This is a genomic window from Bradyrhizobium sp. G127 (assembly GCF_021502575.1).
Lineage (GTDB): Bacteria > Pseudomonadota > Alphaproteobacteria > Rhizobiales > Xanthobacteraceae > Afipia.
The window spans coordinates 2,388,891-2,443,927 of record NZ_JAKFGN010000001.1; the positions used below are offsets into that span (position 1 = coordinate 2,388,891).

At 62.0% G+C, this 55,037-nt stretch carries 59 protein-coding genes (1 of these 59 only partly in view); 28 read left to right on the forward strand and 31 right to left on the reverse strand.

Annotation, left to right across the window (positions count from 1 at the left end):
* Both LVY71_RS11285 and gmk read left to right on the forward strand, forming a co-directional pair.
* Positions 1–165, forward strand: the end of a protein-coding gene (locus LVY71_RS11285; RefSeq protein WP_235099849.1) for a YicC/YloC family endoribonuclease. The gene continues 723 nt to the left of window position 1, outside the view; the window shows 165 of its 888 coding nt (coding positions 724–888); the start codon falls outside the window, past its left edge; its stop codon occupies positions 163–165.
* A 23-nt stretch (positions 166–188) separates the two neighbouring features.
* Complete coding sequence (gene gmk / locus LVY71_RS11290) at positions 189–845, forward strand: guanylate kinase (RefSeq protein ID WP_235099850.1); 657 nt, start codon at positions 189–191, stop codon at positions 843–845.
* A 121-nt stretch (positions 846–966) separates the two neighbouring features.
* On the opposite strand, the gene LVY71_RS11295 is transcribed toward gmk, so the two are convergent.
* Positions 967–1,950: a hypothetical protein gene (locus LVY71_RS11295; protein ID WP_235099851.1), complete on the reverse strand. Its 984-nt coding sequence runs from the start codon at positions 1,948–1,950 to the stop codon at positions 967–969.
* Between the two features lie 215 nt (positions 1,951–2,165).
* On the opposite strand from LVY71_RS11295, the gene LVY71_RS11300 reads away from it, so the two are divergent.
* Positions 2,166–2,849, forward strand: a complete 684-nt coding sequence (locus tag LVY71_RS11300; protein WP_235099852.1) for a spermidine synthase — start codon at positions 2,166–2,168, stop codon at positions 2,847–2,849.
* Positions 2,850–2,857: 8 nt separating this feature from the next.
* Here LVY71_RS11300 and LVY71_RS11305 read toward each other — a convergent pair whose 3' ends face one another.
* The 6 genes from LVY71_RS11305 to lptG form a co-directional block, all read right to left on the reverse strand.
* Complete coding sequence (locus tag LVY71_RS11305; RefSeq protein ID WP_235099853.1) at positions 2,858–3,916, reverse strand: alcohol dehydrogenase; 1,059 nt, start codon at positions 3,914–3,916, stop codon at positions 2,858–2,860.
* Positions 3,917–3,929: 13 nt separating this feature from the next.
* The gene (gene rsmA / locus LVY71_RS11310) at positions 3,930–4,796 is read right to left on the reverse strand and encodes a 16S rRNA (adenine(1518)-N(6)/adenine(1519)-N(6))-dimethyltransferase RsmA (protein ID WP_235099854.1); all 867 of its coding nucleotides are present in this window, start codon (positions 4,794–4,796) and stop codon (positions 3,930–3,932) included.
* Positions 4,793–5,815 (reverse strand): 4-hydroxythreonine-4-phosphate dehydrogenase PdxA, encoded by a 1,023-nt coding sequence (gene pdxA, locus LVY71_RS11315; RefSeq protein ID WP_235099855.1) that lies wholly within the window; start codon positions 5,813–5,815, stop codon positions 4,793–4,795. The genes rsmA and pdxA overlap by 4 nt, the downstream gene beginning before the upstream one ends.
* A 22-nt stretch (positions 5,816–5,837) precedes the next feature.
* Positions 5,838–6,776 carry a SurA N-terminal domain-containing protein gene (locus LVY71_RS11320; RefSeq protein ID WP_235099856.1) on the reverse strand — a complete coding sequence of 313 codons (939 nt, stop codon included), beginning with the start codon at positions 6,774–6,776 and terminating at the stop codon, positions 5,838–5,840.
* Positions 6,777–6,957: 181 nt separating this feature from the next.
* Positions 6,958–9,354, reverse strand: a complete 2,397-nt coding sequence (locus tag LVY71_RS11325) for an LPS-assembly protein LptD (protein ID WP_235099857.1) — start codon at positions 9,352–9,354, stop codon at positions 6,958–6,960.
* 77 nt (positions 9,355–9,431) lie between these two features.
* Positions 9,432–10,520, reverse strand: coding sequence for an LPS export ABC transporter permease LptG (lptG, locus tag LVY71_RS11330; RefSeq protein WP_235099858.1), 1,089 nt, complete (start codon positions 10,518–10,520; stop codon positions 9,432–9,434).
* Positions 10,521–11,003: 483 nt separating this feature from the next.
* Here lptG and LVY71_RS11335 point away from each other — a divergent pair, with 483 nt between their 5' ends.
* The 3 genes from LVY71_RS11335 (at position 11,004) to LVY71_RS11345 (ending at position 13,829) form a co-directional block, all read left to right on the forward strand.
* Positions 11,004–12,506 carry a leucyl aminopeptidase gene (locus tag LVY71_RS11335; protein ID WP_235099859.1) on the forward strand — a complete coding sequence of 501 codons (1,503 nt, stop codon included), beginning with the start codon at positions 11,004–11,006 and terminating at the stop codon, positions 12,504–12,506.
* 57 nt (positions 12,507–12,563) lie between these two features.
* Positions 12,564–13,016 carry a DNA polymerase III subunit chi gene (locus LVY71_RS11340; RefSeq protein ID WP_235099860.1) on the forward strand — a complete coding sequence of 151 codons (453 nt, stop codon included), beginning with the start codon at positions 12,564–12,566 and terminating at the stop codon, positions 13,014–13,016.
* 306 nt (positions 13,017–13,322) lie between these two features.
* Positions 13,323–13,829: a hypothetical protein gene (locus tag LVY71_RS11345; RefSeq protein WP_502797555.1), complete on the forward strand. Its 507-nt coding sequence runs from the start codon at positions 13,323–13,325 to the stop codon at positions 13,827–13,829.
* Positions 13,830–13,849: 20 nt separating this feature from the next.
* On the opposite strand, the gene abc-f is transcribed toward LVY71_RS11345, so the two are convergent.
* From abc-f to LVY71_RS11365, 4 genes are all read right to left on the reverse strand, one after another.
* Positions 13,850–15,721: a ribosomal protection-like ABC-F family protein gene (gene abc-f, locus LVY71_RS11350; protein ID WP_235099862.1), complete on the reverse strand. Its 1,872-nt coding sequence runs from the start codon at positions 15,719–15,721 to the stop codon at positions 13,850–13,852.
* A gap of 134 nt (positions 15,722–15,855) precedes the next feature.
* On the reverse strand, positions 15,856–16,068 hold the full coding sequence (locus LVY71_RS11355; protein WP_235099863.1) for a hypothetical protein: 213 nt from the start codon (positions 16,066–16,068) through the stop codon (positions 15,856–15,858).
* A gap of 190 nt (positions 16,069–16,258) precedes the next feature.
* A complete protein-coding gene (locus LVY71_RS11360; protein WP_235099864.1) occupies positions 16,259–16,498 on the reverse strand; it encodes a hypothetical protein in 240 nt (79 codons plus the stop codon).
* Between the two features lie 158 nt (positions 16,499–16,656).
* Positions 16,657–16,926 carry a sulfur globule protein precursor gene (locus LVY71_RS11365; protein WP_235099865.1) on the reverse strand — a complete coding sequence of 90 codons (270 nt, stop codon included), beginning with the start codon at positions 16,924–16,926 and terminating at the stop codon, positions 16,657–16,659.
* Between the two features lie 285 nt (positions 16,927–17,211).
* Here LVY71_RS11365 and ndk point away from each other — a divergent pair, with 285 nt between their 5' ends.
* Complete coding sequence (gene ndk, locus LVY71_RS11370; RefSeq protein ID WP_235099866.1) at positions 17,212–17,634, forward strand: nucleoside-diphosphate kinase; 423 nt, start codon at positions 17,212–17,214, stop codon at positions 17,632–17,634.
* A gap of 51 nt (positions 17,635–17,685) precedes the next feature.
* Positions 17,686–18,525 (forward strand): TerC family protein, encoded by an 840-nt coding sequence (locus LVY71_RS11375; RefSeq protein WP_235099867.1) that lies wholly within the window; start codon positions 17,686–17,688, stop codon positions 18,523–18,525.
* Between the two features lie 60 nt (positions 18,526–18,585).
* Here LVY71_RS11375 and LVY71_RS11380 read toward each other — a convergent pair whose 3' ends face one another.
* Positions 18,586–19,668 carry an autotransporter outer membrane beta-barrel domain-containing protein gene (locus tag LVY71_RS11380; protein WP_235099868.1) on the reverse strand — a complete coding sequence of 361 codons (1,083 nt, stop codon included), beginning with the start codon at positions 19,666–19,668 and terminating at the stop codon, positions 18,586–18,588.
* 317 nt (positions 19,669–19,985) lie between these two features.
* On the opposite strand from LVY71_RS11380, the gene LVY71_RS11385 reads away from it, so the two are divergent.
* Together LVY71_RS11385 and LVY71_RS11390 are read left to right on the forward strand one after the other, a co-directional pair.
* Positions 19,986–20,189: a cold-shock protein gene (locus tag LVY71_RS11385; protein WP_006020300.1), complete on the forward strand. Its 204-nt coding sequence runs from the start codon at positions 19,986–19,988 to the stop codon at positions 20,187–20,189.
* Positions 20,190–20,345: 156 nt separating this feature from the next.
* Complete coding sequence (locus LVY71_RS11390; protein ID WP_235099869.1) at positions 20,346–21,686, forward strand: PQQ-dependent sugar dehydrogenase; 1,341 nt, start codon at positions 20,346–20,348, stop codon at positions 21,684–21,686.
* 17 nt (positions 21,687–21,703) lie between these two features.
* On the opposite strand, the gene LVY71_RS11395 is transcribed toward LVY71_RS11390, so the two are convergent.
* Positions 21,704–22,066: a winged helix-turn-helix transcriptional regulator gene (locus tag LVY71_RS11395; protein WP_235099870.1), complete on the reverse strand. Its 363-nt coding sequence runs from the start codon at positions 22,064–22,066 to the stop codon at positions 21,704–21,706.
* 169 nt (positions 22,067–22,235) lie between these two features.
* Between LVY71_RS11395 and LVY71_RS11400 the strand changes: the two genes are divergently transcribed.
* Positions 22,236–23,033 carry an SDR family oxidoreductase gene (locus LVY71_RS11400; RefSeq protein WP_235099871.1) on the forward strand — a complete coding sequence of 266 codons (798 nt, stop codon included), beginning with the start codon at positions 22,236–22,238 and terminating at the stop codon, positions 23,031–23,033.
* 44 nt (positions 23,034–23,077) lie between these two features.
* Here LVY71_RS11400 and purN read toward each other — a convergent pair whose 3' ends face one another.
* Together purN and purM are read right to left on the reverse strand one after the other, a co-directional pair.
* Positions 23,078–23,734, reverse strand: coding sequence for a phosphoribosylglycinamide formyltransferase (gene purN, locus LVY71_RS11405; RefSeq protein WP_235100090.1), 657 nt, complete (start codon positions 23,732–23,734; stop codon positions 23,078–23,080).
* Positions 23,735–23,747: 13 nt separating this feature from the next.
* Entirely contained in the window at positions 23,748–24,821 is a 1,074-nt protein-coding gene (purM, locus tag LVY71_RS11410; RefSeq protein WP_235099872.1) for a phosphoribosylformylglycinamidine cyclo-ligase, read from the reverse strand.
* A gap of 165 nt (positions 24,822–24,986) precedes the next feature.
* Here purM and LVY71_RS11415 point away from each other — a divergent pair, with 165 nt between their 5' ends.
* Complete coding sequence (locus LVY71_RS11415) at positions 24,987–25,532, forward strand: CDP-alcohol phosphatidyltransferase family protein (protein ID WP_235099873.1); 546 nt, start codon at positions 24,987–24,989, stop codon at positions 25,530–25,532.
* A 54-nt stretch (positions 25,533–25,586) separates the two neighbouring features.
* On the forward strand, positions 25,587–26,270 hold the full coding sequence (locus LVY71_RS11420; protein ID WP_235099874.1) for a P-loop NTPase family protein: 684 nt from the start codon (positions 25,587–25,589) through the stop codon (positions 26,268–26,270).
* Here the strand turns inward: LVY71_RS11420 and LVY71_RS11425 are convergent, their stop codons facing one another.
* The gene (locus LVY71_RS11425) at positions 26,271–27,026 is read right to left on the reverse strand and encodes an SDR family oxidoreductase (protein WP_235099875.1); all 756 of its coding nucleotides are present in this window, start codon (positions 27,024–27,026) and stop codon (positions 26,271–26,273) included.
* A gap of 129 nt (positions 27,027–27,155) precedes the next feature.
* Here LVY71_RS11425 and LVY71_RS11430 point away from each other — a divergent pair, with 129 nt between their 5' ends.
* The 4 genes from LVY71_RS11430 (at position 27,156) to LVY71_RS11445 (ending at position 32,971) form a co-directional block, all read left to right on the forward strand.
* The gene (locus LVY71_RS11430) at positions 27,156–28,043 is read left to right on the forward strand and encodes an AraC family transcriptional regulator (RefSeq protein ID WP_235099876.1); all 888 of its coding nucleotides are present in this window, start codon (positions 27,156–27,158) and stop codon (positions 28,041–28,043) included.
* Positions 28,044–28,219: 176 nt separating this feature from the next.
* Positions 28,220–30,406, forward strand: coding sequence for an RNA degradosome polyphosphate kinase (locus LVY71_RS11435; protein WP_235099877.1), 2,187 nt, complete (start codon positions 28,220–28,222; stop codon positions 30,404–30,406).
* A 19-nt stretch (positions 30,407–30,425) separates the two neighbouring features.
* On the forward strand, positions 30,426–31,955 hold the full coding sequence (gene ppx / locus LVY71_RS11440) for an exopolyphosphatase (protein ID WP_235099878.1): 1,530 nt from the start codon (positions 30,426–30,428) through the stop codon (positions 31,953–31,955).
* A gap of 80 nt (positions 31,956–32,035) precedes the next feature.
* On the forward strand, positions 32,036–32,971 hold the full coding sequence (locus LVY71_RS11445; protein WP_235099879.1) for a glutaminase: 936 nt from the start codon (positions 32,036–32,038) through the stop codon (positions 32,969–32,971).
* Positions 32,972–33,088: 117 nt separating this feature from the next.
* Here the strand turns inward: LVY71_RS11445 and LVY71_RS11450 are convergent, their stop codons facing one another.
* Positions 33,089–33,274, reverse strand: a complete 186-nt coding sequence (locus LVY71_RS11450) for a DUF2735 domain-containing protein (protein ID WP_235099880.1) — start codon at positions 33,272–33,274, stop codon at positions 33,089–33,091.
* A 457-nt stretch (positions 33,275–33,731) separates the two neighbouring features.
* Here LVY71_RS11450 and LVY71_RS11455 point away from each other — a divergent pair, with 457 nt between their 5' ends.
* The 3 genes from LVY71_RS11455 (at position 33,732) to alkB (ending at position 36,383) form a co-directional block, all read left to right on the forward strand.
* Positions 33,732–34,766, forward strand: coding sequence for a glutamine synthetase beta-grasp domain-containing protein (locus LVY71_RS11455; RefSeq protein WP_235099881.1), 1,035 nt, complete (start codon positions 33,732–33,734; stop codon positions 34,764–34,766).
* 215 nt (positions 34,767–34,981) lie between these two features.
* Positions 34,982–35,734, forward strand: coding sequence for a 2OG-Fe(II) oxygenase (locus LVY71_RS11460; protein WP_235099882.1), 753 nt, complete (start codon positions 34,982–34,984; stop codon positions 35,732–35,734).
* Between the two features lies 1 nt (position 35,735).
* Complete coding sequence (gene alkB / locus LVY71_RS11465; RefSeq protein ID WP_235099883.1) at positions 35,736–36,383, forward strand: DNA oxidative demethylase AlkB; 648 nt, start codon at positions 35,736–35,738, stop codon at positions 36,381–36,383.
* A gap of 27 nt (positions 36,384–36,410) precedes the next feature.
* Here alkB and rnd read toward each other — a convergent pair whose 3' ends face one another.
* Complete coding sequence (gene rnd / locus LVY71_RS11470; protein ID WP_235099884.1) at positions 36,411–37,559, reverse strand: ribonuclease D; 1,149 nt, start codon at positions 37,557–37,559, stop codon at positions 36,411–36,413.
* A 256-nt stretch (positions 37,560–37,815) separates the two neighbouring features.
* Here rnd and LVY71_RS11475 point away from each other — a divergent pair, with 256 nt between their 5' ends.
* The 5 genes from LVY71_RS11475 to LVY71_RS11495 all read left to right on the forward strand — a co-directional run bounded on the left by LVY71_RS11475 (position 37,816) and on the right by LVY71_RS11495 (position 43,900).
* Complete coding sequence (locus LVY71_RS11475; RefSeq protein ID WP_235099885.1) at positions 37,816–38,070, forward strand: hypothetical protein; 255 nt, start codon at positions 37,816–37,818, stop codon at positions 38,068–38,070.
* A 131-nt stretch (positions 38,071–38,201) separates the two neighbouring features.
* Positions 38,202–39,050, forward strand: a complete 849-nt coding sequence (locus tag LVY71_RS11480) for a VOC family protein (RefSeq protein WP_235099886.1) — start codon at positions 38,202–38,204, stop codon at positions 39,048–39,050.
* Positions 39,051–39,239: 189 nt separating this feature from the next.
* Entirely contained in the window at positions 39,240–41,012 is a 1,773-nt protein-coding gene (gene aspS / locus LVY71_RS11485; protein WP_235099887.1) for an aspartate--tRNA ligase, read from the forward strand.
* Positions 41,013–41,089: 77 nt separating this feature from the next.
* Positions 41,090–43,399, forward strand: coding sequence for an NADP-dependent malic enzyme (locus LVY71_RS11490; protein WP_235099888.1), 2,310 nt, complete (start codon positions 41,090–41,092; stop codon positions 43,397–43,399).
* 48 nt (positions 43,400–43,447) lie between these two features.
* On the forward strand, positions 43,448–43,900 hold the full coding sequence (locus LVY71_RS11495) for a DoxX family protein (RefSeq protein ID WP_235099889.1): 453 nt from the start codon (positions 43,448–43,450) through the stop codon (positions 43,898–43,900).
* A 1-nt stretch (position 43,901) separates the two neighbouring features.
* Here LVY71_RS11495 and LVY71_RS11500 read toward each other — a convergent pair whose 3' ends face one another.
* The 5 genes from LVY71_RS11500 to LVY71_RS11520 all read right to left on the reverse strand — a co-directional run bounded on the left by LVY71_RS11500 (position 43,902) and on the right by LVY71_RS11520 (position 48,178).
* Positions 43,902–44,462, reverse strand: coding sequence for a dihydrofolate reductase (locus LVY71_RS11500; RefSeq protein WP_235099890.1), 561 nt, complete (start codon positions 44,460–44,462; stop codon positions 43,902–43,904).
* Between the two features lie 37 nt (positions 44,463–44,499).
* Entirely contained in the window at positions 44,500–45,480 is a 981-nt protein-coding gene (locus LVY71_RS11505; protein ID WP_235099891.1) for a polysaccharide deacetylase family protein, read from the reverse strand.
* Between the two features lie 163 nt (positions 45,481–45,643).
* A complete protein-coding gene (locus LVY71_RS11510; protein WP_235100091.1) occupies positions 45,644–46,213 on the reverse strand; it encodes a glutathione peroxidase in 570 nt (189 codons plus the stop codon).
* Between the two features lie 88 nt (positions 46,214–46,301).
* A complete protein-coding gene (locus LVY71_RS11515; protein WP_235099892.1) occupies positions 46,302–47,954 on the reverse strand; it encodes a glycosyltransferase family protein in 1,653 nt (550 codons plus the stop codon).
* Positions 47,955–48,019: 65 nt separating this feature from the next.
* Positions 48,020–48,178, reverse strand: a complete 159-nt coding sequence (locus tag LVY71_RS11520; protein WP_235099893.1) for a hypothetical protein — start codon at positions 48,176–48,178, stop codon at positions 48,020–48,022.
* Positions 48,179–48,379: 201 nt separating this feature from the next.
* On the opposite strand from LVY71_RS11520, the gene LVY71_RS11525 reads away from it, so the two are divergent.
* Positions 48,380–48,619 carry a hypothetical protein gene (locus tag LVY71_RS11525; RefSeq protein ID WP_235099894.1) on the forward strand — a complete coding sequence of 80 codons (240 nt, stop codon included), beginning with the start codon at positions 48,380–48,382 and terminating at the stop codon, positions 48,617–48,619.
* Between the two features lie 82 nt (positions 48,620–48,701).
* Here the strand turns inward: LVY71_RS11525 and LVY71_RS11530 are convergent, their stop codons facing one another.
* A complete protein-coding gene (locus tag LVY71_RS11530) occupies positions 48,702–50,237 on the reverse strand; it encodes a L,D-transpeptidase (RefSeq protein WP_235099895.1) in 1,536 nt (511 codons plus the stop codon).
* A 421-nt stretch (positions 50,238–50,658) separates the two neighbouring features.
* Here LVY71_RS11530 and LVY71_RS11535 point away from each other — a divergent pair, with 421 nt between their 5' ends.
* Positions 50,659–51,192, forward strand: coding sequence for a CreA family protein (locus tag LVY71_RS11535; RefSeq protein WP_235099896.1), 534 nt, complete (start codon positions 50,659–50,661; stop codon positions 51,190–51,192).
* Between the two features lie 114 nt (positions 51,193–51,306).
* Here LVY71_RS11535 and LVY71_RS11540 read toward each other — a convergent pair whose 3' ends face one another.
* From LVY71_RS11540 to LVY71_RS11565, 6 genes are all read right to left on the reverse strand, one after another.
* The gene (locus LVY71_RS11540) at positions 51,307–51,597 is read right to left on the reverse strand and encodes a hypothetical protein (protein WP_235099897.1); all 291 of its coding nucleotides are present in this window, start codon (positions 51,595–51,597) and stop codon (positions 51,307–51,309) included.
* A gap of 209 nt (positions 51,598–51,806) precedes the next feature.
* The gene (locus LVY71_RS11545) at positions 51,807–52,040 is read right to left on the reverse strand and encodes a DUF6719 family protein (RefSeq protein WP_235100092.1); all 234 of its coding nucleotides are present in this window, start codon (positions 52,038–52,040) and stop codon (positions 51,807–51,809) included.
* A 47-nt stretch (positions 52,041–52,087) separates the two neighbouring features.
* Positions 52,088–52,237: a hypothetical protein gene (locus LVY71_RS11550; RefSeq protein ID WP_235099898.1), complete on the reverse strand. Its 150-nt coding sequence runs from the start codon at positions 52,235–52,237 to the stop codon at positions 52,088–52,090.
* A 17-nt stretch (positions 52,238–52,254) separates the two neighbouring features.
* On the reverse strand, positions 52,255–52,584 hold the full coding sequence (locus LVY71_RS11555) for a DMT family transporter (RefSeq protein WP_235099899.1): 330 nt from the start codon (positions 52,582–52,584) through the stop codon (positions 52,255–52,257).
* A 68-nt stretch (positions 52,585–52,652) separates the two neighbouring features.
* The gene (locus LVY71_RS11560) at positions 52,653–52,844 is read right to left on the reverse strand and encodes a hypothetical protein (protein ID WP_235099900.1); all 192 of its coding nucleotides are present in this window, start codon (positions 52,842–52,844) and stop codon (positions 52,653–52,655) included.
* Between the two features lie 168 nt (positions 52,845–53,012).
* Positions 53,013–53,474 carry a winged helix-turn-helix transcriptional regulator gene (locus LVY71_RS11565; protein WP_235099901.1) on the reverse strand — a complete coding sequence of 154 codons (462 nt, stop codon included), beginning with the start codon at positions 53,472–53,474 and terminating at the stop codon, positions 53,013–53,015.
* 60 nt (positions 53,475–53,534) lie between these two features.
* Here LVY71_RS11565 and LVY71_RS11570 point away from each other — a divergent pair, with 60 nt between their 5' ends.
* A complete protein-coding gene (locus tag LVY71_RS11570) occupies positions 53,535–54,143 on the forward strand; it encodes an NAD(P)-dependent oxidoreductase (protein ID WP_235099902.1) in 609 nt (202 codons plus the stop codon).
* 96 nt (positions 54,144–54,239) lie between these two features.
* On the opposite strand, the gene LVY71_RS11575 is transcribed toward LVY71_RS11570, so the two are convergent.
* Positions 54,240–54,878, reverse strand: coding sequence for a hypothetical protein (locus tag LVY71_RS11575; protein ID WP_235099903.1), 639 nt, complete (start codon positions 54,876–54,878; stop codon positions 54,240–54,242).
* Positions 54,879–55,037 lie beyond the last annotated feature (159 nt).

Sequence of the window (55,037 nt, forward strand, 5' to 3'; positions counted from 1 at the left end):
AAGGGCGGCGCGGTGGGGCGGCGGCTGGATTTCCTTGCCCAGGAATTCAACCGCGAAGTGAACACCACCTGCTCGAAGTCGAATGACATCGAACTGACCAACACCGGACTCGAGATGAAGAATGTGGTGGAGCAGTTTCGCGAACAGGTTCAGAATCTGGAATAGCGGCTGGAAGCGGGGATCAGGTCATGACGGCGGGGGGCACCTTGAGAGGCGTTGAGCGGCGCGGGCTGATGTTCGTGCTGTCGTCGCCTTCCGGTGCCGGAAAATCCACGCTGGCGCGCATGCTGATCGAGAAGATGCCGGGTCTCAGCATGTCGGTGTCGGTCACCACCCGTCCGATGCGGCCTGGCGAGGTTGACGGCGAGCATTATCACTTCATCGACAAGGCGAAATTCGACGCCATGGTGAAGGGCGGCGAACTGCTCGAACATGCAACCGTGTTCGATAATTCCTACGGCACGCCGCGCAAGCGGGTCGAGGATGCGCTGTCTTCGGGCCATGACGTGCTGTTCGACATCGACTGGCAGGGCACGCAGCAACTGCGTGAGAAAGCGCGTGACGATGTGGTCAGTGTTTTCATCCTGCCGCCGTCCGCAGCCGATCTCGAAAAGCGACTGCATACCCGCGCGCAGGATTCCGATGAAGTGATCGCGGGGCGCATGAGCCGCGCCAGCCATGAGCTTAGCCACTGGGCGGAATACGACTACGTCGTCATCAACAACCAGATCGACGAGGCCTATTCGCAGGTCGTCACCATCCTGAAGGCTGAGCGGCTCAAGCGCGAGCGCCAGACCGGCCTGTCGGCCTTCGTGCGCGAGTTGCAGAAGCAGTTGGAGAAGTGACGGAGCTTATCTCGTCATTGCGAGGAGCACTTGCGACGAAGCAATCCAGTTCTTTGATCTCAAAGCTGGATTGCTTCGCTTCGCTCGCAATGACGCCACGTAGTGGATAAACTGATTGCACCTATGCCGCCGGACGCCTTGACGCCCGCGCCAGCAACTCCTCAAGTTCATCGACGGCTTCGTCGAGCACGCGCGGTTCGGGCGGGGCGTCCGCGTAATGCACCCGGGACGTCGGCGGCGGGTTGTCCTGCCGGACTGTTTCTCGGGAAATCTCCATGTCCCAGATCGGACGGCGCGGCCCGGACCCGCGGCTGTCCTTGCGCGACTGGGGCCAGATGTATTTGAAGATCATCGGGCCGATGATGGCAGCCAGAGCCAGCGCGCAGACCAGCACGCTCAGCAAGATCCGGATGGAAAAGGTCCCGTCGTCGGTTGATGGGTTGATGGGCTGGGCCGGGCTGTGCGGCGGTGTCGCCGTCGCCGCAGTCGTTGCGGTGGGCGCTGGCGTTGTCGCAGCCGCCATGACCAGACGATCCGGCGTCAGCGCGGGCGCAGGCTGCGCAGGTCCTGCTCCGCTCATGTTCGATTGACTTTCTGCCGAGGCGGCGGTCGGCTCCGGCCAGCGCGCGGCGATGTCCGAGTCCTGGATGGTGGAGGGTTCGGAGCCGGGTCGCATCGCCGCCGCTTGATTGTCGTCGCGGACGGCCTCGGCCGAGGGCTGCGTCAGCGGCGGCCATGTCGATTCCGCGAGGGATTTATCTTCGTCAGGCGAATCCGTTCTCAATTCGGCGCGGGCATTCGCCAGCGATTTTTGCATCTTCTTCGGCGGCGGGGCCACGTCCGGTTCTGCCGCTGCCGGCGGTGAAGTCGTATCCGCAGCCTGTTTCACCTTCGCGCCTGCATCGGAGAGATACCAGCATTTACGCTTGGTGCCTTTCTCGAGGCGGTAGTACCAGTGGGCTCCTGCAGGCGTCGCCGCTTTCGGCGCCGCGAGACATTCGCTTTCCGCAGCCGGTTCGGCGCTTGCCGGCATCGATGTGACGCTGATGAATGACACGAAGCTGACGGCGATGGCCGACGCTATGATGCCGTTTCGGTTTGACATTCTGTCCCCCTGACGCAACACGGAACCAATTCCCTTTGCGGGTTGTCGGGGACAAGTTGGGTCGCAATAGGCCGCAAATTCGGACAGGCCAAGGCAACATTCGGGCGTGCGTTCAGCTTGCAATTGTGGCGTTGCGGAACCCGTTTGGTGTAACGAGAGCACACGTCTTTGCGCGTGCAATCCGCGCGCTTGCTCCGCTGTTTAAGGAATGAATCTTGATCCCTTGGGAATTGCTGGATACCGCGCAAGTGCCGGGCGGCGGCGAACTTCGCCTGATGCGCAGAGGTGCGGAGTTTTCCATTAAGCTCGGCCAGAACGAGTTAATGAACAGTCGTCTCAGTGGATCGGAGCAGGCGCTCGCAACGCTCGCCTGGAGACGGATTCAGACGCGTGCGAAGCCGCGCATGCTGATCGGCGGTCTCGGCATGGGATTTACATTGCGCGCCGCGCTTGCCGTGCTTGGGTCCGACGCCAAGATTATTGTTGCCGAACTGGTGCCTGAGGTGGTGGCCTGGGCGCGGGGCGCGATGGCGGAGATGTTTGGCGACAGTTTAAAGGACCCGCGCGTCAGCATCGTTCAGAAGGACGTCAGCCATCTGATCCGTTCAGATCCTGCGGCTTACGATATCATCCTGCTCGACGTCGATAACGGTCCCGAAGGTCTGACCCGTGAAGCCAACGATGCACTTTACGATCTGAAAGGACTGACCGCTGCACGCGCGGCGCTGCGCCCCGGCGGCGTGATGGCGGTGTGGTCGTCGGGACCCGATGCGCGTTTTACCCAGCGGCTGCGCAAGGCGGGTTTCGGCGTGGATGAGGTTCCGATCCGCGCCACCGGATCACGCAGCGGCGCGCGCCACATGATCTGGATGGCGATGAGACCCGATAAGGTGAAATAGCTGTTTGCTCAGTTCGTCAGCATGATGCGGCCGACCACCTTGCCGGCGCGTAACTGGTCGATCCATTTCTGGACGTCGGCCATCGGCTCTTCCTTCATCGGCGTCGGCTTGATCTTGCCCGCGCGGGCCAGCGCCATCAGTTCGTTCGCTTCCGCCAAGGTGCCGGTGATGAAACCCTCGATGGTCATGCGCTTGTAAACCCATTGCACCATCGGGATACTGAAATTGCCGCCCATCAGGCCGGACACCACGATCTTGCCGCCGCGCGCCAGTACACCCATTGCAAATGCCATCGACTTCTCGTTGCCCGCGAAATCAACCACCTCGTCGAAGCCGCCCCCGGTTTCCTTCAGGATGCGCTTGACGATGTCGGGTTCGGATGGGTCATAGGCGACCGCCGCGCCATTCTTCAGGGCAGTCTCGCGCGCCGTTGCGCTGAGGTCAGCCACGGAAATCGGCTGTTTGAACATGGCTTGTGCAAACGAGAGACCCATCATGCCGACGCCGCCGAGCCCGATCAGCAGCATATTGCGCTCGTGTGGGCGTCCGAGATGACGCTTCAAAGCGCCGTAGGCGGTAACGCCGGAGCACATCAGCGTTGCGGCGACATTGACGGGCAGGGGATCGTAGTCGAGCAGATATTTCACGTCCGGCACCAGCACGTGACTGGCGAATCCGCCGTCGATCGCGACGCCGAGATAGCGGTTGCGCACGCACAGGTTCTCGTCACCGTTGAGGCAATCGCGGCACTGGCCGCAGCCGATCCACGGAAACACCGCCTTCTTTTTCCCGATCAGCGCCTTGTCGACGTCAGGGCCGACTTCATCGACGACGCCTGCGATTTCGTGCCCGAGCGTGAACGGCAGCGTCATGCCCTTGGTGGTATCGAGTTTCTTGCCGTTGCCCAGATCAGCGTAGCCATCCTGAATGTGCAGGTCGGAATGGCACAGGCCGCAGCGCTCGATCCTCACCAGCACTTCCCGGCCTTGCGGCTTCGGGGTCTCCGCGATGGTTTCGCAGAGCGGAGCATCGAATTTCACAATCGACTGGCGACGCAGGACGGCCATTTCAGTTTCTCCCCTAGGGCATCTTTGTTTTTGCACTTTGCATATTGGTCAATTCCCGCGCCATGGCAACAAATCCGGACACCGGAATGGTCTCCGCGCGTCGCGTGGGATCGACGCCCGCCGCGGCGGCCAGCAGCGCCGGATCGACGCTGAGCGACTTCAGGCTCTGCCGCAGCATCTTCCGGCGCTGACCGAAGGCCGCGGCAGCGACGCGCTCCAGCATGCGGCGATCGCAGGGTTCGGGTGCCACGCGTGGAATCAGCCGCACCACTGATGACGTGACCTTGGGCGGCGGCACGAAAGCGCCGGGCGCGATGTCGAACAATATTTTCGTTTCCGCACGCCAGTTCGACAGCACGCCGAGACGGCCATAGGCCTCGTCGTTTTCGCGGGCGACGATTCGCTCGGCCACTTCGCGCTGAAACATCAGCACCATCATGTCGTACCACGGCGGCCACGGTTCGGCGCTCAGCCAGTCAATCAGCAGGACGGTGGCGATGTTATAGGGCAGGTTGGCGACGATCTTGGCGCGCTCGCCATTGAGATGTTGGCGCGGATCGAACGTCATCGCGTCGGCATTCACGATGGTCAGCCGGCCGGGATAGTGTTGCGAAATTTCTTCGAGAGCGGGAATGGCGCGCTCGTCGCGCTCCACCGCAATGACGCGTTTGACGCCTTGCGCGAGCAGGGCGCGAGTCAGCCCGCCGGGACCGGGACCGATTTCCACGATGGTCGCGCCTTCGAGCGGTGCTGCGGCGCGCGCAATCCTTGATGTAAGATTGAGATCAAGCAGGAAATTCTGGCCGAGCGATTTTCGCGCCGACAGTTCATGACGCCGGATGACGTCGCTGAGCGGCGGCAGATCGTCGATGGCGCTCATGCCCCGGACGCCGCCACCATGCGCGCCGCAAGGCGGAGCGCCGCGATCAGGCTCGATGGGCTGGCGCGGCCGGTGCCCGCGATGTCGAACGCCGTGCCGTGATCCGGCGAGGTGCGGATAAACGGCAGACCCAGCGTCACGTTGACGCCGTCATCGAATGCGATGGTCTTGATCGGGATCAGCGCCTGATCGTGATACATGCAGATCGCGCAATCGTACGTCTTGCGCGCGGCTTCGTGAAACATGGTGTCGGCAGGCAGCGGTCCACGAACGTCGATGCCGTCATTGTGCAAGGTGGCCACGGCGGGGGCGATGATTTCAATATCCTCTCGCCCGAGCGAGCCGTCTTCGCCGGCATGCGGATTGAGCCCCGAGATTGCAAGGCGCGGGCGGGCGATCCCGAGCCGGGCCGTCAGATCCGCCGCGACGATGCGTCCGGTCTTCACGATCAGTTCCGTGGTGAGTTGCGCGATGGCGTCGCGCAGCGGCAGATGGATGGTCACCGGCACGACCGCCAATTCCGGCGACCACAGCATCATCACCGGATGCGGGACCGTGCCGCCGACGGCTGCTGCGAGTTGCGCCAGGAATTCGGTGTGGCCCGGATGCGAGAAGCCTGCCCGGTACAGCACGCTCTTGGCGATCGGATTGGTGACGATGGCGCCGGCGCGTCCTTCGATCACGTCGGCGACGGCGTGACGGATCGATGCGATCGCAACCTGCGCGCTGCTGTCGTCGGGCCGGCCGGGCTTTGCCGTCGCTTTGACGCCCGTTGCCACAACAGGAAGCGCATCGGCAAAAATTCCGTGAGCTTCCTCTGCACTGGCTTCGGCGGTCTCGATACTAACGCCCAGCGTGCGGGCGCGCTCCATGACGAATGCGCCGTCGCCGATCAGGTAGAACGCGGGAAGGTCGAGTTCGCGCCGCTTCAACCACGCTGCGATGGCGATGTCGGGGCCGATGCCCGCGGGCTCGCCGATCGTCAGCGCCAATACCTTGGTCGTAGTGGCTCCGGTCATGGCCGCGATGCCGCCGTTGTACTCACTTGTTGCGGATTTCGATCATGGAGCCCTTGCGGACTTCCTGCAGGTACGACTTGGATTTGGCTTCGTATTTCTCGTTGTAAATCTTCTCGCGGGCGGCCCGCTTGGCCGGCGTGTCGGCCTTGGTGGGCTTGCGGCTGCACAACGCCACCATCTCGACACCCTGCTTGGTGACTTCCGGCGGCGTCAGCTTGCCGATCGGGGTTTTGTCGAGCAGTTCGCGGAGGTTCGGCGGCAGGTCAGCCGATGTTTTGGTGAGCTGATCGCGGATCGCCGCGTCACGCATCGCGCGGAAAAGTTCCTGCGCTTCGTCGCAGGACTGGATTCGGTTGCGAAGCAGTTCCGCTTCCTTGCGGCGTGCCTCGATAACGGACGGAGCCGAGCCGCGCGGCACGATCAGAACGATCGGGCGGACGAGGTATTCAAAGCTTTCGGTCTCCGGCTTGTCGCCGGACGCCTCGCCGACGCCAGCGAGATCTTTCTCAGGCACAATGAAGCTGGACTGGAATCTGCCGCGCACCAGATTGCCCCATGTCATGTCCGCCCTGATGCGCAGCTTGAGCGTCTCGGGACGAATGCCGTGGCCTTCCAGCGTCTTCACGAGCTGATCGGTGTTCATGCGCATGCGCGATGCCATGTTTCCGAACGCGCCGTCGACGTCGGATGCCGACAGGTCGAGGCCATACTTCTTGCCTTCCTTGATCTTGACCTTGTCGTTGATCAGATCTTCGAGAGCCTCTTGGCGCGATGGCGTCTTGCGGGTGGTCAGCGTCGTCAGCTTGATGCGCTGGTCGATGTCGAAATTGGTAATGGCCTCGCCATTCACCATCGCTGCAACGGACTGGGCCATTAGGCCGGATCCGTAACCCGATGCGATGAGCAACGCGGCGGCAAGTGAGACCGCCCGTGCGTAGCGAAGGAAAAAGGTCGCGATCATGATCAAGCTCGTTGTGGCCAGGTTGGAGGTTCCAGCGTGCACCTCGCAGTATCAACCCTGAGTTTGCGGCGGTAATGCGCGCGTCCCGTCAACCAGAGGCGAATTCCGCCGCAATGGCGGACAAGCCCCGAAACCTGCAATCGCCTTGGCCGCGCTATCCAGTTACCCCGGAGCACCACTACTACTGCGACGTATTGAACGAACTGGCGCCAATGGTGCGCAGGCCGATTTGCAGCATGATACGGTGATCGGTAACCGGACTGGTGTAGCTCGCCGAGGTATAGGCGTAATCGGTGATGTAGTTCGCTGCAATGATGAAGCAGTCGTCCACATACCCCGCACCCACGATGTACTGATTGATCGTTTGATTGGTGATGTCGTAGCGCAGCGCGCCCGACAGCACCCAGTTGGTGGCTACCTTGACCGATCCGGTCGCCACGATGCCTTCGCGGCGTGTGAGGAAGCCGAGCTCTGGCTGCGCGTCATAGTTGCCATAGAGCAGGCTCACGCCGAAACGGTCGAAGTTGGCCCTGCCTTCGAGTTCGAAGCGCCGCACGACCCCCGTTGCCTCGTCGAGCCGGGTGCGGGCGATCAGGCTGTAGATCCTGTTCGGCTGATAGGCGATACGCGCGACGTAATCGGAGCGGTTCTTGTCGAGACCGCTGCCGAGGCTGGTATTGGTCAGATCCTGCATAGCGAAGGAATTCAGGCCGAACAACTGGTAAGATTGTCCGAACAGCACGTTGATGAAGCCGCCGCGGTCGAACTGCGTCGTCGCCTGAACGCCGACATTGGCCCTGCCGCCGCCTTCCACGCGGTCGTAGCCGGAGAATTTGTCGACACTGAAGAGATTGCTGTCGTCGAAGGTAAAGCTCTGCGCATCTTCGTTGGGCAGACGGCCTGCGCTGGGTTCATTGGGTCGGATAATCAACTGGCCGATCGGCTCAATTGTCGTGGTGCCCCACGGCTGCACGTTGATGAACGGATAGCGGTATTCGACACCGACTGTCGGCATAAGGCGCGCAGTCTGCGTGGAGCCGACCGGCAGGTAGTTGGCAACGCCGGGCTGATTGTCGATGTTGGCGCTGATCAGGTCTCCGCGCAGCGACGCGAACGGCGTGAAGATCTGGCCGATGGAGTCGGTGAATGACCGCCGCCATGAGACCTCCGCGGTCAGCCGTGTGTAGTCGCCCGGAATACCGCGCAGCAGGCAATTCGCGGGAGTCTTGACGGCGGAGTTTGCGCTCGGCAGGCACGATCCGGCAAGCAGCGCAGTCGGGTTGATGGCATCGAACGACGCCGTCTGGCGGCTCAAGCTGGTGAAGTTCGCCTTGTAGCTGAATTCGCCACCCAGCACGTTGCGGTTGAGCACGTTCGAATAATCGATCACGGGGTGAACGATCGGAATCTGGCTCTGGTCGTCCGCCGCCGAGTAGCCAAGGAAGTGCATCACCCGGGCGTCGAAATAGCTGCGGTTGCCGACGCCGGTCAGGTAAATCTGCGAGAGACCCGTATCGGGGGTCAGCAGGAAAGCATTGAGCGCGTTTTTGTAAGGACCGAGATTGTAGTCGTAGAAGAACGACTTGTCCGAGACTGCAACCGCATCCCAGCCCCAGACCCATTTGTCGTTCAGTGCAAACTGGCCTTTGGTATCAATGCCTCCGCGGAATTCGCGATCGCCGGGCTCGGCGTTGAACTGCCCCTGATCGTTCTGCCGGATGCCGTAGCCGCGGATTTCGTAAGCGCCGTTGAGGAGGCGCTGGCGGAATTCGCCCTGCAGCAGCAGGCCCTGCTTGGTGGTGTAGCGCGGCGTCACTGTTGCGTCGTAGTCCGGAGCCAGCGCGAAGTAGTAGGGCACTTCGAGGCCGACACCGTAGCGCGTGCTGGAGGAGTAGTTCGGAATCAAAAAGCCGCTCTTGCGCTTGACCGTCGGGTCAGGCGTCGAGAAGTATGGCAGGAATGCAATCGGCTGACCGAAGAATTCCAGCCGCGCATCCTCGAAGTACAGCATCTTCTCGGTCTGGTTGTGAATGATGCGCGCGCCCTTGACCTGCCACAGCGGCGGCTTCTTCGGATTGTCTTTACAGGCCGCGCAGGCGGTATAGACGCCGTTCTGGAAGACCGTGACGTCGCCGTTGGTGCGATCCGCGCGCGTCGCCGCCATGCGGGTCTGGTCCGCGGTGTCCAGCCGCAGTGAATCGACAAAGCCGTCGCGATAGTCGTCGGACAGGTCGAGCATGTTGGCGTAGGTGATCTTGCCGTCGGAATCGGTCAACCGGACGTTGCCTTCGGCATGGAGGCGCTTGGTCTTCTGGTCGTAGATGACCTTGTCAGCTTCCAGCGTCGCTCCGTGGAAATAGATCTGGACACTGCCGACCGCTGCGACACGAGAGTTGTTGTAGTCGTAATTGACCTCGGTCGCCTGCACGAGCATCTGCCCGTCACTGCTCGGAGGACGTGCCGGCTTCGGCGGTCTCGGGGGCAGGGGGTTGTAGCGGTAAGATTGCTGTGCTGCGGCCGGCGTGGTCACCGCGTCGCCCAGCCCAACTGACAGGCAAAGTCCCAGAACGGCAGACATGACGAAGCTTTGACGGCGCAAGCGAATGCGCCGCCTGAACGCAGGCGTCCGTCCTTGGAGGGCGGCGACAACGGCCACTACCCGTCCTCCTGGTACAGCAAGGCTAGAAATCCCGAGAGGCCGCCCACGCAGACGGGCAGCCACGCGGCAGCGAGCGGATGCATCAACTCGGCCTTGCTCAAATCATCGGTTACTTTCGACAGGACATAGAGCAGAAACCCTGCTGCAACGCCACTTAAAACCATCTTTTGCACGCCGCCGAAGCGGAAGAAGCGCAGGCTTACAGCGGCCGCGAGCAGCACCATTGCGGCCAGCAAAAACGGGCGCGCGATCAGTTTCTGGTACTGGAGGCGGTAACCGGCTGTGGCCTGTCCCGAGTTCTCGGACGATTTGATGTAATCCGGGAGTTGCCAAAATGACACAGTTTCTGGGGTGGAGAAGCTGTTGCGTACCTGAGCCAGGGTGAGAGTGGTGCTGAGCGTCCAGGTGTCTTCCTCGACCACCGGGCTTTCGAGCTTGTAACGCCGGACCCCCTTGAAGACCCATCGGCCGGGCTCAAGGGCGGCTTCCCTGGCCTCAATTCTCTCTCGGAAAGTCCCCGACGAGTCGTAGCGGAACACGGTCATGCCGGTCAGCAGGGTGCCTTGTCCCTGACTGCGGGCGGCATTGATGATACTTTGCCCCTCGCTGGTCGACTGGTTGATCCAGAAACCTGCGCCCTCCTGAACACTCGGTGTTCCGTCGGTGAAGATCTTGGTTTCCATTCCCTTCGCGCGTTCCAGCATGTCCGCCGTCACCGGATTGTAGACGGCGGTTGCGAGCGCGCCGAGCACAAGCGCGCTGATGAGAGCGGGCGCGGTGAACTGCCAAGCAGAGATACCGGCAGCCCGCGCGATCACCAGTTCGAGCCGGCGCGACAAAGCGAGGAACGAGACCATCGCGCCGATCATGATGCAGAACGGCATCAGCTTTTCGAGCGTCAGCGGAACACGGAACAGGGCGGTTTGCGCGACGAACAGGCCCGACACATTCGGCAGGCTGCTCGCGCGGCGCATCAGTTCGATATAATCGACAGTGATCACGAGAAAGAAGATCGCCGCGAAAGTCGCGAGTGACGCGATCACGAAACGTGCGGCGAAATAGCGGGCGAGAATCGTCGTTACCATACGCGTGACTGCCTCATGCCGCGGCCAGCCGCCGGCCCCGCCGTGCGGACGCAAAAACCCCGGCGGACGGCCGCGCAGCCGTCCGTAGAACACTGGTGTCGATCGACCCCATCAGGCAGTGATATCCCCAAACTCCAGCCGGTTTAGGCCTTTTGCCCAGATCTCTCGCGAGATCCCCCAAGGGCAGCGGGCCGATATTCCCGGTACATTCTTATTTCATAGCATCCCTTTGATCGGTCAACAAAATGGCTGACCTGAGGCTGAGCGCAAAGTGTGGTTAATAAAACATTTGACGTGGCTTTCCGGCCACGCGATTCACGCTCAATCCGGCCGCACCGGGGACATGCTTGCCACGAAGCCAGTGCGCTTGGCAGCGCCTTCGGGAAAGCGCCATAGTGGGTTATCTCATGTCCCGAATCCGAAATTCCTGCTGGATTCGGGTCCCTTGGCTGCGCAAGCCGCGATGATTTGGAGGATTTGCTTATGACCGACGCCGTCAAGGTCGGCTTCGTACCGTTTTCCGCTGCCCCCCGCGGCGTTCTGGTGGTGTTTTGCGACGACACGCTGAAATTCGGCCCGGCAACGGGAAAGGCGCTCGGGGCAACCGCCTCCGCCGTGAAGCGAGCGGCCATCGCCAACCAGTTCAAGGGGAAAAGCGGTGCGGCACTGGATATTCTGGCGCCGGAAGGGCTCAAGGCGGGACGCTTGATCGTCATCGGCGTGGGCAAGCTCGCTGCGCTCAAGGACAGCGACTACATCAAGTTCGGCGGCAAGATCGCGGCCAAGATTTCAGCCGGCACCGAAGCGGTCACAATTCTCGCAGAACTTCCGTCGGGTGCGATGAAGGGATCGCAGGCGGCTGCGATTGCAACCGGTGTCCGTCTGCGGACGTATCGATTCGACCGCTATAAAACAAAGAAGAAGGACGGCGACAACGCGCCGCTGCGTGCGCAGTTCTCGGTCGCGGTGGCGGACGTCGCCGCCGCGCGCAAGGCCTTCGGCCCCGAGAATCACATTGTGGACGGCGTGCTGATCGCGCGCGAGCTCGTCAACGAGCCGCCGAATGTGCTGTTTCCTGCGGAGTTCGCGCGGCGTGCGACGCAATTGCGGAAGCTCGGCGTCCGCGTCGAGGTACTCGACGTTCCGGCCATGAAGAAACTGGGCATGGGCGCACTGCTCGGCGTCTCTCAGGGATCGGAGCATGACGGCCGCACTGTCATCATGCGCTGGAACGGCGGCAAGGCGGGTGAGCAGCCCATCGCATTCGTCGGCAAGGGTGTGTGTTTCGACACAGGCGGCATTTCGATCAAGCCTGCCGGCAGTATGGAAGACATGAAGGGTGACATGGGTGGCGCGGCCTGCGTCGTCGGCCTGATGCACGCGCTCGCCGCCCGCAAAGCCAAGGTCAACGTCGTCGGCGCGATCGGTCTCGTGGAGAACATGCCGGACGGCAACGCACAGCGCCCCGGCGACATCGTGACCTCGATGTCGGGACAGACCATCGAAATCATCAACACCGACGCCGAAGGCCGGCTCGTGCTGGCCGATGTGCTCTGGTACGTGGCGAAGAAGCACAAGCCCAGGTTCATGGTCGATCTGGCCACGCTCACAGGTGCGATTCTGGTCGCACTCGGCGTCGAATATGCAGGCATGTTCTCCAACAACGACACGCTTGCGGAGCGCCTGACCGCTGCCGGGCAGGAGACCGGCGAGCGGGTGTGGCGGATGCCGCTCGGTCCCGAATATGACAAGCAGATCGACTCGCAGTTCGCCGACATGAAGAACACCGGCAGCCGCAATGGTGGTTCGATCACTGCCGCGCAGTTCCTGCAACGCTTTGTCGACGACACGCCTTGGGCGCATCTCGACATCGCGGGTACGGCGATGGGCGTTCCCGCATCGGACCTCAGCCGCAGTTGGGGCTCGGGCTATGGCGTGCGCCTCCTCAACCGGCTGGTGGCGGACCATTACGAGGCGAAACGCTAATCAAAACTCGCGGGCGGCCTTTGCGCTTGTCCGCGAGACAACTCGAGGATCGGCGTGATGACGGAAATTCTGTTCTATCATCTGCAAGACACGACGCTTGAGCGCGTGTTGCCGCCGCTGCTTGAGAAGTCGCTTGAGCGTGGGTGGCGCGTGGCGGTGCAGACAGGTTCCGAGGAGCGCGCGGACGCGCTCGATGCGCATTTGTGGACATACCGCGAAGATTCGTTTCTGCCGCACGGGACATGGCGCGACATCGATGCGATGAGCCAGCCTGTTGTGCTTGTCATGGACGACGGCAATCCCAACAGCGCCAATGTCAGGTTCATCGTCGACAGCGCGGGGCTGCCCAAGGATTGCGCAACCTATGAGCGGGTCGTCATGGTTTTTAATGGGGATGACGACGAGGCGCTGGGCGCTGCGCGCGCCGCATGGTCGGACGGCAAGTCGCGCGGGCTCGATCTGACATACTGGCAGACCGATGAACGCGGCAAATGGCAAAAGCGCGCGTGAGCGGAATGCACAACCGCCGAGACGAGAGCCGCTCCTCATGCGCGGATACCGCGACCGTCTGCGTTAACAATACAGTCTTTTTTCGTTGACCTGACCGGCGGTTAGCCACCATGGTGCCGCAAAGGGATGGTGCAAGGCACTGCGGGCGGCGACGGGCGGGTGTTCCCTTCTCTCGATAACGCGACACGCAAATGATTGTTTATGCATTTGTCTTAAGGCTGAGCTGGTTCCGGAATGCGCGCGTGGCGCGCTGAAGTTGGTGTGAGAGATTTGAACGTCCTGCGTAAAAGCATCCCTGCACGACAGTTGGCGGCCCTTGCGATCGTGGCGCCGATGGTTGCTGGCTGCGGCGGGCTGTCCGATTTTTCGCTGAAGGACCAGGAGTGGTTTGCGCGGCCGGGCCGAATATTCAAGGCCGGCAACAGTTCCATTGAAACGCCGCCGCTCAGCCAGAACAAAGAAGTCACGCCGAACGATCTCATATCCTCCGACGGCCAATGTCCGGGAATGCCGGCGCCTGGTGCGCCGGCGGACGCCAATGCGTCGTCGGAAGGACAGCCGCCGGTGCAGCCTGTGGCGCCGGTCGCGCTCGGTCACACCGAATGCGACGTCGCGCGCGCGATTGCGATAGCGCCCGACAACGTGAACCTGTCGAACAATGCGCGCGGCGACCGTGTTGCCCTGATTACCTGGACGCACGGGCCGCGGCCCGGTGCCTATACGTTCACATCGGGACGTCTGACGGCGATCGAGCGCGTCGATGTGCCGGAGCCGGCGAAGCCGGTTCGCGGCGCAAAGAAGAAGCGCGCTTAAGCCCTTCTTCGTTCAAGACTTCATCCTGTCGCTTCGTCGTAGGACGAACTTGCCGCCAGCCATTCATCCTCCGCCCGTTGTAGCGCATCTGCTGCGCTGGCACGAGCTTTCGTGAGTTGCGTCGCCTGCTTCGGATCGCGCTTGAACAGATCCGGCAGCGCCAGCGCCGCATCGATTTTCTCGATGATTCCGGTAATGCGCGCGATTTCGTTTTCGGCGCTTGCGATCTGCTGCTTGAGCGGAACGCGTTTTTCGCTCTTCGGCCGCTGGGTTTTTTCGCGCGGGCCCGCGCGTTCGTTGCGATCGCGGGCGGACGATCTCATGCCGCGGGCGGTCAGCACCGAGCGGCGATAGTCGTCGAGGTCGCCGTCGTAAGGTGTCACCGCACGGTCGGCCACGACCCACAACTGGTCGGCGCAGGCCTCGATCAGGTAGCGGTCATGCGAGACCATGATGATCGCGCCGGGATAGTCATTGATGGCTTCCGCCAGCGCGGCACGGCTGTCGATATCCAGATGGTTGGTCGGTTCGTCTAGGATGATCATGTTCGGACCGTAGAACGTCGCGAGCCCGAGCAGCAGCCGCGCTTTCTCGCCGCCGGACAGTGAGCTGACTTTGGTGTCACCGGCCTTTCCCGAAAACCCGATCGCGCCGGTGCGGGCGCGAACCCTGGTTTCGGTCTCCTGCGGCATCAGCCGGCGCAGATGGTCGTAAGCCGAGCCTTCGAGATCGAGTTCGTCGGTCTGATGCTGCGCGAAATAACCAACCGACAGTTTATCCGCACGCACCACCTTGCCGGAAAACGGTGCCAGCTTGCCTGCCAGCAGTTTCACCAGTGTCGATTTGCCGTTACCGTTGGAGCCGAGCAGGGCGATGCGGTCGTCGTTGTCGATACGCAGAGTGACATGATTGAGCACCGGTTTTGCGGGATCGTAGCCAACGGATACGTCATCGACTGCAATGATCGGCGGCGACAGAAGTTTGTCCGGCACGGGAAACGTGATCTCGCGCACGTCCTGCGTGACGAGTGCCGTGACCGGCTTCATGCGCTCCAGCATCTTGACGCGCGACTGCGCCTGTTTTGCTTTTGAGGCCTTGGCCTTGAAGCGATCGACGAAGGCCTGCAATCGCTTGCGCTCGTCCATCTGCTTGCGGGCGTGCTTGGCGTCGAGCATCTCGCGGGTGGCGCGCTGCTCTTCGAAGGAGGAGTAGGTACCCTTGTAGAGCGTCAGCTTGCCGCGATCGAGATGCAGGATTTGGTCGACCGATGTGTCGAGCAGGTCGCGATCGTGGCTGATGACGATCACCGTCCGCGGATAGTTCGCGAGATGGTCCTCGAGCCAGAGCGTGCCTTCAAGATCGAGATAGTTGGTCGGTTCGTCCAGCAGCAGCAGGTCGGGTGCCGCGAACAGCGTCGCTGCCAGCGCGACGCGCATGCGCCAGCCGCCGGAGAATTCCGAACAGGACCGCGCCTGATCTGCGGTGGAAAATCCGAGACCCGACAGAATGGCGGCGGCGCGGGCAGGGGCAGAGTGCGCGTCGATGTCGACGAGCCGGGTCTGGATATCGGCAATGCGGTGCGGATCGTTGGCCGTCTCGGCTTCGCGCAGCAGAGCGTCGCGTTCGAGATCGGCCTTCAGTACCACCTCGATCAGGCTCTCGGGGCCATCGGGCGCTTCCTGCGCCAGACTGCCGACACGCCAGCGCGGTGGAATGGCAATCGAGCCGGATTCCGTCGGCAATTCGCCCCGAATCGCATGAAACAGCGTCGATTTACCAACGCCGTTGCGACCAACGAAGCCGACGCGAGCGCCGGGCACGATTTGCACCGTGCTGTGGTCGATCAAAAGGCGTCCGGCGATCCGGATCGAAATGTCATTGATGGAGAGCATGGCGGGCTTTTACGGAACAGCCCGCCGAACGCAACAGCTTTGTCAGATCGTTTATGACGGGCTGGCCATGCGTTTGCTGGCGCGACGTGCGCTGGCGCTTCGATCTCCGCGAGACCGGAGCGCGAATCCGGGACTCAATGTGTTTCGTCCACCATCTCCGGCACGATCGACGGTGCGCGTTCGCGGTCGAGTTCCGGCAAACGCGCGATAAGCGTGCGCAGGTGTTGTGACATCTCGGGCGACTCGCGGGTCAGCGCGTCGCGCAGTCTTTCCCCGATGCCCTGCAACACGGCCTCGCTGTGAATATGATCGAGATGGACGTCGGGAGCGTTCAAACGGGTCGGCATGGCCAAACTCCAAATCGCTTCAACTTGTATTCAATATCACGAGACCAATGCGGTGGAGCCGGGTTCGTTCAGTTGATTCATCGGCATGGTGTGAAATCGGTAAAAATTTAAATACCGGGAGCATGGAACTCCGGTGAGAAAAACCCCCGAACAGAACTCCTGCCGGGGGTTTGAGGCGGAACGATCTTGCTCAGAAGCAGACGTTCACGACGCGATAGCGCAATCCGTAGGGCGTGTGGACGAGGCGTTTCACATAGCAGCCACCGTAGCCGCCGCTGACGATGAATTTCGGGCCGCCCCAGTAGTGACCGTGGAAGCCGTGATGATGGTGATGATGCTTCCAGCCCTTGGCGGATGCAGCGGTCGGCATCATGGCAGTGATGGACAAGGCGGCGACGGCGGCCAGTCCGAGAACGAGTTTGCGCAGCATGACAAGTCTCCTTGCGTTCGGCGTGAGAGCGCCGGTGTTGAGCCCCTACATGTCGGTCGCCGTCTGAATGGGACCGGTTCGCCATGTCACCTGCGACAAAAAAGACCGGCCGCTGGTGACGGCCGGTGGTTGGTATTTCGGTCAGTTTGGCGCGTGGATCAGTAGCAGCGATTCACCGTCCGCCAGCGCGGTCCCCAAGGAGTCGGAACCAGGCGGCGCTGATAGCAGCCGGCGTAGCTGCCATAGTACCGAGGCGCGAAGCCGAAACGCGGCCCGCCGCCCCAGTGGCGGTGACCGTGATAGCCATGGCCGCCGCCATACATGGGACGAACGCTGTGCCATTCCCGCGCTGACGCGTCTGATGGAGTGAAGGCGGCGGTGCCAAGAGCCGCGATCGCAGCAAAGGCAAGAACGAGTTTACGCATCATGATGATCTCCTCGATTTAGGCATGGGGCGCAAACGCCGGACGCCGCTGAAAGTTGCCCTAACGCTAGTCCTTGAAACCTGAACTGAAGCGGCATGGCCGTGTCAGACGGGGTTCATCTCGATGAAATCGCGGTAAGTCTTGCGGGCGGGTTCCGGGAGAGGTATCGGGGGCGGGGTGCTGTCCATGCCGGACAAAGGCTGCTGGTATACCAGCTTGCCGACGCATCCCCGCGCCGTTATAAGCGCGGCAACCTTCCCAACACACCTGCTTCAAGGACAAAGTACTATGGCGATTGAGCGCACCTTTTCGATCATCAAGCCGGACGCGACCGCGCGCAATCTGACCGGCGCCGTGAACGCCATTATCGAGAAAGCTGGACTGCGCATCGTCGCGCAGAAGCGCATCCTGATGACTCGCGCGCAGGCCGAAACATTCTACGCCGTTCACAAGGCGCGTCCGTTCTTCGGCGAGCTGGTCGACTTCATGATCTCGGGACCTGTGGTGGTTCAGGTTCTCGAAGGCGAGGGCGCCATCCTGAAGTATCGCGACGCGATGGGTGCGACCGATCCGTCGAAGGCTGCTGAAGGCACGATCCGCAAGGCGCACGCCAGGTCGATCGGCGAAAATTCGGTGCATGGTTCGGACGCGGCCGAGACGGCGGCGATCGAGATCGCGCAGTTCTTCTCGGGGAATGAAATCGTCGGCTGAAAATTATTGGAAAAATAATGGCCGATAACAACAGGTCGGGGGGCCTTTAACGTGGATTGGTTGATTCAGATTTTCGATCCGGCGCACATCAGCGCCTGGTTCGTTCAGCTTGAGAACGAGATTCAGCACCCGCAATTCTGGGTCGCTCTCACCAAGATTATCTGGATCAACGTCCTGTTATCCGGCGACAACGCGCTCGTGATCGCGCTGGCCTGCCGCGGCTTGCAGCCCAAGCAGCGTGTGTGGGGCATGGTGCTTGGCGCGGGCGTTGCTGTCCTGCTCCGTGTCATCTTCACCGGCATCGTCGCGTCTCTCATGGCGCTGCCGTATCTGAAGCTGGTCGGCGGTCTCGCGCTGCTGATCATCGCGGCGAAGCTGCTGGTTCCCGAGAAGGAAGACGAGGACGGCGTGCAGGCTGCGGCCCACCTGTGGGCGGCGGTGCGCATCGTCGCCATCGCTGACATCATCATGAGCCTCGACAACGTCATCGCGGTCGCTGCCGCCGCCAACGGCAGCCTCGTACTGATGATGCTCGGTCTCGCCATCAGCATTCCGATGATCGTGGCGGGTGCCGCGCTCATCATGGCGCTGCTCGATCGCCTGCCGGCCCTGATCTGGCTTGGCGCCGCGCTGCTCGGCTGGATCGCAGGCGAGGTGATCGCCACCGATCCCGCCGTGGTGCCGTGGCTGCATCGCGTGCTCGACGGCCATATCGCGCTTGATCTCGATACCACGTCGACGCTGTTCGGCTTCGCCCGACATTTGCGGTTCGGCGGCGAGATCGGCGAGATCACGCTGGCGGTGCTGGGTGTGGTCGTGGTGCTGGTGGTGGGCTCGATCTGGCGCAAGCGCGCCCTGCGCGAACAACACGAAGCGCACGTCGCGGCGTAACTATAGAAACGAAATCTGGGATGTGAACTCGTCCCGGCCTTCGCCGGGTCGACGAGCGATTCACCACTTCAACTCGACACCTAACGTTCCCTGATGGGACTCAAAGCCGTCGCGGAACTTGCCATCGTAGTTGGCGTAGAACCGCACCGTGTTGCTGTAGATATAAGACGCTGCAGCGCCGGCATCCGCGCCGTTGCGGCTTTCGCGAATGCCTTGCACGTTGATCGCGTTGTTACCCAGGCTGACCTGAACGTCGCCGATATTCTGCGAGAAATTGTCGACGAATTTTCCGTAAGCCGACACGTCGATCGCCTGCTGGCCGATGATCCAGTAGTGCCCAACCTCGGCCCCGGCCAGCACGCGGGCGCGCTCGCCACGGGCGTCGGCGACGGACACCGGGCGGAAGCCGCCGGCTTCCGCGAAACTGTCCGTGCGCGCCGAGACGTATTCGAGCGCCACCTTAGGGACGATCCGGCTCTGGCCGAATGTATAGGCGTAGCTGACTTCGCCGAGCACGCCGTCGATGCTGCCGCGATAGTTGGCATAGGCGCTGCCGAGTGCTGTCGCGCGCAGCGAACTGATGCGGGCGAAGCCGTGAACCGCGGCCACCGCCACCGCCCATGGTCCAGTGACGTAGGACGCATTAACTCCGATCTGGGTCATTCCTAGCGTTGCACTTTGCAGGGCCAGCGGAACGTCGATCTGGGTGCGGCTCTCGTCAGCGGAAAAACCGATATTCAGGCCCGGCGCGATGGTGGCTCCAATGCCGCCGACAATGCCGAGTGCCTTGCGACGGTCGCCGACGAAGGTTCCCTGAGCCGCGGTGTGCGCGCTCGTGCCGTAACCTTCGGCCCACGTCCGGTACAGCGGCTGGGCGGTCGTCTGCGACGCGCCGCCGCCGCCGGAATTGTCGCGCGCGGCGAAGCCATAGACCGCTTCGCGGCCGAGGCGCTGCAGGAAGTTGCTGCCGATATCGAACTGGGCGGCGTGGGCGGCGAACTGGCTGTTGTTGTCGGCCGGGCCTGGAAAAACCGGCGGGACGAATTGCGCGTCGGCAGTCGAGATTCCGCAAATGCCGACGGCCGCAAACCCGGCGGCGAACACCAGCTTCTTCCGGCTCAGACTCGCTCGCGGAATTTTCATAAGAAACGGAACTCAAAAGGAATTTGCTGCAATTGCGCTCCTGATGTGCCCTGAATCCAAGGGGTGCGTCAATGTTTCACGATTTGGCGCGTGGGCCATTCGCGCGTCGTGTGATCCGCTTGCCACACGCCGCGTGCTTGCTGCCCACTTGCTAAGCTGAAATTTTCGTGTTGGGATTAAGGCCGCAATCGGATTTGGGCCGTTCGGCTGTGCGTTTGGAAGACGATAAATCCTGCAAAACTGGTGAAGCCCGCTAACGGCGTGGCACGCGTGAAGCGTGACCGCGTCTTTTTTATATTTGGACGAGGAGGCAGACGTTGGCAAAAGGTACGGTCAAGTGGTTCAACCCGACCAAGGGTTATGGATTCATCAAGCCGGCGGTCGGCGACAAGGACGTGTTCGTTCACATCTCGGCGGTTGAGCGCGCCGGACTCTCGACGCTGAACGAAAACCAGACCGTCGAGTACGACCTTGTGGAAAATCGCGGCAAGTCATCGGCGGAAAACCTGAAGGTTTCGTGATTTCGTTGACTCGGGATCTGATGCTCCCCCGGCAAAAAGCCGGGGGTTTTTGTTTTTCGGGGCGACGACGCAATGGGCTGAATTCTGCGTGATTGCGGCGGATCGTATGAACATTGGGCGAGCCCGTGCGTTGCTGGCGGACATCGAGGACCGACCATGCACAGCACCAGCCGGAATATTCTTCTGCTTTCAGCGCTTGCCCTGACCCTTGCCGCCTGCAACGAAAAAGCAGACGTCCCCATCGAGCAGGGCTATGGCCCGCAGCCGACGCTCCCGGAGCCGAAAAGCTCGTGGATCCCCACGCTTAATATCGCTCCCGCTAACCGTTGGCCGACGGGCGAAAAACCCACGGCCGCGGAAGGCTTCTCCGTTGCCGCGCTGGCATCCGGACTGGACCATCCGCGCACGCTGTTTGTGCTTCCTAACAGCGACATTCTGGTCGCGGAGACCAACGCACCGCCAAAGCCGGACGACGGCAAAGGCATCAAGGCATGGGTTCAGAAGAAGGTCATGGGCCGCGCCGGTGCGTCAACGCCGAGCGCTAACCGCATCACGCTCCTGCGCGACGCCGATAACGACGGCAAGGCCGAAACGCGTTCAATTTTTCTGGAAGGCTTGAACTCGCCGTTCGGCATGGCGCTGGTGGGACATGATTTCTATGTCGCCAACAGCGATGCGATCATGAAGTTCACCTACCGCGACGGCGACACCAAGATCACGACGCCCGGCATCAAGGTCGCCGATCTGCCGGGCGGCCGCATCAACCATCACTGGACCAAAGATCTCGTCGCAAGTCCGGACGGCACCAAACTGTATGCAACGGTCGGCTCCAACAGCAATGTCGGGGAGAACGGCATGGAAGCCGAAAAAGATCGCGCGGGAATTCTTGAGATCGACATCGTGACGGGTTCGTCGCGGGTGTTCGCATCCGGCCTGCGCAATCCGAACGGGCCTTCGTGGCAGCCGCAGAGCGGGGCGCTGTGGGTCGCGGTCAATGAGCGCGACGAGATCGGCAGCGATCTCGTTCCGGACTACATGACCTCCGTTAAAGACGGTGGCTTCTACGGCTGGCCCTACAGCTACTATGGCCAGCATGTCGATGTCCGGGTGCAGCCGCAGCGGCCCGATCTGGTCGCCAAAGCGATCGTGCCGGATTATGCGCTCGGCCCACATACGGCGTCGCTCGGGCTGACGTTCTATCAGGGCGATTTGTTTCCGGCCTCGTATCAGGGCGGCGCGTTCGTCGGCCAGCACGGCTCGTGGAACAGGAATCCGCGCAGCGGTTACAAGGTGATCTTCGTGCCGTTCAAGGACGGCATGCCGTCCGGCCCGCCGCAGGACATTCTCACCGGCTTCCTCAACGACAAGGGCGAGGCGCGGGGCCGCCCGGTCGGCGTCAAGGTCGACAATCAGGGCGCGCTGCTGGTGGCGGACGACGTCGGCAACACGGTGTGGCGCGTCACGCCCGCTGCGAAGTCGGCGTCGTCGGCGAAGTAGTCACTCCAACGGTCCGCCTAGTTCTTTTGTTCAGCCCACGCCAGTATGGCATCAAGGGCTGGACAAAGCGCCTGGCCCCATGCAGTGAGACGATACTCCACCTTCGGCGGGACTTCGGGATAGGCGAAGCGTTCGACGATGCCGTCGGCTTCGAGCTGACGCAATTGCTGGATCAGCATTTTTTGCGACACCGCCGGGATGGCGCGCTCCAGCTCCGAAAATCGCAGCACCGAACTGCCGAACAAATGGAAGAGGATCAACATCTTCCATTTGCCTTCCAGCATCTGGAAAGCAGCCTCGACACCTTCGGCTGCCGTCGCCGGTGTATGATCTGGGTTACTTTTAGGTATGTACCGAACTTTTTTGTCTGTTCTTGTCATTTATGCAGCTTAGGGCCAGCTTCGCCTGATCGCAATCGATCAAGGATTTGGATGGAATGACTGTTTCCCTTCCCGGGATTGTGGGTACCCGTTTCATCGTCGGTCCACTGAAAATCACTTATTTCGTCAATGTTGCCGGAGACGGCATTCGTTCGCGGGAGATCGGCCTATGACTGGGCCGGTTTTCAAGATCGATCCGGACGAGTTTGCCGGCAAGACCATTCTCGTAACCGGCGGGACCATGGGTGCGGGCGAAGCGATTGTTCGCCGCTTCGCGGCGGCGGGTGCAACTGTGGTGACGTCGGCACGCTCCAAACCTGCGGGCGATCTGCCGGCGCTGTTCGTCGCTGCAGACCTGAGTACGCGCGAAGGCGTTGACAACCTGACGGATGCGCTCGACCGCAAGGTCGCTGCGATCGACATCATCGTTCACACGCTTGGCGGATCGAAAACGCCAGGCGGCGGCTTTGCCGCCATCAGTGATGCGATGTGGCAAGGCGAATTCAATCTCAATTTGATGCCGGCAGTGCGTCTGGACCGCGCGCTGCTGCCCGCGATGATCGAACGCGGGACAGGTGTGGTGATTCATATTTCCAGCATCCAGCGGCGATTGCCCCTGTATGAATCGACCACGGCCTATGCAGCAGCCAAGGCCGCGCTATCGACCTATTCCAAGGCGCTGTCGAAGGAGGTCGGTCCCAAAGGTGTGCGCGTGACCTCGGTGTCGCCAGGCTGGATCAACACCAGCGCCGCCCAGGCGATGGTCAAGCGCATCGCGCAGTCGGGCGGCCTCGACGAAACGGCTGCGCGCCAGAGTGTGCTGGACGCTCTGGGCGGCATCCCCATCGGCAGGCCTGCATGGCCCGAAGAGGTGGCGGAACTGGTGGCCTTTCTAGCGTCTGACCGTGCAGCCTCGATCCACGGCGCGGAATACACCATCGATGGCGGGACTGTTCCAGTGGTGTGAGCAATCGGCAACGCACGGCGGGCGTCCGATCCGGCGTGCGAAGTTCAGATGATCGCAGGCGAGATCAGCGTGTCGTCGGGACTGCCGCTCGCTTCGGTCTTGCACTGGCCATTTTCAATCCGCGTGCCGCCGCCAGCGACGAGCCGCAACGCATCGGGATAAATCCGGTGCTCGACGCCGAGCACGCGCGCGGCCAGTGTTTCCGGCGTGTCGCCATCAAGTACCGCGACTGCGCCTTGCATGATGATCGGGCCGGAATCCATTTCCGGCACCACAAAATGAACTGTCGCACCGTGAATCTTGACGCCGTCCGCCAGTGCCCGCTCGTGGGTATGCAGCCCGCGATAGGACGGCAGCAGGGCGGGGTGGATGTTAAGCATCCGGCCATCCCAACGCGTGACGAACCATGGCGTCAGCAGGCGCAGGAAGCCGGCGAGGCAAACCAACTCGATGTTGTGAGCGACAAGTGTCTCGTGCAGCTTGCGTTCGAACGCTTCGCGATCCTTGCCGAACGGCTTGCTTTCGATGGTTGCGGTTTCGATGCCGGATTCGGCGGCCTTCGTCAGACCACCGGCGCCTGCGATGTTGGAGATTACCAGAACAATCCCGGCGGGAAAATCTTCGGCCTTCGCCGCTTCGATCAGCGCGGTCATATTCGAGCCGCGCCCGGAAATCAGAATGGCGACGCGGCGCTTTTCCAGATTCCCGGCCATCTCAGTCCGCCAGATTGAGGTGGCCGCCGTAGATCACGCGCTCGTCGCCGGACGCCTCGACGACTTCGCCGAGATCGACCACACGCTCGCCGGCTTCCGCGAAAATCTCCATGACCTCGACAAGCTGCTCGCGCCTGACAATGGCGACCATGCCGATCCCGCAGTTGAAGGTGCGCAGCAGTTCGAGTTCGGCGATATTGCCTTCCGCCGCCAGCCACTTGAACACCGGCAGCACGGGCACGGCGGCAAGATCGATGCGGACGCCGAGATGTTTCGGCAGCACGCGCGGAATGTTATCGGTGAAGCCGCCGCCGGTGATATGCGCGAGACCCTTGACCGCGCCGGTCTGGCGGATCGCCGCGAGGCACGACTTCACATAGAGCTTCGTGGGCGTAAGCAGCGCGCCGCCGAGCGTCATCACGGGCGCGAAAGGGGCCGGTGCATCGAACGCGACGCCGGATTTTTCCACCACCTTGCGCACCAGCGAGAAGCCGTTGGAGTGAACGCCGGAGGAGGCGAGGCCGACCACGGCGTCGCCGGGTCCGATGTCCTTGTGCGGCAGCAGCGTGCCGCGCTCGGCCGCGCCGACCGCGAAACCTGCGAGATCGTAGTCGCCGTCCTTGTAGAGGCCCGGCATCTCGGCGGTCTCGCCGCCGATCAGCGCGCAGCCGGATTCGCGGCAGCCTTCAGCGACGCCCGCCACGATCGAGGCGGTGGCTTCGGGGTCGAGCTTGCCGCAGGCGAAATAGTCCAGAAAGAACAGCGGCTCCGCACCCTGAACCACGAGGTCGTTGACCGACATCGCCACCAGATCGATGCCGATGCCGCCGTGTAGCCCGGTTTCGATGGCGATCTTGACCTTGGTGCCGACGCCGTCGGTAGCGGCGACCAGGATCGGGTCCTTGAAGCCTGCCGCCTTGAGGTCGAACAGCCCGCCGAATCCGCCGATTTCGGCGTCAGCGCCCGCCCGAGCCGTGGCGCGGACCAGCGGCTTGATGAGGTCCACCAGCCGGTTTCCGGCGTCGATATCGACGCCGGCGGATGAATAGGTCAGGCCGGATTTCTGATCGGTCATGCCAAGTTTCCGAGAATAAGCCGGTGGTTACGTCGGATTTTGCGCTGGCGCAATGGCCGGAAGGGCGGCTGTGCATAGCTATGTGGAATGCGGCCGATGGTCCGAGGGCGAATCCTATGCAAGGCCGAGTTGGGTCGCTAAAACAAAGCAGCCGGGAACAATCGCGTGAATCTGCCGAACATCATTACCTTGGGCCGCATCCTGCTGGTGCCGGTCATCGTCTGGGCGATTGCGTCGAACCAGATGACCATCGCCTTCGTCATCTTCGTGGTGGCGGGGGTCAGCGACGCCATCGATGGCTTTCTTGCCAAGCGCTTCAACATGACCACCGAGATTGGAGCGCTGCTTGATCCGGTCGCCGACAAGGCATTGCTGGTCTCGATCTATGTCACGCTCGGCATTTCGGGCGACATTCCGCGCTGGCTGGTGATCCTGGTGGTGTCGCGCGATTTCATGATCGTCGGTGCCGTGATTATTTCATGGATACTCGATAATCCGGTTCCGATGAAGCCGCTGATGGTGTCCAAGCTCAACACCGTGGCGCAGGTGGCCTTTGCGGCGCTGGTGCTGGCTTCGCTCGGTTTCCAGTTCAATGCGTCGCCCTACGAGATCATTCTGGCGGGATTCGTCACGGTCTTGACGCTGCTTTCGGTGTCCTTCTATCTCGTGGATTGGGCACGGCACATGAGCGCGACTGCGCCGATTCCGTGATATGATTTTATAGTTGCATGTTGCGTAGGCCGGGCACTCCGGCAGGAGTTTTGCGTGGTAGCTCGCGTCCGCCCCCGTCAATTGGCCCTTGCGCTGCCGCATGCGGAAAGCCTCACCCGCGACAATTTTCTGGAAGGCGCCGCCAACGCGCAGGCGCTGGCCCTGATCGACGCGTGGCCGGACTGGCCGAACCGCGTCATGATGCTGGTCGGTCCTGAAGGCAGCGGCAAAAGTCATCTCGCATCGATTTGGGCAACGGAAGCGGGCGCGCGGTCGGTGGCGGCGCATACGCTCACTGCGGTCAACGTGCCCGGTGAACTGGCCACTGGCGCATTGGTGGTGGACGATCTTAATCCGGGTGGGTTCGACGAGCGCGCGCTGTTTCACCTGATGAACCTCGCGCGTGAGGATGAAGCCTTTGTCCTGATGACGGGACGGACTCCGCCCTCGGTCTTTGCGGTGGAGTTGCGCGACCTGCGCTCGCGGCTGCGCGCGCTGCCGGTGGTGACGCTGACGCCGCCGGACGACCAGTTGTTTCGTGCGCTGATCGTCAAGTTCTGCGCCGACCGGCAGATGACCATGGACGAAAGCATCGTCAGCTATCTCGCCACCCGCATCGAGCGCTCGTTCGCGGCGGCGCGGCAGGCGGTGGAACTGCTCGATGCGGAGGCGCTGCGCCAGCGCCGGCCGGTGACTCGTGCGCTGGCGGCGGAAGTGCTCAGGGATTCTGCGGCCTGATCATATGCCCTGACCGCCGGACACCTCGATCCGCTGTGCGTTGACCCATCGATTGTCGGCGGACAGCAGGCTCGCGATCATGAGGCCGATGTCGTCGGGAAGGCCGACCCTGCCAAGGGCTGTCATATTTGCAAAGATCTTGTTGATCTCCGGGTTGTCACGCACGGTGCCGCCGCCGAAATCGGTTTCGATCGCGCCGGGCGCCACGGTATTGACGGTGATCCCGCGCCCGCCCAGTTCCTTGGCCATGTAACGGGTCAGCACTTCGACCGCGCCCTTTACCGCCGCATAAGCGCCATATCCGGGAAACGACGTCCGGGTGAGGCCCGAGGACAGGTTCACGATACGCCCGCCGTCTGCGATCAGCGGCAGCAGCGTCTGGGTCAGGAAGTAAACGCCCTTGAAGTGAACGTTGACCAGTCCGTCGAACTGGGCCTCGGTGGTTTGACCGATCAGGGCGTAGTCGCCGTGACCGGCGTTGTTCACGAGATGATCGAACGTCTCACGCTGCCAGGTCTCTCGCAGCGTGGCTCGCAGTCGTTCGGCGAACGGCGCAAAAGCGGCGATATCGCCGGTGTCGAGTTGAAGCGCGACGGCCTTCCTGCCCATTGCCTGAATCTCGGCTACAGCGGCCTGTGCGTCCGCGCTGCGGCTCTGATAGGTAAGAACGACATCGCCTCCATGGCGGGCGACATTGAGTGCGGTATTGCGGCCGAGGCCGCGGCTGGCACCGGTAATAAGGGTGATCTTGGTCATGTCCGTCTCCTGAGTTGACCACCCCGATATGCAGCCGGGAGGACAGGCGCGGTTGCCGGAATCTCGCCGTTACTTGCCTAATTCTCCAAATGACGTGCGCGTTCGGCGGGGACGGAGTAGGCTCGCCTCATGACCACGCTGCTTTCCGCCGTTCGCCGTTATTCCGAAGCGCATGCTGACGGTAGCGGTATCGCGCGAACCCCGATTTCGGGGCTGACAACCGTGCGCGCGATGACACCTTCGGAACTCGACTACGCGATCCCTCGACCGCTTGTCGCTCTTGTGGTGCAGGGATCCAAGCAAGTCACGATGGGAGCACATACCTTCACATTCGGCGCAGGCGATTCATTGCTGATCACCGCAGATGTGCCGACGGTCAGTCAGATTACGCGCGCGAGCGTTGCCGCGCCGTATTACTCTTTCGTGCTGGAACTCGATCCCGCAACGATCGCGGAGCTTGCGATGCAGGCGGGTGCAGTGGCTCCGGCAGCCGACGATGTGCCCGTGCGGGTCGAACCGACCGATGGCGAGGTCGCCGATGCCGCGTTGCGGTTGATGCGGCTGCTTGATCGACCGTCATCGATTCCGGTGCTGCAGGCTCAGCTTGTGCGAGAAATGCATTACTGGCTGCTCGCGGGGCGGCACGGATCGGCAATACGCCGCCTAGGCTGGCCGGATGGCCACCTTCAAAGGGTGGCCCGTGCGGTGGCGGTGCTGCGGACCGAGTTCGCACGACCGTTGCCAGTCGAACGGCTTGCCGCCGTGGCGGGAATGAGTCTGTCATCATTCCATCAGCATTTTCGCAGCGTCACCTCGCTCTCGCCGTTGCAGTTCCAAAAGCAGTTGCGTCTCATTGAGGCGCGCCGGCTGATGATGTCGGAAGGCATTTCTGCAAGCAGCGCTGCATTTACAGTAGGTTATGAGAGTGTGCCGCAATTTACGCGAGAGTATCGACGGACATTTGGCCTGCCGCCGGTCCGGGACACAGAAGCCGCAAGGAACAGGGCGTCGGCTTGAGGCAAGAGATTCCCGTCGCTCGTTCGGGATCTGTAAGGCTGCGGCCTGACAGCGCATAGGCTTGGTCCTTAACCGGTCCTGGCTCATCATGTCATTGAACCGTCATGACACTGGCACATTGTCTCCGTGCAAACCGTCCACATTACGGGTTGTTGACGCAAATAAGGTCTCGCTTCATGGATTCCGCGCAAGTCACTGCAAAAAAAGAAGAAAATATCGAGGCCGCAGGCGACCCGTCGATCCGTTCGAGCCCCGAGCGTTTTATCAACCGCGAACTGTCGTGGCTCCATTTCAATCGCCGGGTGCTGGAAGAGGCCGTCAATCCCAACCATCCGGCACTGGAGCGGGTCCGGTTCCTGTCTATTTCAGCCAATAACCTTGATGAGTTCTTCATGGTCCGCGTCGCGGGCCTGAAGGCCCAGGTCCGCGAAGGTATCACCGAGCGCAGTCCGGATGGCTCGACGCCGGCCGAACAACTCGTCCAGATCAACGAGACGGTCTCCAAACTTGCCAGCGACCAGCAGGCAATCTGGCGTGACCTGCGGCACATCCTGTCGGATGTCGGCATCGTGCTGGCCGACGGCAAGGATGTGACCAAGGCTGAGGCGGCGTGGATCGAAGACCATTTCCTTCACAACATTTTCCCGTTGCTGACGCCACTGGCGATCGATCCGGCGCATCCGTTTCCGTTCATTCCCAGCCTCGGCTTTACCATCGCGCTGCATCTGGCGCGCGAGTCCGACGGCAAGGCGATGAACGCGTTGATCCGCATGCCGGGCAAGATCGACCGCTTTATCCGTTTGCCTGCGGGCAAGGATGGCTCGGTGCGCCTTATCACGCTGGAACAAGCCACCGGCCTGTTTATCGGCAAACTGTTCCCCGGCTACACCGTCAAGGGACGGGGCGCATTCCGCATCATCCGCGACTCCGAACTGGAAATCGAGGAAGAGGCTGAGGATCTCGTTCGCCTGTTCGAGTCGGCATTGAAACGCCGCCGTCGTGGTTCGGTGATCCGTCTCGAAATCGAAGCCACCATGCCGGACGACCTCCGCGCCTTCGTGCAGCGCGCGCTGTCGACCCCGGATGATGACGTGCTGCTGGTCGACGGCGTGCTGGCCATGAACGAGCTGTCGCAACTGACGCGGCTCGATCGGCCCGATCTCGAATTCACGCCCTACGTGCCGCGCCATCCCGAGCGGGTCCGCGATCATGGCGGCGACATTTTCGCGGCGATCCGGCAGAAGGATCTTATCGTCCATCATCCGTATGAGTCGTTCGACGTCGTCGTGCAATTCCTGCAGCAGGCCGCTCGCGATCCCGATGTCGTCGCCATCAAGCAGACGCTGTATCGCACTTCGCGCGATTCACCGATCGTGCGCACGCTCGCCGAGGCGGCCGAGGCTGGCAAGTCGGTGACGGCGCTGGTCGAACTCAAGGCGCGCTTCGACGAAGAGGCGAATATCCGCTGGGCGCGCGATCTGGAACGCGCCGGCGTGCAGGTGGTCTACGGATTCCTCGAACTGAAGACCCACGCCAAGCTGTCGCTGGTGGTTCGCCGCGAAGGCGCGGGGCTGACGACCTACGTTCATGCCGGCACGGGCAACTACCATCCTGTGACCGCACGCATTTACACCGACCTGTCATATTTCACCTCGGATCCGGTGATCGCACGCGATGCTGCGCGCGTGTTCAACTACATCACGGGATATGCCGAGCCGCATGACATCGAGAAGATGGCTGTGTCGCCGCTGACGCTGCGCAAGCGGATGCTTGAGCATATCCACGGCGAAAGCAACTACGCGCGTCACGGCAAGCCGGCCGCGATCTGGCTGAAGATGAATTCGCTGGTCGATCCCGAAATCATCGACGCGCTCTATGATGCTTCGCAGGCTGGCGTCTCCATCGATCTGGTGATTCGCGGAATATGTTGCCTGCGCCCCGGGGTGCCGGGATTGTCGGAGAACATCCGGGTCAAGTCGATCATCGGCCGGTTCCTGGAACACGGACGAATTTACTGCTTCGGTATGGGCCACGGTTTGCCGAGTGCGAAGTCGGCTGTGTATATCTCCTCCGCCGATATGATGCCGCGCAATCTCGACCGCCGTGTCGAGGTCCTGTGTCCATTGCAGAATCCGACGGTGCATCAGCAGGTTCTTGAGCAAATCATGGTCGCGAACCTGAAAGATAATGAGCAGAGCTGGCAATTGTTGCCGGATGGGTCGTCAACGCGTATGAAGGCCGCGAAGGGCGAGGAGCCTTTCAACGTGCACAACTACTTCATGACGAATCCGAGTCTGTCAGGCCGTGGAAAGTCACTTAAAGAATCTTCGCCACGCCGTCTTACGCGCCGTTCGGAGCGTTAGCGGCGGGAAGAAGGAATCCGTGGCCCCTGCATTCGTGCACGATCAGCGCCGCGCTGCTCGCAAGCCTTCCAAGAGTATTGCCGTTATCGATATCGGGTCGAACTCGGTCCGGCTTGTGGTCTATGAGGACAAGACGCGCAATCTCGCGCCGGTGTTCAACGAGAAGACGCTGTGCGGTCTTGGCCGTGAGGTTCAGTCGACCGGACTGCTCGCCGCGGATGCTGTCGAAAAGGCGCTGGCGTCGCTGAAGCGCTTCAAGGCGCTGTGCAAGATCATGAAAGTCGGCGAGGTCCACGCGATCGCGACGGCCGCCTGCCGCGACGCGACCAACGGCCCGGACTTCATCGCCAGGGCGGAACGTATCTGCGGCTGCTCTATCGAAATTCTTTCCGGCGCGCGCGAGGCGAAATTGTCCGCGCTCGGTGTAGCGTCGGGTGTCTACAAGCCGAACGGCATCGTCGGCGATCTCGGCGGCGGTTCGCTCGAACTGATCGATGTGCGCGGCCATCGCATCAGCCGTGGTGTGACGCTGCCGCTCGGCGGCCTTGCATTGCAGGATGCCTCGCAGAAATCTTTGAAGAAGGCCGATAAGATCGTCTCGACCGCGCTAACCGCGCTGCCTGCGCTCAAAGCGGGCCGGGGACGAACCTTCTACGCGGTGGGCGGGACGTGGCGCGCGCTGGCGCGCATTCACATCATCCAGAGCGGCTATCCGCTGCGGGTGATGCACGGCTATTCCATTCCGGCGGCCGATGCGCTCGATTTCGCACAGCGTCTGCGCCGTCTCGCCGCCAGCAATACGCTGGCCGATATCGAGACGGTGGCCGATGCGCGCCGTCCGCTGCTGGCCTACGCAGCTTTGGTGCTTGAATACATTATTCGCGTGGCGAAGCCCAAGACCATCGTGTTCTCGACCTACGGCGTGCGCGAAGGATTGCTTTATGAGATGCTGCCGGAAAAGGAGCAGCACAAGGACGGGCTGATAGCCACCGCACAGACGCTGAACGCATTGCGTTCGCGTTCGCCACGCCATGCCGACGATCTGATCGTGTGGACCGACAAGCTGTTCCGGGTCGCAGGTCTGCGCGAGACCGATGACGAAAAGCGGTTACGCCACGCTGCGTGCTGGCTGTCCGACGCCGGATGGCGCGCCCATCCGGACTACCGCGGCGAGCAGACGCTCAATCTCATCACCAACGGAAATTTCGGCGCGGTTACGCACGAGGGCAGGGCGTTTCTCGCTCTCGCGATCTACTATCGCTACGCCGGATTGAATACTGAGAACGAGGCGCCGGAAGTCGTCCGCGCGCTGGTTCCACCCGCGATGGTCGATCGGGCTCGGCTAATCGGCGCGGCGTTCCGCGTCGCTTTCATGATCTCGGCGGCGCAGCGGAGCGTGCTGTCGCATACGCATTTCCGCAATCAGGGCCGGAAGCTGATTCTGGTCTTCGACAAGCGGGCGGCGGACCTGGCAGCGGATCGCGTGACCAGTCGCTTCAAGCAGCTGGGGCGCCTGATGGGACGCAGCGGCGCTATTTTGAAGCCCTAGGCTGCCATCACGCGTGCCGAGCGGTTGGCACGTTTGTCGCATGAACCGCGAATAGCCGACATCAACCGAACCGGGACTGAATGAGTAACGCCACTCTCGACCGCGCCGTCAAAGAAATCGCCGACGAGATGATGAAGCGGACCGATCGCGGGGAGGTCGCAAGCTATATTCCCGAACTGGCGCGGATTGACGTCAATTCCTTCGGTCTCGTCGTGGTCGATACCAACGGGCATGTCGCCGCGGCCGGCGATGCCGACACGCCTTTTTCCATTCAGAGCATTTCCAAGGTTTTCACGCTGACGCTGGCGCTCGGCATGATCGGCGACAGATTGTGGGAGCGGGTGGGCCGCGAGCCGTCCGGCAGCCCGTTTAACTCCATCGTCCAGCTTGAGCGTGAGCGTGGCATTCCCCGCAACCCGTTCATCAATGCCGGCGCGATTGCCGTCACCGATGCAATTCTGTCGGGCCATCAGCCCAAGGAAACGCTGGGGGAAATTCTAAGATTTCTCCAGTTTCTCTCCGGCGACTCGTCGATCACCATCGATGATGCGGTGGCGGCCTCCGAACAGCGCACCGGCTTTCGCAACGCGGCTCTTGCGAATTACATGAAGTCCTTCGGCGTGCTGACCAACCCGGTGGATTTCACGCTTGGCGTCTATTTTCACCACTGTGCTATCGCAATGTCGTGCCGGCAGCTCGCGCTGGCGGGGCGGTTTCTCGCCCATTCCGGGCGCAATCCCTCGACCGGGTTTCTGGTGGTTCAGCCGGAGCGTGCAAGGCGCATCAACGCCATCATGATGACCTGCGGGCACTACGACGGTTCGGGGGAGTTCGCCTATCGGGTCGGTCTGCCTGGAAAGAGCGGCGTCGGCGGCGGCATCCTGGCCATTGCGCCCGGCAAGGCGTCCATCGCGGTCTGGTCGCCGGGACTGGATGCCAACGGCAATTCCGAACTTGGACGGGCGGCGCTCGAAATCCTCAGCAAACGGCTCGGCTGGTCGATTTTCGGCGCCTAGGCCTAGGGTGCAGACCGGGGGGCTGAACGCAAAAGGGTCGAAGCATTGGCTCCGACCCTTGTCATATCGCGCATTTCGCCGGGCTGCGTCGCCCGGGCTTCCAGTCTGCCGGCAGCATCAGTGCTCGCTGCCGCGCTTGGCTTCTTCAATGGCGGCTTCGTGGTACCAGCCAGTGATGGCCATCCGAGGGGCGGGCTGTTCGACCGCGAGATTGCTGTCGGCGCGAAAGCTTGGGATGGCCCTGCGGCCGCCCACCGGGAATTGGTAGATCTTTGCCGAAGGCAAAGAGGCACTCATGGTCATTGTCAGTCTCCTTTTTGATACGCGAGCACGCGTCGAGACCTATATATAGGAAGTAGCCCGCATTTTGCGCGGTTTGCCCTATAGAAAGCAGGCGAATGCTGTCAATTTGTGCATCTGCGATTCTGCGCTTTCATCCAGCATGCGCTTGAATGCTTAACGTATCCGCAATTCAAGGGTTCCGAGCGGATACGGGTGTAAGTTCGTGCCGCCGCAAAACAAGGCAGCCGCATAAACTGTCGTAAAAAGGCGCAGGTGGCCGACGGGCGTACCGAATCAGCCCGGGGAACCGGCTGGCTTTTTCAGTTCCCGGATCTCGTCGAGGTTCGGCAGGCCTGTGTGACAAATTGGCATATTAAATGCTTATTAAGCCCCGGCCGGACGCTGCGGGGACAACCGCGGGCCGCTCGGCCTTGGGATTTCCACGACCCCACGCATCGTCAACCACGAGAGATTTCGAATGACAAAGTACAAGCTCGAGTACATCTGGCTCGACGGCTACAAGCCGGTGCCGAACCTGCGCGGCAAAACACAGATCAAGGAATTCGACTACTTCCCGACGCTCGAACAACTTCCGCTGTGGGGCTTCGACGGCTCCTCGACGATGCAAGCCGAAGGCCACTCGTCAGACTGCGTTCTCAAGCCGGTCGCGATTTATCCGGACGGCGCCCGCACCAACGGCGCTCTGGTGATGTGCGAAGTCATGATGCCGGACGGCAAGACCCCGCATTCGACCAACACCCGCGCCACCATTCTGGATGATTCCGGCGCCTGGTTCGGCTTCGAGCAGGAATATTTCTTCTACAAGGATGGCCGTCCGCTCGGCTTTCCCGAAGCCGGCTATCCGGCGCCGCAGGGCCCGTACTACACCGGCGTCGGCTACAAGAACGTCGGCGCGGTCGCGCGCGAGATCGTCGAGAAGCATCTCGATCTCTGCCTTGCCGCCGGCATCAACCACGAAGGCATCAACGCCGAAGTGGCCAAGGGCCAGTGGGAATTCCAGATTTTCGGCAAAGGCTCCAAGCGGGCCGCTGACGAAATGTGGATGGCCCGCTACCTGATGCTGCGCCTCACCGAAAACTACGGCATCGACATCGAGTTCCACTGCAAGCCGCTCGGCGACACCGACTGGAACGGTTCGGGCATGCACGCCAATTTCTCCACCGAATACATGCGCACGGTCGGTGGCAAGGAGTACTTCGAGTCTCTGATGAAGGCGTTCGAGAAGAACTGGAAGGAACACATCGACGTGTACGGTCCGGACAACGACAAGCGCCTGACCGGCAAGCACGAGACTGCGCCGTGGAACAAGTTCAGCTATGGCGTGGCCGATCGCGGCGCTTCGATCCGCGTTCCGCACTCCTTCGTCAACAACGGCTACAAGGGCTATCTCGAAGACCGCCGCCCGAATTCGCAGGGCGACCCCTACGCCATCGCTTCGCAGATCCTGAAGACGATCTCGGAAGTGCCGACCAGCGCCAAGGCGGTTGCCTAAGCTCTCACGTTGTCACGTATCTGAATAGCCCGAGCCATGAGTTACCCCTTTTGGCTCGGGTGACAGCCGGGGAGGAAGTTCGTGGCTTCCGCCCCGGCTTTGCTTTGTCTGACGCCGGCCAAATCGGAAAACGGGTGGAGGCGCTGCCTGCATCGGTTCATGTGCCATGAAGCAGGCGCGGCATTGGCCGCACCGTTCTTTCACGGGAGCCGGACATGGTTCGCAATTCTCCGCACGCCGTGGCGACCCCACGCAAGCGAACGCCGTGCGACAGTCGCGTCGCGACGTTGGACTGGACCGGCATCACCGCACATCTCGACGGTAATGGTTGGGCGGTGCTGCCCGGCCTGCTGTCTGCGATCGAATGCCACGCACTTGCGGACCTCTACGCCCATAACGGCATTTTCCGCAGCCACATCGTGATGCAGCGGCACGGTTTCGGACGGGGCGAGTACAAGTACTTTTCTTATCCGCTGCCAGACCTCGTCGGAGTGCTCCGCACGGCGCTGTATCTGCAACTGGCGCCGATCGCCAATCGCTGGAACGAGGCGATGGGAATCGATGTGCGCTATTCCGCCGGGCATGCGGATTTCATCAAGCGCTGTCATACGGCCGGACAGACGCGGCCGACGCCGCTGCTGCTTCAGTACGGAGCGGGCGACTACAACTGCCTGCATCAGGATTTGTATGGCGAGCATGTGTTTCCGCTGCAGGTCGCAGTCCTGCTGTCGGAACCTGAGCGGGATTTCACCGGCGGCGAGTTCGTGCTGACGGAACAGCGCCCGCGGATGCAGTCGCGCGCTGCCGTGGTGCCGCTCAGACAGGGCGACGCTGTGGTGTTCGCCGTACATCACCGGCCGGTGCAGGGCACGCGCGGCACCTATCGCGTCAATCTCCGGCACGGAGTCAGTGAGATTCGCTCCGGTCGCCGCCATACTGTCGGCATCATTTTCCACGATGCCAAATGACATGGATCTATTCGACGGCATTGTGGAGAGCGAACCGCGCAATATTCAACTCGCGCCGGGCGCGATGCTGCTTTCAGGCTTCGCGCGACCGTTCGAGGTGCCGCTGATCGAGGCGGTGCATACGATTGTCGCGCGCGCACCGTTCCGCCATCTTGTCACGCCCGGCGGTCATCGCATGTCGGTGGCCATGACCAACAGCGGCGCTGTGGGCTGGATCAGCGATCGCACCGGCTATCGTTACGACGCCATCGATCCCCATAGCGGACAGCCATGGCCACCCATGCCGGCTGTGTTCGCGGAGATCGCCGCGCAGGCGGCGGCGAAGGCCGGCTTCGCGGACTTCCACCCTGAAGCCTGCCTGATCAATCGCTACGAGCCGGGTGCCAAACTGTCGCTGCATCAGGACAAGGACGAACTGGATTTCAGACAGCCGATTGTCTCGGTGTCGCTGGGACTTCCAGCGACGTTCCTGTTCGGCGGCCTCAACCGCACCGACAGGACAGCGCGCTACCGGCTGACCCATGGCGACGTCGTGGTGTGGGGCGGTCCGGCGCGGCTCGCCTATCATGGTGTAATGCCGCTGCCCGACGGCGAGCATCCGCTGCTCGGCCGTCAACGCATCAATCTGACATTCCGGAAGACGCGGTGAGGCGCTTTCGTCGCAAGAGGCGTTGCCTCAATCCCGCTCGACTCGCACCACGCGGCCTTTGTCGATGGCGAGCGCAAGGCGGCCTTTCTTGAGAGCGAGTGCTGCCTCGCCGAACAGTTCGCGCCGCCAGCCGTGCAGCGCGCCGACATCGGCGTTGTCGTCGGCAGCGATCTGCTCGAGATCGTCCACGGTGGCGATCACTTTGCTCGCCACGGCGTGGCGTTCCGACGTCATGCGCAACAGCACTTTCAGCAATTCTACCGTCGCGCCGCCGTTGGCGTTGCCGCGCGGCTTGTCGAGCTTGGGCAGGCTCGCAGGATCGCGGGCGAGGCCGCGCTTCACCGCATCGACAATATCCTGGCCCCATTTCGACTTTTCGAAGCCTTTCGGCAGCGAGCGCAGCTTGGCAAGGCGATCGAGGCTCGTGGGCGCGTGGGTGGCGATGTCGCCGATGGCGTCGTCCTTCAGCACGCGCGAGCGCGGTACGTCGCGGGTCTGAGCTTCCTGCTCGCGCCATGCCGCGACTTCCATCAGCACCGCGAGTTCCTTCGGCTTGCGGACCCGGGTCTTGAGCCGCTCCCATGCGCGCTCGGGATGAAAGTCGTAGGTCTTGGGCGAGGTGAGGACCTCCATCTCCTCGCTGACCCAATCGCTGCGGCCGCGCTTCTTGAGATCGGCGTCGAGCGCTGCGAACACGTCGCGTAGATGGGTCACGTCGGCGACCGCGTAAACGATCTGGTCATGTGTCAGCGGGCGATGCGACCAGTCGGTAAAGCGGTGGGTCTTGTCGGGGCGATGGCCGGTGATGCGCTCGACAAGCTGGTCGTAGGCGATGGAATCGCCATGGCCCAGCACCATCGACGCCACCTGCGTATCGAACACGGGATGCGGAATGATGCCGGCGCGATGAAAGATGATCTCGATATCCTGCCGCGCGGCGTGGAACACCTTCAGCACGTTCTCGTTGGCCATCAGGTCGAAGAACGGCTTGAGGTCGATGCCTTCCGCAAGGGCGTCGATAACGGCAGCCTCATCCGCGCTGGCCATCTGCACCACGCAGAGCAGGGGATAGTAGGTGGTTTCGCGCAAAAACTCGGTGTCGACGGTGATGACGCTGTGTTTGGCGAGACGGGTGCAGAGAGCGGTGAGTTCGCTGGTGGTCGTGATAATTTCCATGCCGGGTTAATAGCGCCTTGTGCGGAATTTTCCATGCGAAAATCGGCAGGTAGGGCAGATCGGCGGGGCATGGCGGGATTATCTTTGCTCTATGTTGAAGTTTCGCAGCCGGCCGGAGGCGAAAAAACCATCTCGCAACGCACTATCCGGTGAGAAAATGGTCCTCAAAGTCCCGCACACGCCAGATCGGTGAACCTGCCGCGCAACGACCGCGACCAACGGGCATTGTCGCAATGGTTGCGCGGGGTAGGTCGTGATGGCTGGGACATCTTTAATCCGGATCGGTGTGGCTGGCGTCTTCGCGTTGATGCTTGCTCCCGCGGCGGCGTTCGCCAATCAGTTGAACATCAACAGCGTGACGCCGGTGCGGCCCCAGATTCATCTCACGCCGTCGCTCCATATGGATGTCCGCTCGCGTGACATTTACGACCTGGATTTGTCGGAAGCTTGTCGTCCCGACGAACGCCTCAAGAGGAACAAGCGGGAGCGCCGCTGCCGGCAGGACCGTTAGGGCCCGCTCGTTTGTGCTGCGAGGTTTTCGCGTCGCCGGAATTCAACCTAGCTATGCATACCGCCTTGGGGGCTGCTTTTCGCGTCTTGCTGTGATCTTGTGCGGCTCCCCATTTGGATGCCGACACCACCATGATCACTGGACTGGATCACGCCGTCGTTCTCGTTCGCGACATTGAGGCCGGGGTTGCCGGATACACGACGCTGCTTGGCCGCGCGCCGGTGTGGCGTGCGCAAAAAGAAGGCGTCGCGACGGCGGTCTTTACGCTCGCCAACATGTCGCTCGAACTGATGGCGCCTGTGGCCGAAGGAGACGGCGCCGATCGCGTGCAGTCGCTGCTCGATGCGCAGGGTGAAGGGCTCGCCAGTCTGGCTTTCTCCGTCGAGGATATTGAAGCGACACGCCATCGCCTTGTGCGAATGGGCCTCGCGCCGTCGGACATTTCCGACGGTGAAAGCCGCGACCTTGGCTCGGGGCGCTCCATGACATGGAAGCGCACCCGCACGGACGCAAAGGCCACCGGCGGGGTGCGGATGTTCTTTCTGCAGCGCGCAGAGCCATTTCCTCCTTCGCCTGCCACGGCCGGCGCAACGGTCGATGCGCTCGACCACATCGTGCTCACGACGCTCGATCCGGATCGTGCGGCGGCGCTTTACGGCGCGCGTCTCGGACTCGACATGAAGCTCGATCGGACAATTTCTGCCTTGCAGACGCGCTTTCTGTTTTTCAGGCGGGGCGGTCTGGTGTTTGAGATCATCCACAGTCTCAAGACCGGCAGGAGCGACGGACCCGACAGGTTCTATGGCTTTTCCTGGCGTGTCGCAGACGTAGCGGCCACGCGCGAACGCCTTCAGAAGGCCGGACTTGAGGTTTCCGAACTGCGTGAGGGCCGCAAGCCGGGGACCCAAGTCTTCACGGTGCGGACCGGCACCTTCGGGGTGCCGACCATCGTGATCCAGCAGGGGCAGCGGGAGCCATAGGGGCGGCGAGAACGCTGCCTGCAAATTTGCAGGCAGACGCATTGATTTTCCTGCGATTTTTACCGAATTTGACGCGCTTCCATGCGCCACATCAGTTGCCGCGTTCCCTGCGCTCGGCTAAACCCTGCGCGCGCATCTCTGCGCCCATACCCCCGATTCTGCCCTCTGACGCTGGTTTCCAGGATTTTCATGCATCGCTATCGTTCCCATACCTGCGGCGCGCTCCGCGAAGCCGACATTGGTCAAGAGGTCCGGCTGTCCGGCTGGTGCCACCGCATCCGCGACCATGGCGGGCTGCTGTTCATCGACCTGCGCGACCATTACGGCATGACACAATGCGTGGTCGATCCGGACTCCAAGGCATTCGGTCTGGCCGAGAAGCTGCGCGCCGAGTGGGTGGTGAAGATCGACGGCAAGGTCCGCCGCCGTCCCGAAGGCACCGACAATCCTGACCTGCCGACCGGGACCGTCGAACTGTTCATCGCTGAGATCGAGGTGCTGGGCGAGGCGGGCGAACTGCCAATGCCGGTGTTTGGCGATCAGGAATATCCTGAGGAAATAAGGCTCAAGTACCGTTTCCTCGACCTGCGTCGCGAGAAGCTGCACCAGAACATCATGACGCGCGGCGCTATCGTCGACTCGATGCGCAAGCGCATGAAGGAGTCCGGCTTCTTCGAATTCCAGACGCCGATTCTGACTGCCTCATCGCCGGAGGGCGCGCGCGACTTCCTGGTGCCGTCGCGCATTCATCCCGGCAAGTTCTACGCGCTGCCGCAGGCCCCGCAGCAGTACAAGCAGCTGCTGATGATGTCCGGCTTCGACCGCTACTTTCAGATTGCGCCGTGCTTCCGCGACGAAGACCCGCGCGCCGACCGTCTGCCGGGCGAGTTCTACCAGCTCGACCTTGAGATGAGCTTCGTCACGCAGGAGGATGTTTTCGCTGCGATGGAGCCGGTCATTACTGGTGTGTTCGAGGACTTCGCCAAGGGCAAGCCGGTCACCAAGAAGTGGCCCCGCATTCCGTTCGCTGAAAGCCTGCGCAAGTACGGCACCGACAAGCCGGACCTGCGCAATCCTCTGGTAATGCAGGACGTCTCCGAGCATTTCCGCGGCTCGGGCTTCAAGGTATTCGCGCGCATGCTTGAGGATGCGACCAATCAGGTCTGGGCGATCCCAGGACCGGGTGGCGGCTCGCGCGCGTTCTGCGATCGCATGAACTCGTGGGCGCAGGGCGAGGGTCAGCCGGGCCTCGGTTACATCATGTGGCGCGAAGGCGGAGAGGGCGCAGGCCCCCTCGCCAACAACGTCGGCCCCGAGCGCACTGCTGCGATTCGCGATCAGCTTGGTCTCAAGGAAGGCGATGCCGCGTTCTTCGTCGCCGGCGATCCGTCGAAGTTCTGGAAGTTCGCAGGCCTCGCGCGCACCAAACTCGGCGAAGAGTTGAACCTGATCGACAAGGACCGGTTTGAACTGGCGTGGATCGTCGACTTCCCGATGTACGAGTACAACGAGGAAGACAAGAAGGTCGATTTCTCGCACAACCCATTTTCGATGCCGCAGGGCGGGCTCGAAGCGCTCGAGACCCAGGATCCGCTCACCATCAAGGCATTCCAGTACGACATCGCCTGCAACGGTTACGAGATCGCGTCCGGCGGCATCCGTAACCATCGTCCGCAGGCGATGGTGAAGGCGTTCGAGATCGCGGGCTATGGCGAGGAGACCGTAATCGAACGCTTCGGCGGCATGTATCGCGCTTTCCAGTACGGCGCGCCGCCACATGGCGGCATGGCGGCCGGCGTCGACCGCATTGTCATGCTGCTTTGCGGCACGAACAACCTGCGCGAAATCTCGCTCTTCCCAATGAACCAGCGTGCCGAAGATCTGCTCATGGGCGCGCCATCGGACGTATCGCTCAAGCAGTTGCGCGAACTCCACATCAGGCTCAATCTGCCGCAGACTTGAATCGCATAATCGTCGCAAGCCGGGACTAAACAGCACCCGTCGCAAGCCGGGGCTAAAAAGAAAAAGCGGGAGTAGGTATGGCGTCCAACTTGTCCGAAGAACTTCGTCTCGCGGCGCTGTCCTACCACCGACTTCCCCGGCCCGGTAAACTCGAAATTCAGGCGACCAAGCCGCTGGCGAACCAGCGCGACCTCGCGCTGGCCTATTCGCCGGGCGTCGCCGCCGCCTGCGAAGCGATTGCCGCCGATCCTGCGAAGGCCGCCGAACTCACAACCCGCTCCAATCTCGTCGCCGTGGTCAGCAACGGCACCGCCGTGCTCGGCCTCGGCAATATCGGCCCGCTGGCGTCGAAGCCGGTGATGGAGGGCAAGGCCGTCCTGTTCAAGAAATTCGCCGGCATCGATGTGTTCGACATCGAGATCGCTGCCGACACCATCGAGCGTGTGGTGGAAACGGTGGCCGCGCTGGAGCCGACCTTCGGCGGCATCAACCTTGAGGACATCAAGGGGCCTGAGTGTTTCGAGATCGAGGAACGGCTCAAGGCTCGGATGAAAATCCCGGTCTTTCACGACGACCAGCACGGCACTGCGATCATTGTCTGCGCGGCTGTCCGCAACGCGCTGATGATCAACGGCAAGAAGCTGGAAGACATCAAGATCGTGGCGTCCGGCGCGGGCGCGGCGGCCATCGCCTGCCTCAATCTGCTGGTGTCGCTCGGCGCCAAGCGCAAGAACATCTGGGTCTGCGACATCGACGGCCTCGTCTATGAAGGCCGCAACACGTTGATGGACAAGTGGAAGGCCGTCTACGCGCAGAAGACCGACAAGCGCACGCTGGGCGACGTGATCGGCGGCGCGGATGTCTTTCTCGGCGTCTCCGCAGGCAACGTGCTGAAGCCCGAGATGGTCAAGCAGATGGCGGATCAGCCGCTGGTGATGGCGCTGGCCAACCCGACGCCGGAGATCATGCCCGACGAGGCGCGCAGGGTGCGCCCCGACGCGATGATCTGCACCGGGCGCTCGGACTTCCCCAACCAGGTCAACAATGTTCTCTGTTTCCCGTTCATCTTCCGTGGCGCGCTCGACGTCGGCGCCACCGCGATCAACGAGGACATGAAGCGCGCCGCAGTCGATGCGCTGGCGCAGCTCGCGCGCGATCCGCCGTCCGATGTGGTGGTGCGTTTCGACGGCGGCGAGACGCAGGGCTTCGGCCCCGGTTCGCTGATCCCGTCGCCGTTCGACCCCCGGCTGATCCTGCGTATCGCGCCCGCCGTGGCGCAGGCGGCGATGGATTCCGGCGTTGCGACGCGGCCGATCACCGATTTCGCCGCGTATACCGAGCAACTCGATCGCTTCGCGTTCCGCTCCGGTCTCGTCATGAAGCCGGTGTTCGCGAAGGCCAAGACTCAGCCGGTGCGCGTGATCTATGCCGAGGGCGAGGACGAGCGCGTGCTGCGCGCGGTGCAGGTGGTGCTTGAGGAAAAGCTGGCGCGTCCGATTCTGGTCGGCCGTCCGTCGGTGGTGGCATCGCGCATCGAGCGCTTCGGCCTGTCGATCAAGGCGGGCAGCGATTTCGACCTCATCAATCCCGAGGACGATCCGCGTTATCGTTCCTATGTGCAGAGCTATATCGACGTGGCGGGACGTCACGGCATTACGCCGGATGCCGCGAAAACGCTGGTGCGCACCAATGCGACTGTGATCGCGGCGCTCGCCGTGGCGCGTGGCGAGGCCGATGCCATGCTGTGCGGCGTCGATGGCCGCTACATGAGCCATCTGCGGCGCATTCGCGAGATCATCGGCGTGACGCCGGGCCTTGCGGACTATTCGGCGCTGGCTCTCGTCATCACCAGCAAGGGCGCGTACTTCATCGCGGACACCCAGATCCGGCCAAATCCGACCGCGGAGGAATTGGCCGAGATGGCGGCGCTCGCGGCCGTCCATGTGCAGCGCTTCGGCATCAAGCCGAAGGTGGCGTTCCTGTCGCATTCGGATTTCGGCAGCTATGACTCCTCGTCGGCGCAGAAGATGCGCCGCGCGACGGAACTGCTCGTCAACGATCATCCGGAAATCGAGGCCGATGGCGAGATGCAGGGCGATTCCGCGCTGACCGCGTTGTCGCGGCAGCTGGTGCTGCCGCATTCGCGTCTGGAGGGTTCCGCCAACATCCTGATCATGCCGAACCTCGATGCCGCCAACATCGCTTACCAGATGATCAAGATCCTCGCCGACGCGCTGCCTGTGGGACCGATCCTGATCGGCCCGGCGCGGCCGGCGCATATCCTGACGCCCTCGGTGACGGCGCGCGGCATCCTCAACATGACCGCGGTCGCGGCCGTCGAAGCGCAGGAACGCGCGGGACGGCAACAGCCGACGCTGTTCGGCTGAGGGCAACTGCTATATAGTCGGCCCCATTGGAATTCAGTGGGGCCGACTATGCCAGCTTTCGTGACCCTCGGACGCGTTCTGTTTGTTGTTCTGTTCGTATTTTCCGGAGCCTCGAAGCTCTTCGACATTGCATCCACCACGCAGGCGATCACCGACAAGGTCACCCTGCCGGCATTGCTGACCCCATACACGACCCAGCTTGAAGACGTTACGGGGATGAAGACGGCCCAGTTGCTCGCGATCCTGGCCGGCGCGGTGGAGGTGCTGGGCGGATTGTTCATTGCGCTGAACATCGGCACGCGGTTCTTCGCATGGGTGTTGGTGCTGTTCGTCGGCGTCACGACGTTCTACTTCCACAACTTCTGGGATATGACCGGCCCCGACCGCATCAACAACATGATCCATGCGCTGAAAAACCTGTCGCTGATCGGCGGGCTTCTGGTTATCGCGGGTTATCCGCGCCAGATCGCGATGGAAGACAGCCGCTACACCGGCGTTTAGCTTAAGCTCTTCGCCATGCCGTCACATCGACGGCGTGCGCGGCATCGAGAACGTGGGTCTCGGCCGGTTTGAGGCCGTGGGCGGCCAGAATATCTTGCGCCGATTTTACTGGAATGCCAGGAAAGCCGCCGGTGCCGTCCGGGATGGTCAGGCGATGTGCCTGCGAGAGCCAGAACACGTCGTAACGGTCCATGAACATCTCGAAGACTTCGGGCCCGCCGATGATCGCGGCGGTGCCGGACGTTACGCCCGCGTGGTTACAGGCGTCCTCGAACGAAGCGCCCGCCGGATTCCACAAGGTTGCTTTCGGATTGGCGGGATCGCGGGCGACGGCGGGCACGGTGCGCGTCAGCGCGATGCGCGTGCGCAGCGCGGAGCGCGGCTGGTCCTCGAACGAGTGCTTGCCGTGAACGATCAGGTCCGCCGCGTCGAGCGCGGTCTCGAAGAATTTCTGATCGGCGTCGAACTTCAGTTCCGGCGGCATGACGCCGCTTGCGTCCGCCAGCATGCCGTTGGCGGAGAGGATCACATAGCCTTCGATGCGGAGCTGCGATTGCGTCATTCGTTGACGGAGCTGCCGTTTCGGAAGTCCGTGACCATCATTCCGAAATGGTCTGCACCACGCTGTTGAGCGGGCGCGAACTCACCGTCGGCAGTTTGAGCCCTTTCACGACCTCCTCATCGTATTGCGCGATGGTGGTCATCGGTGCCTTGGCCTTGACCTGCACCACCTTGTAGCCACCGGCCTTCAGCCGCTTCATCAGTTCGGGCAGCGCTTCGGCGGTGTGCTTTTGGAAATCGTGCATCAGCACGATACCTTTGCCGTTCTTCTCGAGCTTGGTCATCACGGTGTCGACGATTTTCTGAGCCGTGGAGGCCTTGAAGTCAAACGAGTCGAGGTCGCAGGACCAGATCGAGATGTTGCGTTCGCCGAGATACGTCACCATCGCCGGGGGATGCTGGAGCGCGGGAAAGCGAAACAGCGGCGAGGGGGCCGCGCCGAGCGCCCACTTCACGGCGCTGAAACCTTTCTCGATCTCTTCCTTGCGCTGATCGTCGGTCAGTTTCTTGTTATTGAGATTGGCGTGCGACCAGGTATGCGCGCCGATGGTGTGGCCTTCTTCAGCCACATGCTTGAGAATTTCGGGATAGTAAGTGGCGTGCTTGCCGATCGGGAAGAAGATCGCCTTGGTGCATTCCTCGGCGAGCGTCTTCAGCACCGACGGTGTGTTGACCGGCCACGGGCCGTCGTCGAATGTCAGCACCACTTCCTTATCGCGCAGGAAGTCGAGTTGCTTGAAATGCTCGAAGCCGAAACCGGGGCCGCCGGTGGTGTCGATCTGCACCACGCGCGCGACGCCGAGGGCGTTGGGATTGGCGCAGTTGGTTTTGGTCGGTACGGGGGCTGGGGCTGGCGCTGGTGCCGCCGCCGTGGTCGCGGCGGGCGCGGGTGCTGTGGCGGCGGGTTTCGGCGCTGGCGACGGAGTCGTGCGCTGCGGAATAAGCGCCTGCGACCACACGCTGCTGAAGGCGCATAACGAGAGCGCGCCGGCTACAAAAAACGTTGCCTTGATACGCATTGGAAATACCCCTGAACGCAAACTCCCCGGTATCCGGCATCCCGGACGCCGCCATATCGTCCCCGACGTCAGCCTAATCCGGTGCCGTTGAGCACGCCAACCCATTTTCGAGGGAGGCGCTCCTGTCGAGCGGCACGGTTAATCGGGACCGAAGGCGCCTGTTTCAGGCGAGTGTGCGGGAAATCGCGGTGATAACGCGGGTATCGGCGGGTTCCACGCGAGAAGAAAAGACGTCCGCCAGATAGCCGTCGCGGCCCACAAGATACTTGTGGAAATTCCAGCCGGGAACGTCGGCGGGCCGTTCGGCCGCCGCCCATTTGTAGAACGGGTGTGCGTTCGGCCCCTTCACGCTGGTCTTGACCGTGATCGGAAAGGTGACGTGGTAGGTGTGTTCGGCAGTTTGCGCGATGTCGCTCGCGCCGCCCGGCTCTTGCGCGCCGAAGTCGTTGGACGGCACACCGATGACGGTCAGGCCGCGTTCGCGAAACTGCGTCCAGATCTCCTGCAATCCGGCGTATTGCGGCGTGAAGCCGCACAGCGAGGCGGTGTTCACTACCAGCAGCGGCTTGCCGGCGTAATCGGCAAGGCGGATGTCGCCGCCTTTCAGGCTCTGGAATGAAAATCCGTAAGCGGTCATGCGGCTCATGGCGGCCTGCGCTTGGGCGGATCGTGCGGCGAACGGCAGTGCAGCGGCGCTTGCCATCGTTGCGATCATCGTCCGGCGGTCAATCATCATGCGTCCCTCGAAGACGACGCTCAAGATAACGGATCGCTACCGCCGTACGTTTCAAGAAGTCGTGACAAATATCAGGAACGCCGCATCATGGCCGCTTCGGCGGCTTGTCGCACCATGGCATCGGCAGTTCGGGTTCGTAGTACTGGTTCCACTCGCAGATATATTCGGGACCGCTGCGCTTCAGTACATGTTTGATGGGTTCGGCCTGACTGACTGCGACATGGGCGACGATCAGCGCCATGCCGATGGGATAGGCCCATCGCGCCCGGCCGAGATCCGGCATCCGTTCGAGCAGCAGCGCGCCGGCGAGAATGATGAGCGGATCGGTCAGGATGAAATATTCGGCCTTGAGGCCGCGCCGCACGCCGAGCGCGTCGATGCCGATGGCGGCGAGCAGCATCAGTGCGGCCTGAGTAGCCACCTGCCGTTGGCCTCTGAGCCACGCATAGACAATACCGGGAATGACAAGCCAGGTCAGGAATACGGTCGGCCGGGGCGACGTGAACAGCACGAATGTGTAACGCTGGAGCACGGACTTGATGCCGTCGAACAGCAGGGCGAGGGCCGCGAAAATCTTGCCGCCCTCGGTGGCCGAGGTGGCGGGTGCGTCCGCGAACACCAGCATTTTCTCGATGGGATTGATCACGGCGACGACGTTCTGCGGATCGTATTGCAGATAGAGCGCGAGCAGCCCGAGCGATGCGCCGGCGATCACCGCGAACATCGACGTCAGGGTTTCGGTGAGGTTGATCCGCCAGATCGCCGCATAGACGGTCATGGCGATGCCGATCCAGCCGAGCAGCGCGACCTGATAGACACCGAACACGCCGCCGATCAGCGCATGAAGCTGGGCAATGTCGATCGATTCCGGCTCGAGCCCGGCGGCAATCAGCGGCCACGCCAGAGCGGACATCAAGGCGGCGATCACGGCGGCAATGAGCGTTGCGATCCACGCGCGGGCCGAGCGATCCCAAAATGCGGTGCTGGCGCTGTCCGGCGATCCGAACGGCAGCATGATCAGCGGCAGTCCCGCGATCAACAGGATGATCTGAATCTTGTTTTCCAGGCCGAGCACGCAGAGCGCCGCCGCCGCGGCGAGCGCGAGCGGACGTCCGGTGCTTGCGCGACGCCCCGCGATGATCAGGATCATCAATGCGAACGTAAACAGGCACGCCGCGATCATCTCGCTGCGCAGGATGCGCATGTGGACCGCGATGCCGCCGGAGAATGCAAAGGCGAATGTTGCGAGCAACGCAATTCGCCAGTCGCGGAAGAGGCGGCGGGCAAGCATCGCGAAAAAGAACACGAAGATGCTGGCGGTCAGCCATGCGACCACGCGGCCGGCGCGGATGGCACTGGTCATTGCGGCGTCGAACGCCGGAACGTTCAGCGCCGAGGGGATCGACGACAGCTTCCAGGCGTCGAGCAGGCCCAGTGCGTGCATTGCCTGAAACCACAGCTTCACCGACAGGATGGTGAAATAGGACGGATGGTCAAAGAACGCCTGCGGCTTGCCGTCGTTCATCACCAGCGCGTTGTAGACGATCATGAAATCCATGTCGGCATTGCGCCAGTAGATGACGAAATAGCCGGCGAGGAAAAACGATGCCGCCAGCAGGCCGAGAATGAGAATCAATCCGCCGGTCCAGCCGAAAGGCGTCAGCCGGTCGAGGGCGTCACGCGGCGGTGTTTTATCGGCGGAGGTTGCGGCAGATTGGACGTGGGAGGAGGCTGTCATGACCGGCGCGTTCTATCGCAACGCGCCGCCGAAAGCCAACAGGTACGCAGGTATTCTGGGTCGGACTAGTGAAGTCGGCGCGGTTCGTCCGGCCGCTGATCGGTCTCATCCAGATCGGTCGGGTACAGAAGTCCCATCGACATGAGCCGGCCGGGATTGGTCTCTCCGAACTCGAACAGGGCTGCGATGTAATTGGTCACCTTGTCACGGGCGACCCCGTCCAAGTCGGAGGTCCGGTTATGGAGCATGTTGTATGCGTCCATCGCTTTGTTAACAGCGCTATTTACCATTGTGGCCCCTAGGTTGGTGAACCAAGCGCCCCGTTCGCGAATGGTTCCCAAACGAAGCGTTAAGCACGTCATTGAGCAATCGGAACATTCGCTCCGCCAACTCCTTGCCTTTCTGAAGGTCTGGAGGACCACGCCATGGAACACAATTTAAGCAAGCCGTTGGACGTTTTGGGGGCGACAGTCACCACATGCGAAGATGCGGCGTATCGCGTTCGTCAGCACGTGATTGGCGATTATGAGCATGTAGGCAGTGCCGTGGTTCGGCAGCTGCGCGATGTCAGATCGCCGGGCGAGATGGTGCTTGCCGAAGGTGCGCTGAAAATCTGGTTGCAGGAGCGTGCGGATCACATCCAGGTCATCGATGCAGAATTCTAGCGCGTGTAGCCAAATGCTGAAACAGAAAAAGGCCGCTCGATTGAGCGGCCTTTTTCTTTGATAAACCTGTAAAGCCGTCCGTTTATCGCAGCGGGACGATGAAATCCGTGCCGCGGCCGGTTTCGTCGCCGAGTCCCTGATCGGACACCACCAGCGATGCACCCGGCGCCAGCGCCGAGGCGATACGTGTCATGGTCTCTGCCGGAATGTTGAGGCGGTCGAGCGCTTCGGCCGGGGATGACGGCGGAACAGGTGCCGCGACCTCTGCCACACCCGCGCGCTTGCGCCGAGGCTTGTCGTCGTCCGCGCGGGATACACGGACCGGAGCCGGCAGCGACACCACCGACCAGCGCAGCGCGCTGGCGTCGTTCTTGTCGGCACGCACGGTGAAGACATGGGTGCCGAGTGGGCGATCCGATGCCGCGATTGTCACTGGCGCTTCGAACCACGGCTCGAAGTTCTGCCGCACAAAAATCTTGTTTTCCTTGCGACTGACGAGGGCGGCGATGTGTCCGCTGCGCGGCTTCGTCGGGCCGATGAACTCGGCCGAGCCTTCAAGCGGCGGCGTCGCGGAGACCGGCACGGGCGGGCTAACGGGATCGGTGGCGCCGGCCTGATCCTTGGCGGCCTTGCTCTCGTCCGTGTTGGTTGCCCCGGACTTGCCGTTCTCGGCCTTGGTTTCTTCAGCCTTATCCTCGGCTTTAGCCTGCTCGACCTTGGACTCCCCGGTCATGGATTCCTTGCCCGCGGCTTCTTCGGTCTTTGTCTCGGACTTGCTCTCTTCAGGTTTGACATCGGATGGCGCCGCGCCGGTTACGGACGCAGCGGTGTCGGTGGCCTTTTTGCTGTCGTCCTGCGTTGCGTTGTCGGGCGCGGCCGGTTTCGTGGCCGAGGCATCGCTCACCACATCGATCTTCCGTGGGAGCGCGCCGCTGGCGTCGGCGGTGCGGATCGGGACACTCCGTTCGGTGATCGACGTCAACCTCAGCTCCGGCTTCTCGTGAGCGGCGGCATCGAGAATCGACGACCGGTCGGATTTCGCAGCCGTCTCGGCATGCTGGGTCGTGTCAGGCGCTGCGGCGACCGGTCTGGTCTCCGGCTTTCGCGCGATCAGCAGAGGGTGCGAAAAGTCGGCGGGAGACACTTCGCCAGGCGTCACGATCACGCGTGCACCCATGCGCGTCCAGCCCCACATCCGCATCGCGAAGTTCATCGGCATGCGAATGCAGCCGTGCGACGCCGGATAGCCGGGCAGGACGCCGGCATGCATGGCGACGCCGGACCATGTGATGCGCTGCATGTACGGCATCGGCGCGCCGCTGTAGATATTGGAGCGGTGGTACTTGTTCTTCTGGATGATGCTGAACACGCCCATCGGCGTCGAGTGGCCGCGCATGCCGGTCGAGACCGGCGTTTCGGCGAACAGGCCGTTCTGGTCGTAGAGCTTTAACTGCTGCTTCTCGATCGAGATCGCGATGACGATCGGGCCGACGGGCTTGGCGGTTTCCTTCGGCGCGTCGGGCAGTTTCTGCCGGCTCTTGATGATGCGCGGCCGGCGCGGTTCGATCGGCCTCGGCGGTTCGGAATAGTCGGCCGCTGGCCCTGTCGGCCAGAACATCTGGGCCTGCGCCGGCGCGGCGAAGCCGGCGGCCAGGATCGCGGCGAACCATGCACCGGACCGGGCCCGGGTCGAACGGGACTGAGACTTGTTGCCAAATGGGGGGAGAATTCCGGCCGGTTTATACTGCTCGTCCGAAGAAGCTTTCCAATTCCAATGCACGCCAGATTTCCTCAATTGATTCCAGTATTAGTGTCACGGACACGCTTAATGTTCATCGGCCGGCTCCGTCTCAATACCGCAGGCTTGGCGGATTCTGTTGCTGAAAAGCTAGCCGAATTGCCTTCAGAAGCGCTTAACGGCCGGTTTTCCGCAGTCAAATTTACGTGCCTTTGAACATCGCCCGCGCCACCCCACATGAGGGGTTCCGGCGCGGGGCGCGCGTCCCTCCCGGTCGCTGAAGTCTTTTTGGAGTTTGCCGATGCCCTCATCCTCGCCCCGTCTGACAGCCGCTGCGCTGCTGGCCCTTGTTCTCGCATGGGTGGCTGCAACGCCTGCGGCCGCTGCCGACGAGCCCGACCTGATCTTCCGGCGCTCCACCGTCTTCAAGTTGCTCAGTCCGGATGACAAGCTCGCGACATATGGCCTCGACGATCCGGAGGTGGAGGGCGTCGCCTGCCATTTCACAGTGCCGGAAAAGGGCGGCTACAAGGGGTGGCTCGGGCTTGCCGAGGAGGTCTCCGACATCTCGCTGGCCTGCCGCCAGATCGCGCCGATCCGGTTCAAGAACAAGATGGGGCAGGGCGAGGACATGTTCCGGCAGCGGCGCTCGCTGTTCTTCAAGAAGATGCAGATTGTGCGCGGCTGCGACGCCAAGCGAAATGTGCTGGTCTACATGGTCTATTCAGACCGGCTGATCGAGGGATCGCCGAAGAACTCGACGTCCTCGGTGCCGATCATGCCATGGGGTGCGAACGACACCATCCAGAAGTGCAGTGATTTCATTTCAGGGTAAGGAAGCCGTAGAGGCGTCATTGCGAGCGAAGCGAAGCAATCCAAAAGCACAGCAAAAGAGTGGATTGCTTCGTCGCGAGCGCGCCGCGCAATGACGAGCGGATTGGGGCGGTCTCTACGCCGTCCTGTTCTTGATCGCGCCGACGATGGCGGTCAGCACCGCGCCAGCAACGCCGCCGCCCGCGGCCTGAGCGACGATCGTGCCGATGTCTGGTGTTGCGGCGGAATTGGCGAGCACGGGAATCAGCATCCCGAGAATCTGTCCACCCACGCCGCCGCCGATGGCGCCGGCAATCGTATTGCCGATCGTTCCGAGATCGATGTTCCTGGCCGCACCGCCGACGACGTTTCCACCGATGGCGCCGCCGATAATCTGAATGATCAGATTGACAAGTAAGCCCGACATGGTTTCGCCTCCCGGTCCGGTGTTGCGTTCAGACACGACGGCGCCGGACTCAGTCGCCGCGCCGCCTCAGTTTAGGCGCGTGAATCCCCGCGTCACGCTGCAAGCGCGAACAGCGCCGGCGAAAAGCCGGGAGAGGGGCCGTTACATTGTCCTGCGGGATGCGGAATCGGCGCTGAGCAGGCAGCGCAGCCTGCGGTCCGGGATCTGCACTATCGCTTGCCCTTGCGATCGACGCACTTGCGGGTGCGCTCGACGCCCGAGGCCGTCAGGCGCATTCCCGCGATCTCCTTGATCTGCCCTGCGGGGCAGGAACCGTCATCGACGTAGACCCGCTGGCCGAGCCGCAGCTCGGCGATGTCACTCTCACGCCCCACAATGTCGGCGCGGGCGGCGGCGGTGAGCGCCAGCACGGTGAGCGATGCTGTCCCGATGCGGCCAGACATTCGCCGGATGACTAGCGCGACGGTTTTGGCGATCATTGGTCCGCCGCTCATTTGCTTTGAATCTTCACCCCGCCGGGGCCGACATTGATTTGCAGGCCCTCCGGTTTTTTGTTGTCCTGATAAACCTTGTAGCTGAGTACCGCGACCGCGATCACGAGTGCGCCGACGATGGCGTAGAGGATGTTGCGGTTGTTCATGCGTGATCTCCGGTGCGTCAGTGCGAAACGGTTGATGAAAACAGATTGATGACGCCGACGCCCGCGATGATCAGCGCGAGACCGGCAACGGCGGGCATATCGAGTTTCTGGTCGAACCAGACCAGGCCGACCAGCGTGATGAGAACGATGCCGAGGCCAGACCAGATCGCATAGGCGATGCCGACCGGCATGGTCCGCAGCACCAGCGACAGGAAATAGAACGAGGCGGCGTAGCCCAGCGCCGTGAGGATCAGCGGTTTCGGTTTGGTGAATTGCTCGGACGCCTGCAGCGCGGCCGTGCCGATGACCTCGAGGATGATCGCCGAGATGAGATAGACATAGGTCATCCCTCATCGTAGTCGGGCGGTCCTGATTCTCATAGACGCGGATGCCCCCCGCGGCCGTGCGAGAGAAACTAGTGTTTCGCCACTGTTTCCCGGACTTCGGTACAACAGGCGGGGCATTCATAAACGAAGTCGACCCGCGCCAGATCCCAGTGGGGCTGAACCTCGATGATCTGCATGGGAAGGATCAGGCAGCTTGGACACACGGTCATTGCTGCGTGAAAGATCTGACGCTTTTCGTGATGCTGAGCATAGGCTGGCATGATTGCTCTCCTTTATTTTGGGAGCTCATTCTCGTCGCCGGCGAGACTCATCGATTTTCGCCGATGATGATCCATCCTATCGCGCAGGCCTAAAACACCTCATCAACTCTTGCGAACGCAGGCAGAACATCCGCACAATGCCTGCGCCTGTGACTTTATCTACACAGTTTATGCCTTGGTTCGGTCATATTGCAGCTGGGCTTTGGCGACATCGCCCATGTGCCGCTCGGCCCAGATGCGCAGCGCATCGACTGTCTCGCTCAGCGTGCGCCCCAGCGGTGTGATCGAATACTCGACGGTCACCGGAACCGTTGGTGTGACCTTGCGCGTGACAAGGCCGTCACGCTCGAGGCCCTTCAGAGTCTGTGAGGCCATCTTCTGCGTGAGGCCGCCGATCTCCCTGCGCAGTTGGTTGAAGCGCCAAGATCGCTGCGACAACAGGATCAGGAGCAGAACGGTCCATTTGTCGGCGATGCGATCGAGCACGAGGCGGGTCGGGCAGTCCGCAGCGTAGGGGTTCGCCGGCCAGTTGCCGCGCGACGCTTTCGCCCTGCGAGCGGCTTTGGGTTTCTCCGGAGGAACCATGTCTCGGGAAAGTGCCTTCTTCACAACGGCGGTGCCAGTAGGCATCTGATGTCCATTCGTTAGTTGGTATCCAATAGATACCACGGAACCCAAGGGACGCAAATCATGAAGATCGCACTGATCGGAGCCACCGGCCACGCCGGTTCGGAAATCCTGAAAGAACTCGTTCGCCGCGGCCATGCTGTCACCGCCATTGTCCGCAATCCGGAAAAGATCCAGGCCCAGGTGAACGTGGCGCCGCGAAAGGGCGATGTGTTTGACCAGGACGGTCTCACCGCATTGCTGAAGGGGCACGACGCCGTCGTCAGCTCCGTGCATTTCTTGCAAAGCGATCCGCGCAAGCTGATCGATGCGGTGAAGGCGGCGGGCGTGAAGCGTTATCTGGTGGTCGGCGGCGCGGGCAGCCTTGAGGTCGCGCCCGGCGTCACGCTGGTCTCGACGCCGGAATTCCCGGCTGCTTACAAGGACGAAGCCACCAAGGGCGGCGAATTTCTCGCGCTGCTGCGTCAAGAGTCGGATCTCGACTGGACCTTCCTCTCGCCGTCCGCGCTGTTCTTCGATGGGCCCCGCACCGGCACGTTCCGTCTCGGCAAGGACCAGCTTCTGAGCAACGAGAAGGGCAGCAGCATTTCGTTCGCCGACTACGCCATCGCGCTGACCGATGAAATCGAGAAGCCCGCGCATTCACGGCAGCGGTTCACGGTGGGGTACTGAAGGTCATCCTTCGGTCGCCTCATTGGGTGTGATGACCCGCAACATGACGATTCAGGAACGTGTCTTCCGCACTGGAGGCGACAGTACCTCCGGTGCCTACGACCGCGCAGCTTTCCCTTCCGGAGAGGTGGCAGACCCTCCGATGAGTTGGGTAGCGATCCAGACAACCAAACCCGCGAGCGGTATGGGTGCGAGCGGCGCAAAGACAAGAACACCGATGCCCGAGTCGGGATCAAGAAAAGCAGGGTGTGGACCGAACCAGAGCGGCATGCTGAGCACGGCCTGAACAATGCCGATGCCTTGACCCGCATCGAAGACGTTGGAAACCATGTCGGGTGTCAGGAAGAACAGCGGCACGTTGAGAACAGACATCACGGTTGCGGAAAGCCACATCGCAAGCCGCGCCGATCGAAAGTTCGGTGACAGCCGGCAAGTCGCATACAACGCAACAAATCCCCAGTTCATGACCGCAAAATCAACGGGGAGCTGAACAATGAATGATGAAAATCGATATCCGGATGGTCCGGCCTGCAACAGGCCGGATTTGTAGCCAAGGTAGATAAGTGTGGCGATTGCGCTTGGACCGATAGAAACCGTCAAGAATGCAATCAGCGGAACTTGAGTCCAGGCGAGCGACCGACCGTTTGCAGAGACTGCATGTCGTCCCCTGTAGCATACGAGCAATATCGCCAGCAGCATCATTGCGAGGGCTGAGTATTTAAGTGGATCGGACATTAGAAGCATTGTGTCACGCTTGGCTTGAACTGGATCGATCCGTTCGGACCACACCTGTATGCAGCTGCCACTGAAATCATTAGTGGTTGCTTCGCCGAATGAGGTTCAACCGGCGGGCAGTCTCAGGGCGCAGTATGAAGCGCCTTCAGCGGCCCATGG

What these genes read in the sequence shown, in the direction of transcription:
- LVY71_RS11555 (WP_235099899.1), bottom strand. Translation starts at nt 52,584, where the DNA reads ATGACCTATGTCTATCTCATCTCGGCGATCATCCTCGAGGTCATCGGC.
- LVY71_RS11355 (WP_235099863.1), bottom strand. Translation starts at nt 16,068, where the DNA reads ATGCCGACCCGTTTGAACGCTCCCGACGTCCATCTCGATCATATTCAC.
- LVY71_RS11395 (WP_235099870.1), bottom strand. Translation starts at nt 22,066, where the DNA reads ATGACAAGAACAGACAAAAAAGTTCGGTACATACCTAAAAGTAACCCA.
- LVY71_RS11560 (WP_235099900.1), bottom strand. Translation starts at nt 52,844, where the DNA reads ATGCCAGCCTATGCTCAGCATCACGAAAAGCGTCAGATCTTTCACGCA.
- LVY71_RS11510 (WP_235100091.1), bottom strand. Translation starts at nt 46,213, where the DNA reads ATGATTGACCGCCGGACGATGATCGCAACGATGGCAAGCGCCGCTGCA.
- LVY71_RS11535 (WP_235099896.1), top strand. Translation starts at nt 50,659, where the DNA reads ATGCCCTCATCCTCGCCCCGTCTGACAGCCGCTGCGCTGCTGGCCCTT.
- LVY71_RS11390 (WP_235099869.1), top strand. Translation starts at nt 20,346, where the DNA reads ATGCACAGCACCAGCCGGAATATTCTTCTGCTTTCAGCGCTTGCCCTG.
- LVY71_RS11400 (WP_235099871.1), top strand. Translation starts at nt 22,236, where the DNA reads ATGACTGGGCCGGTTTTCAAGATCGATCCGGACGAGTTTGCCGGCAAG.
- LVY71_RS11335 (WP_235099859.1), top strand. Translation starts at nt 11,004, where the DNA reads ATGACCGACGCCGTCAAGGTCGGCTTCGTACCGTTTTCCGCTGCCCCC.
- LVY71_RS11455 (WP_235099881.1), top strand. Translation starts at nt 33,732, where the DNA reads ATGACAAAGTACAAGCTCGAGTACATCTGGCTCGACGGCTACAAGCCG.
- LVY71_RS11500 (WP_235099890.1), bottom strand. Translation starts at nt 44,462, where the DNA reads ATGACGCAATCGCAGCTCCGCATCGAAGGCTATGTGATCCTCTCCGCC.
- LVY71_RS11480 (WP_235099886.1), top strand. Translation starts at nt 38,202, where the DNA reads ATGATCACTGGACTGGATCACGCCGTCGTTCTCGTTCGCGACATTGAG.
- pdxA (WP_235099855.1), bottom strand. Translation starts at nt 5,815, where the DNA reads ATGACCGGAGCCACTACGACCAAGGTATTGGCGCTGACGATCGGCGAG.
- LVY71_RS11460 (WP_235099882.1), top strand. Translation starts at nt 34,982, where the DNA reads ATGGTTCGCAATTCTCCGCACGCCGTGGCGACCCCACGCAAGCGAACG.
- LVY71_RS11575 (WP_235099903.1), bottom strand. Translation starts at nt 54,878, where the DNA reads ATGTCCGATCCACTTAAATACTCAGCCCTCGCAATGATGCTGCTGGCG.
- gmk (WP_235099850.1), top strand. Translation starts at nt 189, where the DNA reads ATGACGGCGGGGGGCACCTTGAGAGGCGTTGAGCGGCGCGGGCTGATG.
- alkB (WP_235099883.1), top strand. Translation starts at nt 35,736, where the DNA reads ATGGATCTATTCGACGGCATTGTGGAGAGCGAACCGCGCAATATTCAA.
- lptG (WP_235099858.1), bottom strand. Translation starts at nt 10,520, where the DNA reads ATGGTAACGACGATTCTCGCCCGCTATTTCGCCGCACGTTTCGTGATC.
- LVY71_RS11545 (WP_235100092.1), bottom strand. Translation starts at nt 52,040, where the DNA reads ATGTCTGGCCGCATCGGGACAGCATCGCTCACCGTGCTGGCGCTCACC.
- LVY71_RS11430 (WP_235099876.1), top strand. Translation starts at nt 27,156, where the DNA reads ATGACCACGCTGCTTTCCGCCGTTCGCCGTTATTCCGAAGCGCATGCT.
- purM (WP_235099872.1), bottom strand. Translation starts at nt 24,821, where the DNA reads ATGACCGATCAGAAATCCGGCCTGACCTATTCATCCGCCGGCGTCGAT.
- LVY71_RS11445 (WP_235099879.1), top strand. Translation starts at nt 32,036, where the DNA reads ATGAGTAACGCCACTCTCGACCGCGCCGTCAAAGAAATCGCCGACGAG.
- rsmA (WP_235099854.1), bottom strand. Translation starts at nt 4,796, where the DNA reads ATGAGCGCCATCGACGATCTGCCGCCGCTCAGCGACGTCATCCGGCGT.
- LVY71_RS11360 (WP_235099864.1), bottom strand. Translation starts at nt 16,498, where the DNA reads ATGCTGCGCAAACTCGTTCTCGGACTGGCCGCCGTCGCCGCCTTGTCC.
- LVY71_RS11570 (WP_235099902.1), top strand. Translation starts at nt 53,535, where the DNA reads ATGAAGATCGCACTGATCGGAGCCACCGGCCACGCCGGTTCGGAAATC.
- LVY71_RS11295 (WP_235099851.1), bottom strand. Translation starts at nt 1,950, where the DNA reads ATGTCAAACCGAAACGGCATCATAGCGTCGGCCATCGCCGTCAGCTTC.
- LVY71_RS11365 (WP_235099865.1), bottom strand. Translation starts at nt 16,926, where the DNA reads ATGATGCGTAAACTCGTTCTTGCCTTTGCTGCGATCGCGGCTCTTGGC.
- aspS (WP_235099887.1), top strand. Translation starts at nt 39,240, where the DNA reads ATGCATCGCTATCGTTCCCATACCTGCGGCGCGCTCCGCGAAGCCGAC.
- LVY71_RS11525 (WP_235099894.1), top strand. Translation starts at nt 48,380, where the DNA reads ATGGAACACAATTTAAGCAAGCCGTTGGACGTTTTGGGGGCGACAGTC.
- LVY71_RS11475 (WP_235099885.1), top strand. Translation starts at nt 37,816, where the DNA reads ATGGCTGGGACATCTTTAATCCGGATCGGTGTGGCTGGCGTCTTCGCG.
- LVY71_RS11450 (WP_235099880.1), bottom strand. Translation starts at nt 33,274, where the DNA reads ATGACCATGAGTGCCTCTTTGCCTTCGGCAAAGATCTACCAATTCCCG.
- LVY71_RS11550 (WP_235099898.1), bottom strand. Translation starts at nt 52,237, where the DNA reads ATGAACAACCGCAACATCCTCTACGCCATCGTCGGCGCACTCGTGATC.
- LVY71_RS11565 (WP_235099901.1), bottom strand. Translation starts at nt 53,474, where the DNA reads ATGCCTACTGGCACCGCCGTTGTGAAGAAGGCACTTTCCCGAGACATG.
- LVY71_RS11340 (WP_235099860.1), top strand. Translation starts at nt 12,564, where the DNA reads ATGACGGAAATTCTGTTCTATCATCTGCAAGACACGACGCTTGAGCGC.
- LVY71_RS11325 (WP_235099857.1), bottom strand. Translation starts at nt 9,354, where the DNA reads ATGTCTGCCGTTCTGGGACTTTGCCTGTCAGTTGGGCTGGGCGACGCG.
- LVY71_RS11425 (WP_235099875.1), bottom strand. Translation starts at nt 27,026, where the DNA reads ATGACCAAGATCACCCTTATTACCGGTGCCAGCCGCGGCCTCGGCCGC.
- LVY71_RS11490 (WP_235099888.1), top strand. Translation starts at nt 41,090, where the DNA reads ATGGCGTCCAACTTGTCCGAAGAACTTCGTCTCGCGGCGCTGTCCTAC.
- LVY71_RS11320 (WP_235099856.1), bottom strand. Translation starts at nt 6,776, where the DNA reads ATGATCGCGACCTTTTTCCTTCGCTACGCACGGGCGGTCTCACTTGCC.
- LVY71_RS11530 (WP_235099895.1), bottom strand. Translation starts at nt 50,237, where the DNA reads ATGTTCTGGCCGACAGGGCCAGCGGCCGACTATTCCGAACCGCCGAGG.
- LVY71_RS11435 (WP_235099877.1), top strand. Translation starts at nt 28,220, where the DNA reads ATGGATTCCGCGCAAGTCACTGCAAAAAAAGAAGAAAATATCGAGGCC.
- LVY71_RS11515 (WP_235099892.1), bottom strand. Translation starts at nt 47,954, where the DNA reads ATGACAGCCTCCTCCCACGTCCAATCTGCCGCAACCTCCGCCGATAAA.
- LVY71_RS11305 (WP_235099853.1), bottom strand. Translation starts at nt 3,916, where the DNA reads ATGGCCGTCCTGCGTCGCCAGTCGATTGTGAAATTCGATGCTCCGCTC.
- LVY71_RS11505 (WP_235099891.1), bottom strand. Translation starts at nt 45,480, where the DNA reads ATGCGTATCAAGGCAACGTTTTTTGTAGCCGGCGCGCTCTCGTTATGC.
- LVY71_RS11380 (WP_235099868.1), bottom strand. Translation starts at nt 19,668, where the DNA reads ATGAAAATTCCGCGAGCGAGTCTGAGCCGGAAGAAGCTGGTGTTCGCC.
- ndk (WP_235099866.1), top strand. Translation starts at nt 17,212, where the DNA reads ATGGCGATTGAGCGCACCTTTTCGATCATCAAGCCGGACGCGACCGCG.
- abc-f (WP_235099862.1), bottom strand. Translation starts at nt 15,721, where the DNA reads ATGCTCTCCATCAATGACATTTCGATCCGGATCGCCGGACGCCTTTTG.
- LVY71_RS11495 (WP_235099889.1), top strand. Translation starts at nt 43,448, where the DNA reads ATGCCAGCTTTCGTGACCCTCGGACGCGTTCTGTTTGTTGTTCTGTTC.
- LVY71_RS11540 (WP_235099897.1), bottom strand. Translation starts at nt 51,597, where the DNA reads ATGTCGGGCTTACTTGTCAATCTGATCATTCAGATTATCGGCGGCGCC.
- rnd (WP_235099884.1), bottom strand. Translation starts at nt 37,559, where the DNA reads ATGGAAATTATCACGACCACCAGCGAACTCACCGCTCTCTGCACCCGT.